Here is a 57,671-nt window from a genome sequence, read left to right on the forward strand (position 1 = left end):
TTCTGCACAATGGACCATTTCAATTATCCGCGCTTCAATATTGTCCAGGACACAAAGGCGGGGGGTTCCGCTGCTTTTAAACTGTTGCATGAGTTCGGAAGCCCGGGGTGTCGAGAATGAATCATTGACATTCATCCGTGCAAGGGGGCCCACAAAATATTCCTGTTCCCGCTCACCTTTCAGATGCACCGATTTCATATAAGAACCCGACATAACATGCTCGATAAAATGATCGGCGTATTTTTCCGCTTCAAAAATCCGGTCCTCATTCCCGGCACTATCACAAACCCGAAGAACGCCTTCACCAAAATCAACTTTACCGTTGCTGGTAATGGCCAGCGAATAATAATCGAGTATGGTTGCATCCCGAAGAGATTCAAGCCTGGCGATCAGCTCGATTAATGGTGTATGGAGATCCATTAAAATTTTGAGCGCTTCGCTCCCCCACTCACGGATTTTATCCAGTTCTTCACCGGTTGGTTGGGATGCAATTCCGCCGGGGACAAGGGTTACCGGATGAACGCCCCTTCCTCCCACAATTTCAACAATCCGTTGACCGATACTTCGAAGGCGCAGTGCTTTTCTGGCCAGCTCGGGATTGGAAGAGAGCAGGTGGAAGATGTTTTTCTCCTGCGGAGGGGCATCGATTCCCCTCACGATATCCGGCCCTAGCAACACAAAGGTACTCAAGGCATGAGAGTGGAGGATGTGGCCGGCGTACAGGAGTTCACGAAGCAATTTCGCTTTAAGCGGAGGAATAATCCCCGCGCCATTTTCGATAGCGACAACTGATGCCAGGTGATGAGCAGCCGGACAAACACCGCAGATACGTCCGGTAACAAGGGGCATTTTAACAAGCTCCATGTTTTCGAGCAGTTTTTCGAATCCCCGGATTTCCAGTACCTGCAGTCGACCCGCCGTGATTTCATCGTTATCATTCAGGTCCAGAATCACCCTGGCATGGCCTTCAATCCGGGTGATCGGTTCGATTTTTATCTGTTTCGGCATTATGTCTCCTTAATATTTTACTGTGCCCATTCTCTTATTTTTACTGCAGGCTTTTTGTACATGACCGGTGATGCCATTGCATAGGCGTAATAGGTCCTGGCTTCATCTTCGATATATTGCCTGATTTCCTGTTCCTCTATACCGGTAAGCATGCTCATTCGCCGTGCGATCATGGTCCGCATATCGAGATGGGGTTCGGTAATAATATCTGTCGACGGTCCTGCGCAACCGCTGCAGGCCACCCCCTTGTTCGGGCATTGAGCAAGACAGCGTTCCATGGTAACGGATCCCATGCAGACAACCCCCTGGCTCAGAAAACAAACAGTGTCATCCGCTGCAGTCACATTTCCTTTTTGTAATGCAACAGGCGAAACCTTTTTCATCGTGCGCTCACATCTGGAGCAAACGGTCTTTTGAACCATTGATTTTTTTTCGGGTGATAAAAGACCGGTAATTGCCGAAGCAATCCAGTATGGATGAGGTGGACAACCGGGAAGATACCGGTCGACAGTTACGATTTCATCGATTGGAACCACACTCTGTTCAAGCTTTGGAGCATTACTGTCGGGCCATTCCCCCGGGGCATTGGTCATTCCCGCTCCATATGCTTTTTCCAGTACCGAATCACCCCGGTAAAGCCAGCCCACCCCCGAAGGGCCTCCATACACAGCACAGGTTCCGAATGCGATAAGTGTTTTGACGCTCTCACGCATTTTGATGCATGCCGCACGATCATGTTCGCTCCGAATAGCGCCTTCAACAATGCCGACATCGGCCCGGGGATACTCCCTTTCATCCATCAAAACGGGAACCCGGACAAATTCCACTGAGTCAGTAAGGTTAATAAGCTTTTCGTGCAAATCCACCACCGCAACATGGCAGCCGGAACATCCCGAAAGCCATTCGGTAGATATCTTAATTTTCATTTTTCCCCTCCAGTATAAGTTCTTTCAGGCAGGCATTCGGTCCTGCATGAACGATCTCGAGCGTTGCCTTGGTATTGTTCATTACCTTTTCCATGGCGCCTGCAAATACCCCGTGGGCCATGTAACACAATGACTGTTTCTGCTCGTGGGAATACCGGAAGAGGGCATTTCTCACCATACAGGTATGGAATACCAGTCGGATTTTTTTCTTTCCTTTTTCTTCGATGATAACATCATCATTTTCTCCCTGAAAAGGCTCGAACTCCCAGACGATGCCCCTTTTCGCAAGTGCTTCACGAAGGATACCGATCGCCTGTATCGGATCATTGGTTTTTCCACTGGCTTCCGTGGCTTCACTGCCGAATTTCTTGCCTGCCAGCGAACAGATGGAAAGACTTCCTTTACCAAGATTTTTTTCAGATGCGCTGGCCAGGGCACCAACGAAGTACGCTACATTGTGAAGCGTTCCGAGTTCATTTGCCATGATCTCTCTACTCCTTTTTATTCTTCGTTCTGTTGAATCGACTGAAGTTTCATGAGCACATCCCCGATAACCATATGCCTGTTTCCTGCAACGACGAAAATCATATTTTTTCTCCGGGAAATAATCATTGTCCCATGCTTGAATTCGAGAAGGATCCACTGTAGTTCTCGGAGTCCCAGCCCCTGCCCCATCCCTTCGGATGCCATTGCACAAATGGCGGATACCGCCGCGACATGCTCAGGATCGGTCGTTCCGGCGTTAAGGGCCCCCAGCAGGAAACCATCAGAGCCAACAAGATAAGCCCCGAGCACCCCGCGGGTTTCAATGAGTGTTTCGAGGTTCGACAGATTATTCATGGAGAAGAAACATATTCAGCACACATTTACGGACCACAACTTACAGCAATTTGACAAGGCCGTCAACACCTTTTTTCACGGCGTACCGTACACTTCCGATTACCGCATTGAGATCGGTGATAACCACCAGAATATCTTCACCGGCTGCGGCAATAATTACTTTTCCCATCGCAAATTCGAGCAGATACTGTTCCAGTTTGCCCATTTCAAAATCTTTGCCGATCATTTCCGATGCTCCGATTGCACTGGCAACGACCGCACCCAGAGCGTCGGTGTCCAGCGTTGCCGCACTGGCACTCTCAATAACGAAACCATCGCGACCGACAATCGCTACCGCTGTAACACCATCGATCCTTAAAAATTCACCCAATGCTTCTTTAATCGTTTTGGCCATGAGCCCTCCTTGTATCTTTAAATTTTTGTAATAAGGTCAATGATTGCGTTCTCCCAGGTACCGATATCAGCGCCCCGCGCAAAGAGAACCATTATAAACCTACTCTCATTCAGTTCCCGGATATACATCGTTCCGTGATCAGTGGTCACTGAGAGTTTCTTTTCTCCGGTATCAGGCAGCACATCGAGATTACATCCTGCGGCAAACAATCCTGCGGCAAGTGAAACAATTTCCTCTACCGATGCAGCGCCGCGGACCTGCCATGCTGTCGGAAGCCCATCTTTGCTTACCTGCGCAACGGCTTCAATGGCTGGTGATAGCTCCATTATTGTCTCCAAAACCCGGGAAACATCACCCGATAGGCTGTTTTTCTGTTCTCTTTCTTCCATAATACTTGGAGTTCTCTATCCTTTCGTTCAGGGATTACAGCTCTTGCATGGTGTCAAACTATCCCTTATGGCATCGCTCCGTTTATCGAACCACTGCAAATGCTCCACCTTCGTACTCGTCAAGGTCAGGCATGATGGTACATGAAATGTGTTCCGTCCTGCAACACCCACATAATTGCCCTGTGCTATAAGACGGGGAGGACTGAACCATGACTCCCTGATTTGAAGCGGTTTTTGTTCTCCGATAACTGATGTGCCCCATATTCCATTAAAGTTACGGGCGAGTTTGCCGAAGGCACGATGAGCGCAATCGTTTACAAAAGGTGCTATCACCGGCGCATTTCCACCCCGTGCCGACAGAGCGAGAATCAAACCGGTGTTTTTTACCGGTCCGGTAATAACCGCGGCCTGGGCATTGGAAAGGGAAACACATTCAACTCTTTTAGCACCGGTTTCGACAATGGCCCGTTTTGTCCGGTGGTAAAACATACCAAGCTTGCCGGCAATTTCTTCAACGGTATCGGCATTGCCTGAAGATTCGAGGATAAAGCCGTCACTGTCGATGAGTGCAACACAGTCGATAGCTTTTGAAAAACCTGCGGTCTTCCTGATTATATTTTTCTCGACCCAATAAATCTCTTCTTCACCGGGCTCCGGCCAGATTCGCATAAGCTCATTTAAATAATCCTTGAGGACATTCCGGCACCGGAGACTGAAATGATCGAGGATTGTAACCACCTGTTCTCTGATCGAATCATGGATACCTTTGGGCTTATGCAATTGCACACGGGAATAAAAGGGCAGCCCGCCTACCGTAAAGCAGGATACCGCTTCCCATGAATCGGCAGCGATTGATATACCGAACCGTTTGTTGGTTTTACTCGAGGGTGTAAAAGAATGAATTGCATTCCGGTCCCATCCGTCGGTAACCGATGTTCCGGGACATATGCCGACCAGGGGACCATAGTTTGATTCGAGGGAGAGACCGATTACTCTTTGTGCCTGTGCCTCCCGAAGGGGATGTTTTACTTTTTCCGGAAGCCCGGCCCCATCGGTAACAATGGAAACTGCTATTTTGGCAAGAAGACTTTCGGCTGCAGTCACTCTGCACCTTTCCCTGGAAAGTCAGAGGTTAATGCCGTGATGTTCTTAAGCACCGGGGCTATATCATCGATGGAATCGACACGACAGGAAAGGCATTTATAGCGTACATTCACGTTTCCTGAATTTTTTCTAACAGCCTCTTCAACCGCATCCGGCTTCTCACAAAGAAGAACTGCGACAGGAACCTTCTTTTTGTCTAAATCCTGTACAAATGATGAAGCATTTTTGGTTTCAGTATAGAGAACGGTTGGAGACCCGTTGAGGATTTCACATTCTTTTTGCATCCCGATTCCCGCCAGATAGTAGCAGACTCCTCCGGTGCGCCCCAGGCGAATAACCGGAAACGAATTGCCGGATAGTTTGTCCGGTGAAAATTTTTTGGAAAGAACACCAAAGAAGGAAGAAAGCAATGAATCTTCTGCACGAACAGTAAGTATCATATTCCTTGCAGAAAGCATTTTTAAATCTGCGATATCAGCATTGCTCATCCATCGAAGCGGCAGCGTTCCCGGCTCAATACTTGCTACCATCGATTCGAGAGGATTCCGCGCAGAATGACCTTTTCTGCCGGAAACGATTTTTGATTGAGCTGCAGAGTGAGATTTTTTATTCTCTGCCGAAGATGAAACGGGCTCCGTGCGCTCAGCTCCAACATGTTCTTCGATGCAGTTCAATTTATCCAGATTTATGGTGGTCGACCAGCTTTTTGTCTGTGATTGATCGATAGAAAAAGCATAGGAGAGTAGAATCTGCTCCATGGGCCAGTGAAGGTTCCGGACATCGGGAATCCATGCATGTTTTATGACCCGCAGAATACCATGATTTAAGGAGAGAAGCTCATAGATCGCTTCGATCCCGATATGATGACTCGACCATGCCGTTGTCGGGACACCGCTCTGAAAAGAGATACCGCCACGGATTCTCTCCAGACAATTGGTATCGTCAACGTCCTTTTCTACAATGCAGCCGTCAATTCTGACAACGGCACTCCATCCCCCTATCGCGATCATCTGGAGAACATCACTTACCGGAACATCTTCTATTCGTGAAGCCATTAGTGGGCGATACAGGGATGTTCGTATCTTGGTGATATTTTCCCAATTGGATTCCCATCCTTCTTTAATATTAATAATGCCCGACAGGCGAAGACTCGAGGGAAGCTCAAGCGCTTCATGAGGCAATCTGGTTCCGTTCTTTAATGCCAGAGTAAAAGCATGATTTGGTGCACACTCAAGTGCCCGGGCACCAGCCTCTAGGAAGGAATAACCGGAGCGGATATCGCATAGTACAACACCACACTTTTGAAGGTTTGATTCCAGTGACTGGAAATCAGACAAATCACCGGAATATTTGACGGTACATTCCGCATTGCTGTTTTCGACAAAGGTTGTAAACTGATTATAGAGTGCCTTCTCGGGAGAAAGAAGCAAGATATCGAACTCATTCGACATCGTAAGGGAATCAAATCCCGGCATGGGTGGAAAATTATCCGGATAACTCGTTTTCATCGTAACAAAAATTCGAAGCTCTCGGTTAGTGATCGCCCCGGGCCTGATACTTTTTTCCTGTCTTCCCGGAGCAGCCGTCTTTGTTGTAATTCAATATACTATACAGCCTTAACTGTTTTGCAATGAAAAACCATCATTTTTTCCTAACAGGACGGCTTTTTATATTATTTTAATAATTAAATAATAGTCTATTGTTACTTCATCTCAAAATCAAGGAAATTAATATCAAAATCCGGCCGCGTTTTTCTCTGCCATAGTGCAGGATGATAGTAGAATTACCCGGATCATTGTGTTGTCTCATGCCGCCCAAACCGCTTCAATCAAAAATACAACTTCAGCAGCTCCTTGCACTGATTCATTTTACCGAGCGCGTCTCAACCAGTATCCATGGGAAACTGACTGAGAAGGCTATCTATAAAACGGTTGTCAGCGAAGGCGCCGTGTTCCGTCATCCGTCATTCACTATTTATCTTCTCTGTGCAAAGCGGAAACAATTAAAACTCTTTGATACGACACTTTCTCCGGATATAATCAGAAAGGCTGAAAAAACTGCCGGTGTATCCCTTTCTCGATTCCGCGTTGAAATCGAAAAATCCGAAATATTCCGAAATGTGGTTACCGGCCAAAAAACAATTGAGATCAGTACCAGGGAAATTGTAAACGAGCTCTATCCCAAACCGGTGAGTACGATTATCTCAAGTCTTTTCAGATTAAAGCATAAAGATACGATCCTGACACCGATCTATAAAAAGGGCGCGGTAACCGGGATCTTTGCCGTGACCTATACCGATTATGCCGAATACCTCATGCCCTCTGTTAAGAATCTTGCTCTCCATATATCCCATGCCGTGGATATTGCCCATGAAACTGCAGAACGGAAAGCGGTGGAAAGAGAACTTCGACACAGTGAGAGACGGTACCGCGAACTCACCGATTTCCTTCCCCAGCCCATTTTCGAAGCAGACCTTTCAGGGAAAATGACTTTTGCCAACAAAGCCGCCTTTGAACTATTCGGTTATGATTCCCAGGACCTCAACAGGGGAGTCAACGTAAACAGCACGATTATTCTCGAAGATCGTGAGAGAGGAAGAAAAAATCTGGAACGGAGATTCAGAGGTGAGGAATTCGGGAGCAATGAATATACCGCACTGAGAAAGGACGGCTCCACTGTTCCGGTGATTATCCGGGCGGCACGCATAACCCGGGGAAAAAAAACCATTGGATTCAGAGGTGCGATTGTCGATATCAGTGAATTGAAAACAGCTGAAGCGGCAGTTCGGGAATCGGAAGAAAAATTCCGTACCCTGGCCGAACAGTCACCCAATATGATTTTTATCAATCAGAATGGAAAGATCGTTTATGTGAACCAGAAATGTATCGAAACCATGGGCTATTCCCGGAAAGAATTCTATTCCCCGAAATTCAATTTCCTGAAATTAATCGCTCCCGAATCTCTGAATGTCGTGAAAATGAATTATGAAAAACACCTCAGAGATAAGGATGTTGAGCCCTATGAGTATTTGCTTGTTACAAAGGATGGTGCTAAAATAATTGGAATTCACATGACTAAATTAATCAGTTACGGCGGACAAAGATCGCTGATGGGAATTATTACCGATATTACCGAACAGCGAAAACTCGAGCAGGCCCTGACTGAGATGGAAGCCCGGCAGCAATTACAGATCGGTCACGATTTGCATGATGGCATCGGTCAATATCTTACCGGCGTGGCATTCAAATGCAAGGCTTTGGAGCAAAACATCCTGTCCGGCGCATCTGTATCGGCACAGGACATCTCCGAAATAAAAAATCTGGTCAATCAGGCCGCCGAACAGGTCAATAAGCTTTCAAAGGGTCTCTCGCCTATCGACACTCAGCAAGAAGGAATATTTACCGCCATCGAAGAACTTGCTGTAACGATTGAGAAAACCTTTTCCGTTTCCTGCAGGTTCCGGTATCAGGAGATGTTCTCAATTGACGATCCGATACGTTCGAATCATCTCTATCGTATTGCACAGGAGGCTGCCACCAATGCAGCGAAACACAGCGGCACCGATGAAATATCTATTGTTTTTGAAAACCACGGGAAAAGCATCGCTCTGATCATCAGTGATAAGGGCAAGGGAATCGATAAACATACTCAATCTTCTCAGGGAATGGGGCTTCAGATCATGAAATATCGAGCGCGGCTTATCGGCGCTTCACTCCATATTCATTCCCGAAAAAACAGAGGCACAACAATCCAATGCATCTTTCGCCGGGGAGCGAATAAGGTAACAGGATAAATAATCTATGAAACAAAATTCAGACAGCATTAAAAAGGGGAATTCAAAAATTCTTATCGTCGACGACCATCCGGTGGTCCGTCAGGGCCTGGCGCAGCTCATAAATCAGTCTCCCGGCCTGGCGGTATGTGCAGAAGCCGAAAATGCGCTGGATGCCATGGGGCACATTGAAAAATACAAGCCGGATCTTGTTGTTCTCGACCTTTCCCTGGGCAAATCATCCGGTCTCACACTGCTTACCAGCCTCAAATCCCGGTTCAGCAGACTCCACGTCCTTGTGCTGTCGGTTCATGACGAATCGATTTATGCCGAACGGGTACTTCGTCAGGGAGCCAAAGGCTATATCATGAAAAAAGCTGCATCGGAAACAGTTATTGAAGCAATTCACAAGGTCTTAAGCGGAGACATCTACCTGAGCAGCGAAATGAAAGACAAGCTGATCCACAAGATGATCGGCGCTGGCACAGTCAACGACCGCACCCCCATCGATACCCTCACCAATCGGGAAATCGAAGTGTACCAGTTTGTAGGCCAGGGGATGCCAACAAGAGAAATAGCAGATAAGCTTCACTTGAGTGTAAAAACAGTAGAAACCTACCTGGCACGAATCAAAGACAAGCTCCACATTGCCAACTCCCGCGAGTTGATTATGCATGCAATGCAGTGGGTTCAGAAGACAAACCCCTGATAAAAACAAGGTTGAGGGGTGGAGTCAGGATGCCGGTTGGGATATCAGGCTAAATTCAGCTTTTCCTGACCGTTTCCTGTTCACCAAACTTCCATCCTGCCTCCAACTTTTCCCCCTCCCCTCTCAAAGTAAGGTATTCCCCTACACAAAATACGGATCATGCCCTATTGAAGAGCTTTCTTTTTATTTGGTATACTCTTATCATTCTATACTTAATAGGCAGGGACATTGCATGAATGTATCGATTTCATCAATAAAAGGATATCAGCTCGTAAGAATTGAAGAGGATTTGAATTCGGAAACGGACATGGAATCATTGGAATCGATAATAATCGATTCCATTAACGAGGGAAGAACAAAAGTAGCTCTCTCCTTTACTCCGAGTTCGTTTCTTTATGGTAAACCCCTTCGCTATCTGATCCGGTTCAGTAAGGAAATCGAAAAATCAGGTGGGCATCTTGCAATAATCGAACCGAGTAAGAATCTGAGAGATATGCTTGAAACACTCGATTTCGCTTTGCTGACAAAGGTCTATTCAACAGAGCAGGAGCTGGGTGCGGCAAAAGATGTTGCCCACTAACGGACTATGACTTTAAAAGCAAACAGCACCCCGGATTACAACCCGGCACATTTTGCGCTTGGAGGTCATATGCATCTCCCTTCCTGTGCCTGCTCCAGGACCAATCGAGCAAATAAAGAGACGATTGCAGCGTTGCTGAAAAATTATTATCGACTTGCCGACTATATCCGTTCATCCGATAATTCTCCAGTTCTTCATCTGGGTATATCGGGTCCTCTGCTTGAGCCTTTTATCCGTGAATTTCGATCCTCTGGCCGGCAACATCGGAGAGTACGTCTCTCCGACTATTTGCATACTCACCACGGCTTTCCCCGGGCCACAGTAGCGACCGGCGCCTGGGAAAAGACAATTAATATCAGCAAAGATTTCTCATGGTGGAATGCCAGTATCATGCAGAAAAAAGCTATTTCTGCAATGAAAGCGACCGGAGATAAATATTTATGCCTCAAAAACGCAAAACTATCAAGGGATAAATTGCAGTAGATTACCGATGCCGGGAATATTCTTATTGATGTAAAAAGCAGTTGTTATCTTGGCGGGAAGCATCTATCCCTAAAAATATACACTATGAAAAACTTAATGCGGCAGAGGGGCTTATGATGGTAAATGATTAAATTTTCTGCCATAATAAAACGTACTAACCAAAGTGTTATTTGAATCACCATTAAACCATTAAGGGTAAGAAGGTTTAACTATGTTGAGAAAAGACGATTACGATCCCGATGAAATCCTCAGAGATGACTATGACTCACTTGAAGCTGAACTTGAAGACGATATGGATGAGCTCGATTTTGAAGGTAAAAGCGGCAGTCATTATTATGATATGGAAGAGGATTTAGATCAGGATCGGCATTTTGATGCCCAGGTTGGATAAATATGTGTGTTACTGCCTGCCCAATGCAGGTTACAGCGCTCTCAGCTCAATGGATTGCCAATCCTGTCCTGACAGGCGATTAAGCCGCCGGAGGCAGATGCGCATAAGCTTCCTTGATGGGGATTTTTATACTATACCTCCTCACGTTTCTCTGCTGCGGGGATGGTAAAATAAAAGCAACTCCCCTTTCCTTCGGTGCTTTCAACCCCTATTTTCCCACCATGAGCTTCAACGATGCCTTTCACAATGGCGAGTCCAAGGCCGGTGCCTTTAATCTTCCGGACATTTGCCCCACGCTTGAATTTATCAAAAATATTTTTCTGAAATTTTGCCGGTACTCCCATACCATTATCGGCGACGGTACATCGCCAAAGACCATTCTCCCGTTCCATACCGATTTGAATACGAGAATCCGAATTATTGCCGGTATAATTAATTGCATTTGCAATCAGATTCATGAATACTTTCGTGAGTCCTTCCTGGTCCGCGTATACTTTTGCATCAGGAATTGCCACTTCTAAATCGATTTTTTTCTGCTTAAGCTGATATTTATAATTTTGCGCGATTGTTTCGACCAGCTCTTTTATATTTATTTGGTCATAATTCAATTTTTGTTTACCCGAGTCAATTCGTGCGCAATCCAGAAGGTCTTCGACAAGCTCCTGCATATAGACAAGCGCATTTTTTCCTATTGACATCAATTCATTGATGTCATTCCGGCCATCCCCGGTTTCATTCACCCCCCTTTCCATAAGGAAACAAACTGTTTGCAATGCCGAAAGCGGATTTTTGAGATCGTGGCTAATGATATGAGTGATTTCCATGATTTCTCTGTTTTTCTGTTCGAGTTTTTTCCTGACTTCCATCATATGCGTAACGTCACGCATTGCCCCATAGATTACCTCTTCACCATGCCAGGTCAGAGTTTGCGCCGATATCAGCACATGGATCCGGGTTCCATCCTTACGAATTCGTAGGCCCTCATGGTTTTCAATTTTCCCACCCTCCATGAGAATAGTGATCGCAGTTTTCTGTTTTTCCCGATCTTCCAGTGCGCACAAATCTTCGGGCGACATCAAGAGAAGTTCTTCTTCCGTATACCCGAAAATTTTGCACATGGCAGGATTTACCGCAATAAATCTGCCGGTTACCGGACTCAGCAGTTGAAGGGCTTCACTTGAGAACTCGAATCCCCGCCTGAAATTTTCTTCCGATTCTCTGATTGTCTGTTCAGCTTTTCGGCGGCGGTCAAGCTCCCTCGTGAGTTTCATACGAAGATCATGCAAATATCCGACCATTACAGCGACAAAAATAAGCGAAAGAGTTCCAGGGAATCCGTGAGGGGTGAAAAGAATATTCCACTGCGGTTCATTACTTAAATAGAAAAGAGCGGTATTGCATACAATGCCTCCCAGACCGAAAAGAACTCCGGCCTTCAAACCCCATAACCAGGCTGCTATTGAAACAGGCACACCGATCAGGGGAGAAAATCCTTTCCCGATTGTTTTTTCGAGAAATAGATACAAGGCAATATAGAGGAAAAAACTGAGTACGACAATAACTATTGCCGGTATTTCATTTGTAAGTCGCTTTGAACCGCCGGATTGTTTTTGAATCCAGCCGAGAGCCTCCTCCTCGGAAGAAAGAAGTTTTACCGGAAAGGCAGGGCGGTTAAACGTGGTAAAGAAATTGCCTATAATTCGGCTGAGCGGACTATCGACAATAAGGGCACAGGCGGATGTACCACGGGCCGCATCACTTCCCGATAAATATTCCCGCGCCTCCCGGGTTACCCATCCACTCTTTCGTACATCGACAATACATGGACGGGGTTTGCCTCTGGATGCCAGTAAAATCGCCGCAATCTCCTGTTGGGCCTCCGATAATGTCATCGAAACGTTCGGTTTTGTGACTATCTCACGAATAATACCATCATTTCCAAGCCAGATTTTGCTTGTTGACGTTTCGTATATCTTGGTTTTCATAATCTTGCTGTTATCATTAGGTGTACCCTCCGCTGCAAATTGTGCAAGATTGGGACTATATTCATACAAAAAGGCGGTTATGTCATTTCCTGTTTATCATAACATCGACAACGTCACCTTTATCCAGATAAAACTCGCGGTTAGTGACTGTTTTTTCGATCGACCTGCTGAATCCACTGAACGAAAGAACCACACCGGGGTAACAACTCTCAAAAACTTTAAGTGTTGACGGTTCATTGGTTGTGTAATGACTCACAAAAACATTTCTTTTTTTCTCCAGTTCATCGAGCTGCATGTCCAAATTCATTTTGGCTTCCATGACTGTCTCCATTTTACCGATAAACTTCTGGAAAAGCCCTTTGCTTTTCTTTTTACTCTTTTCGATCTCCTCGAGTTGCCCGGCATAATAATTACTTCTGGTTCGCAATTCGGAGATCTTTGCATTGAAAAGTTCGATCTTTTTTCTCACTGCCGGATCCAGCCCAACCGATACTTCTGTTGTAATTTCGCTTTCGGCTCCCAGGGAGGCACATTCAATTCCCTGTAATGCATAGCAACTGCCCCCGGCAAGAACAACATCTTTCCTCCTGACAATTATTTTATTTCTTGAGTAAAGGCGTGCGCCTATCGATTCTCCGCCTATGAAGATCGATCCCATAGCGGTTACCGACTGGTTTCGTACATAACCGACTTCCACCTTACCGCTGCACTCGATTGTTCCTTTTCCTGTTCCGTTGAATCCCCCTTTTACCGTGACATCTCCCTCGGTTTTCAGATGGGCATCTTCGATATTACCGTGAACGGCAATCCCGGCCTTCGCTTCAACCGTATATCCCGATTTAATATCTCCCAATACTTTCACAACGCCTTCAAAGGAGATATTTCCCGTTGTATTGTCGACATTTCCCTTAATAACACGGCATGGAAACAGTGCAAACCGGCCACTATACCATACAGCACATCCATCGATCGCGGCGAGAAGTATCTTGGGATCCTCCTTAGACACTTCAGTGTTGTCTATTTTTGGCGAGTGTTTCCATTTACCCCTGACTGCGGGGATTTTTTCTCCGGTAACAGTCATTCCATCAACAGCCTTTGTGGGTGGAACTATTCGAAATACCGGCGCTCCCTTTGCAACTGCCGGCATCCTGTCGGTCTCTTTGTATTCTTTCTTTTTATCTTTAAGGAACGTGACTACCGGTTTTGAAAAATCCACCAGACACTCAATTCGCCCATCCTTGCCGTTAACGGGTACCGTTCCTTTTGCAACAACGGCGTCACTCTCTCCCTGACCGTATTCATTGTAGAAGTCAACAGCTATTTTAATGATATCTTTGTCAATGCTGTATACAATTCCCGTACGCTCAAGTTCATCCAGAATATCCTGCGGAGCTATTTTATCTCTCTCCTCTCCCGGCTCTTCGATACTGAGCCGGGCAAGCATCTTATCTTCTGCTATCGAACAGGAAATCTTATCTTTCGTTGATGCATCAGTCATACTCTTATCCCCTCATCATATGAGTTACAGGACCAAAATAACGGAGTGATACCGATTATAATACAAATACTGTGCCATTATCCCAATGTATCCTTTTCTGCTCATAAAAGCCCGAAAAATTCATTTGTCAATAAAATGGAATATAGTTACTGTCTCAAAAAAGCAACACCTCCGGCTGTCCGTGCCTCCAAGGCGTCTCCAATTGAGACACGTGTACATGTTAAGCAAAAGACTGAGAGAAGTATTCCGTGTAATCTGCTGAAAAGCAACAAATTACAAGAAGATTTTTTATGCTGTGTTTTTAAGGAGATGTATTGATTTGATACAGTAAGGAAGGAAAACCAGACCTGAGGCTTAATCCACCATCTTCGTTCAACGCAAGTCAGCGGTCAGAAGCCATATCGATGGTCATACTCTGTTATCCACCTTCGCCATCCTGATCTATTATCGTCGTCCATTATCCCCTACTCTCTTTCCCTTGCCCTACTCACTCTGCGCCATCGCAAGGGCTTCTTCGGCAATTTTCTGCAAGGGTAATATTTTTCTGGCTGCGCCTATCTTAACGGCCTCGCCGGGCATTCCCCAGACCACGCTGGTTTTTTCATCCTGGGCAATGGTATGAGCGCCGGCCTCTTTCATATCCGAAAGCCCCGTAGCACCGTCCGCACCCATCCCGGTGAGGATGACGCCGACAGCATTGGCGCCCACATATTTAGCTACCGAATTGAAGAGCACTTCGACACTGGGGCGTTGATGGTAGACCGGTGGCCCGTTTTTAACTTCGATATAATACCGGGCTCCGCTTCGTTTTACTACCATATGAAAATTACCGGGGGCAATAAGTGCCAGCCCGGGAATTATTGAATCGCCGTTTTTTGCTTCACGTACTTCAATATCGCATATCTGATCGAGCCGCTGGGCGAAGGATGTTGTAAATTTTTCGGGCATATGCTGAACAATAACAATACCCGGCGCATTCCGCGGCATCCGGCATAAGACGTTTTCTATCGCCACTGTTCCACCGGTTGACGCCCCGATAGCAATAATTTTATTGGTCGTCTTCTTAAGAGCAAGTGATTTTACCGGTCTTTGCATCCTTTCTTTCTGCATGAGCTTAATTGTATCGAAATTGACTTTTGATGCGGTGCGAATCTGTTCGATAAGAATAGGTGAAATATCCCCTACCGTATATGCAGCCCCGGGTTTGGAGATAACATCAATTGCTCCCAGGTCCAATGCATCAAGCGACATCACACTCCCCCTGGGTGTCAGTGAACTTACAATGATCGTGGGAATAGGATAATACTGCATGATTTTTCGCAGAAAGGTGAGGCCGTCCATTCTCGGCATTTCAATATCCAGGGTCATAACATCGGGATTGTAGCGAATGACTTTATCCCGTGCAACATAGGGATCGGGCGCGGTTGCGACCACCTGCATATCGGCTACCTTATCGATTTCCTTCGACAGAATCTGCCGTACAATTGCCGAATCATCAACAACAAGGACTTTAATCATTGAAATGAAAACTGTGGAAAAAGTTTGAGTGTCGAAAAAGAGCTATTCTTCTTTAACAACAAAAAGGACCGGATTACCTTCAGCCTGCAGCCAGACCGTGTCTTTGCTGTTAAGGTCTTCACCCAGCGATTCATCCGGCAGCCTTTCGGGAATACCCAGATCAAATATGGGATCTTCACCATACAGCGCAGTTATAAAATTTCCAACAACCATATTGAGAATCTCTTTCATGGCATCTTTACCCTTATCTTCGGCATCATCATCATTTTCATCAATGCCAAGCATATTGGCGGCGGCATAGCGGGCAAATGAATCATCAGCCCACATACAAAGCGACCCCGACCTTTCACCCGTAAAGGATAGTGAAAATCCTGTTGCATTCCACCGTTCCAGTTCCGACATCTCATTCCCATCCAAACGATCGGTGAAAATAAATGCAGCATCTTCAAGAATACGGGCTATAACCTGCGAGGCTACTTCATTATTATTCAATTCACTCATCCCATCCTCCCAGTGTTTTAATAATCACATCCCGGATTGCTTCAGGAGTAAAGGGTTTCCGCAAATATCCCTTAATACCTTTTTTCTCGAGTTCGGTAATGCGCGTTTTGCTCCCTTCAGTCGAGACAATTACAACAGGAATTTCCTTGAGTTCGGCGTGAGCATTCATGGCGTCGATAAGCTCGATACCGCTCATCCGAGGCATATGAATATCGGTAAACACGATATCCACCCACCGCTCCTTCATTTGTTCCAGAGCCTGTATACCGTTATCGGCATGGAGTACCGAATCGACCGGCAGTTTGGTCATTGCCAGTGCCCGTTCCAGTACTGCCCGGATAGTCTCCGAATCATCAACAATCATAATAGTATAGGCCATAGGGCCGCTCCCTGGTTAAATTCGAAATTCGAAATTTTATGGTAATCATATTATAATCTCAAAACTCGAAAAAGTGAATTTGGTTGTTGGATTCCTCATCCATACATTTCCATTATATTGTCCAATTTTTCTTTTGTCGATGCACATAATTTTTCAAAGTTTTCACGTGACAACCCAAGCCGTTCCTGAATGGAACTGTCGACAGCCAGCTGCATACCTTCGTATCCGATACCTTCTCCGATTGACCGGGCAACCATATTTGCTATCCGGACACAGTCGGTTTCAAGAGCAACATTTTCATCGAGGCTATGGTGATACTTTACTGCGGTGATGATTATTTCGGGCAATTTCCATTGTGCCATAATCTCGGCGCCGATATCTGCATGGGTGAAGCCAAAGACAAAATATTCAGCTTCGGCACAGGTGCATGACTCATTAACAACTCTTTGCCATACCCGGTCCATCATCGCTTGCCCGGCGTTTCTCCCCAACACCAGCTTTCCGATATCATGAAGCAGCGCCGCGGTAAATGCAACCCCTTCGATACTTATTTCAACAAAGCTGTTCATAATTTCGGCGGCGGTTGCTGAAGCGACACTATGTCGCCAGAGTTCATCTTCCGAATATCCATAGGAAGGCACCGGCTTGCTGATACTGTTTTTGACATTCCGTGCGACAATCTGTTCGAGAATACGGGCGCCGCCAAGGCGGATTACGGCATTTTTGATTGAAGACACCGGTGTGTTCGACGAGGAAAATACCGAATTCGCAAATTTAAGCACATCAATGGTAAGCGCCTGGTCGTATTCAATTACCGTAACGATATCATCGACCGAGCTCTTTGCAGACGCAACCACTTCCGCCAACTTACATGCCGACCGGGGCAATGGATGCAGTTCTTCAGATTTTTTGATTATTTCCTGAATGCCGATCATAGATCACCTCTTTGTCCATGACTGGTGAACCAGCTCTCTCCGGTATCCACATCCAGATACAATGTCCGTGGTATATGGCCAGCGACATGTTCTGCAGCGATCATTACGCCGTTTCTCCAGAACATTTTACGGGCAATAACAATGTTTCGATTACCGATATCAAAGAAATCTTTTTTTTCGAAAACCTGGGCGCCTCCTGCCATTACCACCCGAAGATTTTCCTTTTTTGCTCCAAGCTTATAGGCCTCCCTGAACAAAAGAGGAATACCCGTGTCACCGAACATAAATGGATTCTTCTGAGCTTTGGGTGGATCGACCTTTGACAGCGGCAGCATGTAATGCAGAATGCCGCCAACTCCGGCAACCGGGTCGTGAATGGCGATGCCGATACAGGAACCGAGGGCATGGGTGACAATCATGTCACCATTTCCCCTGCACGCTTTCATGTCTGATACGCCGACAATATATTTCATTTTTGTGTATCTGCTGTTTTTCTATATTCCGAGTTTCTCTTTCAAAGCTTCAGGCGTAAACGGCTTAACAATGTAATTGTTTGCGCCGGTTTTCAGCGCTTCGACAACCTTTGGTTTTTCAGATTCCGATGTGCACATGATTATTTTTACATCCTTGTACGCAGCATTTTCTCTGGCTTTTTTCAAAAATGTGATACCATCCATGACGGGCATATTCCAGTCGAGTAAGATAGTATCAACGGGCATACTGCTTTCCAGCTTGTCTAACGCCTGTTGTCCGTCACCAGCTTCAACAACATCTGTTATCCCCATGCCGCTAAGCTGAGTTTTCTGTATCTTCCGCATTATTGCCGAATCGTCAACCAATAAAATCTTCATAAAAAGCCTCCTGATTTTTTCAGCTGTTTTTGTTGTATTCTTTCATTTTCCTTGTCTTCCTGGCATTATTAACCAGTACAGCAACATCATTGACCATAAAAGGCTTTTGCAGGAAACCAACGACACCAATGGATGCAAAAAATTGTGCAACAACATCTTCCCTTCGCAGACCGCTTATGGCAATTACCGGAATTTTAGATTGACGAAGTCTAAGAATGAATTCAACTCCCTCGATTTCAGGCATCAAAATATCCGAAATTATAAGGTCGATTTTGTTGACACCAAGCAAATCAATGGCTTGCTTGCCGTTTTCGGCTACAAAAACATGATAGCCGTTTTCCTGAAGCATTTCTCTAAGCATCTGTCTTATCTCTTCATGATCATCTACTATCAGTATATTCATACGTTACATCCTTACCTCTGTCTCACGTTTTCAAAGAAACTTCCATAACGAATTCACCCGAAGGCGATTGAAAGGGCACAATAAGGGTGGGAACGCCCTTCTGTGTCGACAGTGTATGACTTTTGCCGATTATTACATTGGGCAATGAAATCATGAGATTGAGTCCGTCTAAATGCTGTTTTGCATTACCGGCAATTATGTTGGCGATTTCACCGATCCCGTCGGTTAAGTCGGGACCGACGATCTTAATCGTCATCCCGGTCATCAGGGAAACGAATTTAAGAGCAAGAACCTTGGGAAAACTTATGGCAATCGACCCCTGGGCATCGCCGGACAATCCAATAATACCGGATATATCATGGGTGGGAAAGGGTTCGGTTTTGGCCCGCGGAGCCCCTGGTTTGACCTCGGTATTAATCATGGTTTTAAATGTTTCGATTGTTGAGGTAATAAAAGGGTTTACATAAGAAACATCCATCGGACCTCCTTGTTTTTAGAGCTTTATTCTGTTGAATATCATGAGCTTATTGTTTACCAAATAAATCTTCAACCGTATGCAGTAACTTTTTTCTGTCAAAAGGTTTCTGAATTATTGCATCGGCGCCTAATTTGCCAGCCGATTGCAGATAGATGTCGGATGATGCTGCTCCTGAAACCGCGATTATTTTTACCTCAGGGTATTCCGCCCTGAGCGATACAATTGTTTCAATTCCTTCCTTTTCGGGCATAATCAGATCGGTGATCATCATATCGATATGGAAGGTTTTGAAAAAATTGAGCGCCTGTAGACCGTCTTGCGCTTCGATAACCGTATATCCTTCATTCTCCAATACCAAGCGAATATATTCACGGATCGTCTCTTCATCATCGACAACAAGTACCACTTTTTTATCCTGCTGCATATATTCCTTTTGCTCCTAACGTTTCAAAGATTCTCTGACCGCTTCAGGATTGAAGTTTTCATCGTGCAATGCCGCCCGGACAGCCTCAAGCAGATCATTTTTCGAAAACGGTTTTTTGAGCAGATACAAAATGCCGTCATCGCTCATATCTCCCGCCTCACTGCTGGTACTGTATCCGGTTGTCAGAACGGCTTTGATTTTGTTATGAATCGCTTTCAATTCATTAAAACACCGGCTCCCGTTACATTCCGGCATGATCATATCGATTATTGCCAGGTCGACTTCGGCAAAATGCTCTCTGTAGTAATCAATCGCCTTCCTTCCATTAACAAAAGTGACGACCCTATATCCCTGTGCCTCGAGTATATCCCGTGCCACATCACGTATGGCATCCTCATCATCAACCACCATAATTGTCCCCGAACCATTCCGCTGGAGCGGTTTGTATTCCGGAGCAATGTGTCTGCCGGCTTCCGCCACTGAAGCCAAGGGGAGATAAATAGTAAACACCGTTCCCTGTCCCGATGCACTATCCACTTCGATATGCCCCCGATGATTTTTAATCGTGCCGTACACACCCGCCAGTCCAAGACCGGTACCCTTTCCCTGTCCTTTGGTAGTGAAAAAGGGATCGAATATCTTTCCGATAACATGAGCAGGTATTCCCTCACCGGTATCGCTTACGTCTATACAGATGCATGGTCCGGGTTCTATTTCCTCCGCTCTGCTCAATTTTGATTGCAGCGAAATATCGAGACATCGTGTCTTGAAAACGAGCTTGCCACCGCCGGGCATGGCATCACGCGCATTGACTCCCAGGTTTAAAAACACATTGAGTAGTTGATGAGGATCACCGGTAATAATTGATCGTTCGGCGTTGGGCATAATCTCTATCGATATCCTTTTGTCGATTGTCCGTTCGAGAAGCGTTACAGCCTCTTTAAGGGTATGATGAATATCGGTTGGATCATTGAGATATTTCCCCTGACGGGAGAATGCCAGCAATTGCTTTACCAATGCACCAGCCCTATTGGTGGCCTTGATAATGGTATCCATCCGCCGGCCAAGGGTTTTATCGACCGGCGTACCACTCTCATCGACATTATTTTCTCTGACCATATCCGCATATCCGAGAATGGCCCCGAGAATATTATTAAAATCGTGTGCCACCCCCCCGGCCAAATGCCCCAGCGCTTCCATCTTCTGTACATGCCGCAGACGGTTTTCCAGTTCCTTTTCCTGACTTATATCGTGAAGAATCGAGAGCTGCGATGTTTTACCGTCGGGGTGGTTCAGAGGGGCTGCTGTAACCCGAAATTGCTTATGGAGCGCATCGCTTTCAATATCAAATTGAACATTTTCTCCCTTTTTTATTTCCGCCAACCGGCACCAGGAGCAGGGTGATGTATTGCCGAATATGGAAGCATAGCATTCTTTTCCCAGGGGATTGGAACCGATCAGCCTGATCATCGCCTTGTTGACATATTCAATTCCATAATCGGGCGAGCATATATATATAGGATCGACCATGGAATCCATCATGGTTTTATATTTCTCTCTACTCTCTTCCAATTCCCAGGTCCGCTTTCGTAAAAGCTCTTCAACCTTTACAAAGGCTCGTTCCCTCATTATTTTTTCGCAGAGAATCACCGGATAATTATCAATAAAAGGCGGCTGAAGACATGCATCCGCACCAGCCTGTACATAGTGTTTGCATAATTCTTTTTTCGAATCGGGTATACAGCAAATAAGTGTGACAGTGTAATCCATTTGCCTCATTTCCTGAATTGTTTCCTCTACCCCCCCCGAGAGAGAATGGTCATCAGAAATCACCACGACCGAAGGTTGGGCATTTTTATATTGCTGTATCGTGTGGGACATGTCGGAAGCGGTAATTACTTTGTATCCATGAGCGGCAAAAGCATTAACCAGTTTTTTCCGATCGGCCGAAACCGGGCCTCCTATGAGTACGCTTGTTTTCTTTGATTCCCTTTTTTTTTCACGAAGGTTTTCGATTGTATTCAACAGCGATTCCGGATTTACCGGCACGGGCAAAAATGCATCCGCCCCGATTTCGCTGCTTACCCGGTGAACATCTTCATCCTTAAACACCGCAGAAATCATGATCACCGGTACCGAATTAAGCTTCTTATATGTTTTGGATCTGATAATCTGGCAAAACCGCCATCCATCAATACCGGGCATTTGAATATCGGTTATAATGATATCCGGTGGAGTTCTTTTAGAAAGCTCTTCCAATGCATATTCGGCGCTCGTACACGGAATAATTGTATAACCATGTTTTTCCAGCAAAGCAGTCATAGTAGTAAGCTGGGTAATATCGTCATTGATAATTGCTGCAGACCTGGTTGCTTCTTCATTCATTATTCAATACCTGTCATTTCTTATTGCGACGTTCTGTTTTAGATCAAAGTAAACCGAGTTCCTGTAATTGAGCCTCGAGCTTGGCACGCGTGATCGGTTTGACCAGATAGCCTTCACATTGATGCCTAAATGCCTGCATGATGTTTTTTTTGTCATCCAGAGCAGTCGTCATGACAATTTTAACACCATCCGAACATCGAAACCCTTTTTCTTCCTCCAATTCCCGTATTTTTTTCAATACCTCATGCCCATCCATCTCGGGCAACATGATATCCAGAAAAATGAGTTTGTAAGGTTTCTGTTCGTTCCAGGATATTTTTACAGCGCGAACAGCCTCTCTTCCATCAACGGCAACATCACATTCACCATAGGAAAGCAGCATATTCAACAGTAATTTCCGGCTGTTAAAATCATCTTCAACCACAAGCATTTTCATCGACTCTCTCCTTTGCGTACAAAAGCATTCTCTTGGGATCTATTGACGACAATACAATCCTTAATATTCTGAACTCCAGTTCAAGTTTTTCGATAAGCTGTGTAATTTCACCGAGATCGGCGTTATGTCCCGCCTCCTGGAGTTTTGCCGCAATGTCAGCCATCGACCGGGCTTCAATATTTTTGCATGCCCCTTTGATTTTATGTGCCTGCCTGCTTATCGCTTTGCAATCGACAGCAGTGAGATGTGTCCATAATGACTGAATCTGAACCGGAACATCACCCAGAAAAACCTTCAACACTCTCCAAACCAGCTCTGCGTCACCTTCCATCCGGCTGGAAAATTCGCGACGGTTGAACACCTCATTCTCCACGATAAAACTTTTCTTCAAACCCTTTCGTATCGTTAAGCATTTCTCAGAGGTTTTTACCAGCTCAAGCGCTTTTTTGAGATTCTCTGATGTAATCGGCTTTGCAATATAATCGGTCATACCCGCTTCAATACATCTTTGACGGTCTTCCGACAGTACGTGGGCCGTCATGGCAATGATCGGTATCGAGCGGACAGGAGAAGGTAATACGGGTGAATTGCGGATAATCCTTGTTGCTTCAATACCATCCATGAGCGGCATTTGAATATCCATAAAAACAATATCATAGGACTTCGATTTTAATGCCTCCAGTACTTCCTTTCCGCTCTCGACAATATCAACCGTACATCCTATACGATTGAATATATACACCGCAACTCTCTGGTTGGTTTCATTATCTTCGGCCAGCAAAACTCTTGTTTTCCGCCGTGTAACATCGATTTCCCTGCACTTTTCAACCCTGCAGTTCTCCATAGGTGGTTCATTATTGCGACATGCCGCTATTATGGCGTCTTTTAATCGCATTCCTTTGACCGGCTTTTGCACAATTGCCGCTGTGCCGATTTTGTATTTATCAGTTAGATTTGATGTACCCGGAAACATTTCATTTATCACAATGGCTTTCATTTGAAATTCATTGTTTATCTCCGGTTTTTCGGAATAATATTTTTCGAGCAGCCTGGATTCAATGATCGCAGCAAGGTATGGATTTTTCTGCTTCAAATCCTTTCCATTTTCCTTGACAAGGGCAGCGATATCATCACAATTTTCTGCAGTCCCGCCCCAGAAAGTGATATATTCCACCAAAATATTTCGCAGGGATTTACTTTCAACCGCAAGCGCAATCTTTTTGTCCTTAAGCGGTGGTGAAGGAGACAGAATAGTTTTTTCTTTTCCGGCTTTTTCGAAAGTCATGGTAATTCGAAACAGAGTGCCCTCTTCCTCGGTGCTCTCCACTTCGACTTCACCCTGCATGCAATCGATAAGTTTTTTTGCAATGGCAAGCCCCAATCCGGCGCCTCCATATTTTCGGGTTGTCGAGGAATCGATTTGACAAAAAGATTGGAACATAAGGTGCATGTTCTCTTCTTTGATACCAATACCGGTATCCTGTATCTCAAATTCGACAAGTACATGAGAATGCGTTTCATGTTTTTTTGTAGCCCCGATTCGAACTTCACCCCGGTTGGTAAATTTCACGGCATTCCCGGCGATATTCAGGAGTATTTGCTGCAACCTTGATTTATCGCCGAAAAGCAGATCCGGTATTGCAGGATGCTTGAAACAGATAAATTCAAGTCCCTTATCAAAGGCATGTTTGGCCAGGAGATCTGCAATCTCATCACAAACCTCTTCAAGAGAAAAGGGCCTGTGCATGAGATTCATTTTGCCGGCTTCGATCTTTGAGAAATCGAGTATCTCGTCGATTAACTCAACCAGAGACCGTGACGAGTTATTTATGATATCGAGATACTCGAGCTGTTCTGTTGTCAAATGTGTTTCCCCTATCAGTTCGGCCATACCGATAATACCGTTCAGGGGCGTCCTGATTTCATGACTCATATTCGCCAAAAACTTACTTTTTGCTTCATTCGCCTCCTTTGCATCCTTGGCAAATAATTCGGCATGGGCAACCGTTCGAGCAAGTTTTTTGTTTATCCTCTGCAGCTCTTCCTCATTTTCTTTCCGTTCGGTTATATTGCGAAGTATCCCGGAAACACCGACAATCTCACCCTCGCTGTCTTTCCGGGCTTTGCTTCTGTCTTCAAACCAGTAGGTTTTTCCATCCTTTGAAACCAGTCGAAATTCATTCGCACCATCTCTGCCATTACTGATTAATTCAAGAAAATTCAGATCTACGTCTTGTTGACTTTCAGGATGGATAAACTCCAGAATATTTTTATCCACAAGCTCTTCCTGAGTATATCCATAACTCTGTACCTGCGGACTGATGTATATCAGGTTGCCGTTCAAATCGGCAAAGTAGGTAATATCCTCGGTATTTTCGATCAATGAACGATAGCGTTCTTCACTTTCACTCAAACGCTTTTCTAAAGCAGTCCGCTGCTTATGTTCTCCGGCAAGTTTAAGCGCTGCAGAAATATGATGAGAGAGGTTTCTGACCGTGGGGACAAAATATTCGGCTTCCAATGGGGCCGAAATACAGATAATACCATTAATTTCCCGGTCAACATAGATAGGAGACATGGCCATTTTTCGTGACCAGAAGTCGGTTATTTCGCCTATGCTTTCCACCGCAGCGCCAGGCACAAGCTCACGCATTATTTCTCTACCGTCAACAAGTACAGTTTCACCCTTACAGACAGTCCGTTGGTAATGTTCCGCTTTGGTTAAATCAATCTCAAGATTTTGCAGTAAAATACCTGTCGTTTTTTCGGATGCTGCAATGATTGCGGGTGGAAGTGTTGTACCAAATAATCGCAACCGTGAACTGCGGCAGTTTGCGACGAAGATAGTAACAATAAAGTCTTCCATTCTATTAAATTCTTGTATAACTGTTTCATAAATCCGGTTTTCATCGAGATCGGCATACAATTTTGTACATACCCGTTCGGTGAACTGGATAACAGTCAGAAGATCCGTAAATTTCTCGTTGAGTTCTGTCTTTTTCATTATTACGTTCTTCTATGCTTTTACATAAACCGATGGCTTGACACATTTAAATCCACTGAGCATACCCGTCAAGCTCTCGGCATGGCCAACCATGAGATACCCACCGGGTTTCAGAAGGCGATAGAATTCGTTTAAAAGCCGTTTCCGCACCTCGTTATCGAAATAAATCATGACATTTCTGCAGAATATCGTATCCATAGGTCCTTGCATGGGAAAGGGTACAACCGACAGATTGAGTCTTTTGAAAAGGATCATTTTCTTTAACTGGTCCTTTACTCTATACACTGCCGTAGTGTTTCTTCCTTGTTTAACAAAATACCGTTCCCGTAAAAAGGGAGAAACATTTTCAATTTTACGGGCCGAATACTCACCAGCCATACTTGCAGCAAGAATTCGTGTCGAAATATCGGTTGCCAGAATCCGCATGTCGGACGTCCGGCCATCCAGGGTCTGGAGAAGAGTCATTGCGATCGAATAGGGTTCCTCTCCCGAAGAACAGCCTGCAGACCAGTACCTGAATCGCCGCTGCCCCTGTTCGAGCCATTGAGACATCGCTTCGCTTAAAAAATCAAAATGTTCGTTTTCTCTGAAAAAGTGCGTGACATTGGTTGAAACAGCATCCAGCAGTTGAACAATTTCTTCACCGTTTTTATCATTCTGGACATACTGCAGATACTCTTCATGTTCTTCCATACCAAGTGCCCGCATACGTTTGGCAATCCGGGCACTCACCAGGGCTTCTTTTTTTTCATTAAGAGAGATACCGGCGGCGGCATAGATGATATCCCGGAATTGAATGAATATCTTTTTATCCATCAGCACAACTCATTGTAAATGGTATTAAAACGACAACCCCTCTCCTTCCTTTCGTGAAGGAGAGGGATTGTCCATATGATGCTTAACCAATAGATGCAAATTCTTTACCGTCATTTTATTGTCACTTTTACACTTCGTATAGATGACCATTTTGGAAAAAAGCCGGTTTTACATATTCGACAACATATCAACTTCATTTCCCGAAAGTACCCGCTGTATATCGAGTAACATCTTTACATTTTCACCGAGCTTTCCTATGCCCATGATAAAATCGGTATCGATACTTGATCCGAAAGTGGGCGCTTCCTCAATTTCATCGGGCTTAATATCCAGAACTTCCTTAACTTCATCGATAATAATACCCATAGTCACCGGATTCCCCTTGGACTCGATCTGTACGACAATTATACAGGTCTTATCGGTATCTTCCTGAGACGCCATGCAGAATTTGGCCCGCAACTCGATCACGGGAATGACTTTTCCCCGCAAATTGATCACGCCACGCACGAATTCCGGTGCCTTCGGCACTTTGGTTATCTTCTGCATCTGGATGATCTCCTGTACCTTGAGAATCTCAAGACCGTACTCTTCGTCACCCAGTATAAAGGTCAGATATTTGCCGGACAGTTTCTTTCCGATATCCGATACTTCGGCCGCTGTATCAGTATGAGTGTTTTGTGACATGAAACACACCTCCTTGGGGGATTAAAATCGAAATTCGAAATCCGATACTCGAAATCCGAAATCCGAAACAGTATGGTAATTATATTGAAAATTCGATATCCTGGTAGCCCTCTTCATTTTTTCTTTATTCCCCTGCCAGTTTTACTATTTCTCCGATATCGAGGATGAGCGAAACATTGCCGTCACTCATGATAGCGCCGCCGGCAACACCCGGATGATCGCCCAGACCGTGGCCCAGGCTTTTAATTACTACCTGTTGCTGTCCAAGAATCTCATCGACCAGAAGAGCGATCCGTTTACCGATCATATCTTCCACAATAATGGCAATACCTTCTCTGGGGTCGGTTTTTGTCCCATTGGTTCCGAAAATCCCGGACAATCGTACAAAGTTGAGCAACTCACCCCGCACCTTCATCATTTCACCTCTGCCCATGATCGATTCAATCTGTTTCTCCTGAGGCTTGAGTGATTCAATAATCGATAAGGTCGGTACGATATAGGATTCCTCCTTAAGCCGCACAATCATACCATCGATAATCGCCAGAGTCAGCGGCAACCTGATCGAAAAGGTCGTTCCTTTTCCCGGTTCTGATTGTATTTCGACGGACCCCCGTAGGGACTGTATATTTCTCTTGACAACATCCATGCCGACCCCTCTTCCGGAGACATCGGTAATTTTCTTCGCCGTCGAAAAACCGGGGGCAAAAATGAACTGGTAGATCTCCTGGTCGGATAACTTGTCATCCTCTCTGGCCAGCCCCTGTTTTACCGCTTTTTTTAATATCGAATCCCTGTCCAGCCCACGGCCGTCATCGGAAATCTCGATATAAATGCTTCCCGCCTTATGGAAAGCACTGAGTTTGACAATACCGACAGGATCTTTTCCGGCGGCAATACGGCCTTCCTTCGAATCTTCAATACCATGGTCCACCGAGTTGCGAATCATATGAATAAGGGGGTCACCGATATTCTCGACAACAGACTTGTCAAGCTCAGTCTCTTCGCCGTCAGTAACAAAATTAACTTCCTTCCCGGATTTTTTCGAAAGATCCCGTACCAGCCTGGCCATCTTCTGGAATGTGGATTTAATCGATACCATTCGAAGGGCCATTGAAAGTTCCTGTACCTGGCGCATGATCAAGCTTGTTTGAGCGATCTTTTTCTCCAGTTTCTGATTTCGTGCTTCCATAACAGCCGGATCTGCAGCAATCATCGATTGAGCAATAACCGCTTCACCGATAGCATCGACAAGCTGGTCCAGTCTGTCAACAGGGACCCGTATAGTTTCTTCCACAACCGGTTTCCGGGCCGCATTCTGGCTCGCAAGTGCGCCCGCAACTTGCCGGCTTGACGTTTTTTTGTTTTCAATAAGTATTTCACCGATTTTTCTGCCATCACCTTTTTTCTGAGCCTCCAACGCTCCTTCAATTTCTTCTGCCGAAATAGTTCCTTTCTCTACAAGAATTTCTCCCACCTTTTTATCGGGTGATGACGCCGGTGCTATATTCGGTTTTTCACCGAGCGAACGGGGTGAGGCCAACCTTTCCATTATGCTCCGGTAGGATTCAGGTAACGAATAGGCTTCACCACTCAGGGTATTTTCAACAATAGCGATAAACTCTTTTAAACAATCCATCGATTCGAGCAGGAGATCTATATGAACCGGCTCAAGTATGAGATTTCCCTTGCGAGCCATATCCATTACATTTTCCATGCTGTGAGCAAGTTCACTCACCTCTTTGAGCGCTAAAAAGCCCGCAACCCCTTTAACCGTATGGCAGGAACGGAAAATACTGTTTAGATGTTCGGGATTCGCCGGATCATTCTCAAGCTCTAAAAGCAGCGATTCCCCACTATTGATATGATCCCGTGATTCGGTGACAAAGTCTTTAATAAGCGAGGGATCAACAGCTACACATGCTTGTTCAGGCTGTGCATTCGATTGAGAAGAAGGTAAGGTTGTTGATGGCTGTTCTTCACATGAGGCGGTAGCTTGTTGATCCCCCGTGGCGTCAGTGGGGACACTTTCCGTGTTATCACGGCCGCAGTTGTTTCCAAATACAGCAGTGGTATCTTTTTCGCTTATATCGGCAACCGATCCTGATGTCAAATCACTTATTCGTGAAGCAAGCAGATCCTTGAGTTTGAAAAGGTTATCCCCTGTAAATGATCCGTTTTCAAAAGCCTCTTCAACATCATGAATAAGTTTCGAATAATTTCTCAGATCCAAAACACCAAATTCACCTTTCCAGGTATGGAGGACTCTTTTGATGGCGCCTTTGGCCTGAGGAGCTCCTTTCTCATACTCCAGAATATAGGCTTCAAAATCTTCCACAACCGGCATCTGTTGTGCCGCAAACCTGGTGGCAAGCTCCTTGAGATCCTCGGGGAAATTAATTGTCCCACCCTGTCCATCACCGGATTTCATACTTACGGCCCTGTCGCTTTCAACATCCTCATCAAAGGAATCGATAAGCTTTTTAGCTGCGTCATTATCCTGTTTCTTTTGCTGTTTGCCGGTTTTCTTTTTCCCTTTGTCGCTATTGTCTTCCCCGCTGTTATCATCCGGATCAGCTACTGTTTTGTTCCCCTCTTTTTTAACTTCACCGTTGTTATCCATGGCAAAGAGGGCTTTGGACATCTTATCGACACATTCCCCCAACTTTGAACATCCGGTATCAAAAGCTGTCTCATCCATGATAATATTTTCGGCCAGCTTTGCAGCGCGGTCGGCCATACTGCAAAATGCCTTCGGCAAATTGTCCGTCCCCGCTAACTGTTCCATCGCTCCCATGATCTCCGTAAGGGAGGTAAGATCGGATTTATCTAAAAGGGGCAGTTGTGATGCAACCCGGTTCAAGGTTTTTTCAATAGAATCATTTTTTTGAGTCATGTATTTCTTACTCCCCCGAGTATCTTTCATTTCGTTCCCGATACATTTTCATTGGAAACGGCAGTAGTTTTATCTTTTTCCAAAACTTTATACACAACAGCTTTCAGGTCGGGAAGGTTTATTGGTTTCACAAAAAAGAAGACCGGCGACAATTGGCGTGCGTTGCGTTCAGTCTCTTCGGTTATGTCGCCGGTCATCAGAATAGAGGGGGTATCCCATCCTCGAGCACGCAATTCGGGAATTAACCGTTCACATGATTTTCCCGGAAGATGATAATTTCCGATAAAAAGATCAAAATTTTCCCTTTGCATCACTTCAAAAGCATCATTACCGTTATCCACGATAGAAACATTACAACCGATATCCCCTAGATATTTTTTCAGCGCCCTGAGGCAAAAATGATCATCATCCGCCAGCAATACCCTATACATAGCTATTCTCCTTGACTCGAGATTATTCCCTGCTATTTCACAATGTGCTGCTCAAGAATCGATATATAAAGATCAAGAAAAGACCGTGAATTGAAATGGCGCTTAAAATACGGTCCGCTTTTTTCAAAGGTGTCGTCATAAAGAGCATGGATATATCTGGTAAGCAATTCATCACTCCTAAAACCATTCATTGTTTTCCCTTTCTCTGTGCAAACATCCTGTTCGTACGATACCATGACATACTCCTTTAAAATGGTTGTCTTTTCGGAGATCATAATCTAATCAATTATCATACCAACCGCACTGATTGCCCTTAAAAGACAAAAAAACAGCCAATTGTACCTGTTTAAACTCATAGCCTGCTCTATTGGTGTATCATTCCGACAACACTTTTTTCCGCAAGCGATATATGACCTGTCTCATGATGATACAGGTTAAAAAATACTGATCTTCAGATATGTAATAAACTACTGCAAGTGTTTAATTTACAGGCAGTTACAATCTACATACCCCGACGATATCAGGGTGTATGATTTTGATACGGAAGGATGAATGGTGAGTGGTGAAATACAGCGATGAATAAATGAAAGGATACAATAATGAATGGAAATCAATAATACACATTCGAGAGATTCAGTTAACTTGCAGCCTGGGCTGCACGAAACGTATCGGGAGAAATCTCGAGTTCTTTCAGTTTACGGAGTAAATTTGGCCGATGCATTCCGACCTCACGGGCAACATGACTTACATTCCCCTCATGTTTTTGGAGCATCTGGGTGAAGTACTTTTTTTCGAACTCGCTTTTTGCCTGGGTGTAGGGAAGGCTCTGCTCTTTGGTTTCTTCGATATGAAGGACCGATTTGACGACACTGCTGTTTATTCGTTTCTGGTCTCTTCCCCGTGCGCAGAGAAGATTGACCGTATGTTTCAGTTCCCGGATATTCCCCGGCCATTTATTCTCGTACAGCAAAGCCATGGCATCGGGGGTAATTTCTTTTCCACTATGATATTTTTTCAGAAAGTAGCGGACTAAATAGGGAATATCTTCCTTATGATGAGGCAGTGACAGGGTTCCTATTCCCGCGCCTTTAAGTCGATAATAGAGATCTCTCCGAAAAGTACCTTCTTCAACCATATCTTCAAGATTGCGGTTCGTCGCACTGACTATCCGGATATCAACTTTTCTCGGACTTACATCCCCTACCCGTACATACTCTCCTATATCAAGTACCCGTAAAAATTTTGCCTGGACAGAAAGTGACAGTTCACCGATTTCATCCAGAAAAACAGTCGACTTGTTTGCACTCTCTAAAATCCCCTGCTTGGAAGAGTGTGCACCGGTAAAGGCACCTTTGGCATAGCCGAAAAATTCAGATTCTTCCAGGTGATGCGGAATGGCGCCGCAGTTGATGGTGATAATCCGTTCATTGCCCCTGCTGCTGTTGTTGTGAATCGCATGGGCAATGATCTCCTTACCGGTCCCGGATTCTCCCTGAACCAACACCGGGAAATCACCTGCAGCCATGAGGAGAATTTCGGTGCGTAACTTTTTAATATACGGTGAAACCCCGATAAGCCCCAGGTCATTGTTTGAATCGACAGTCAAACCGATCTCCTGATTTGTTTCAACCGTCCGCCGCTTCTCAAGAGCGCCATAAACCGAATACCGTAATTGTCTGAGCGAAAAGGGTTTGATTATAAAGGAATCGACCTCGAGTTCCTGCATCTCTTTGACCTTTTCATTATCAGGGAACGCGGTAATGACAATAACACTGGTGGAGGGGGATTTTTCTTTGATAAATCTCACCAGTTCGATCCCGTTTACCCCCGGCATATTCAAATCGGTGAGAAGCAGATCAAAGTCGCTTTTTTCGATATATAACTGTGCTTCAGGAACATTGTCGGTTATTTCGAGGGCAAACCCTTCTTTATTAAGAGTATTCTGTATTATCTCCCTCATTGCAAGTTCATCATCAACAACAAGGATTTTTGCCGAATTTTGCATAATGAGACAGGAATTAAAGATTACAGGAAAACAGCATGAAGTGTGTTCATGGTGAAAAGTGTATCATGTTTAAGTGAGGATGTCAAATAAAAGAGGAGGGTTCGGGAGTCCGGCCATACCAGGGGAACGATGGCGTCAAGGAAATTATAGCCCATATTCCGAGCGACATAACTGTCTGGTGCATCGGCGTGGTCATCCAACCGGATTCGCTGATTCAGGCACAATCAAGCATACTTTTCTATGCACGAATTCAACATCCAAAAAATTCTTCTTCGAGCATAGCACACAAAGCATGGTACACCGGCATATGCAGTTCCTGTACCTTGAATGTTATCCGGACAGGCACCCGGATAGCAACATCGCAGATATCATTCATCACCCCACCATCTTCACCGGTCATGCCGATTGTGTATACGCCGAACGCCCGGGCGATTTTTATGGCATTGACTACATTGGTAGAATTTCCCGAGGTACTGATTCCTATAAAGACATCACCGGCAACACCGTAGCCGTACACCTGTTGTGCGTATACCATGTCATTGCCGATATCATTGGAGAACGCCGTGGTGAGTGCGGTCTGGCTGCTCAGGCAGATTGCCGGGAGCGCTCGCTGGAGATTATTTGAAAGAAATTGCCAGTCGGCTGCGCCGGATTTTTTCAACCGTTCCATATCCTGTTCAGGAATCTCCCTTTTAATAATAAAACCTTTCATCAGTTCACCGACAATATGCTCCGAATCTGCAGCACTTCCGCCGTTGCCGCAAACAAGAAGCTTTTTGCCGTTTTGATAGCAGGTGGCAATATAGGAAAAAGCTTTTTCGATATCATTCTTGCAGCCCTCCAAAGAGGGATAGCTTGTAATCAGATTGTCGAGTGTTTTGGCTGGTTGTTTTTTCATGCTAATCCTTCCTGATCTAATTATCATCGTCCTCTTCTTTTCTTCGAGGACGATTTTTTAGTGTGTTTCCGGCAAGACTTTCACCGCCCCAAGGTCCGCACTTGCGGCAAACAAACCATAGGCCTGCAGGGCTTTTGAAACGGTCCGGTCACGAACAGGTTTGAATGCTTTCTTTCCCTTTGCCTCCTCTTCTTTCCGGCGTTGGGCGAGTTCACCATCCGAAACTTTAACATTCAGAGAACGGTTCGGAATGTCGATCTCGACTGTATCGCCTTCACGGAGCAAACCGATTTCTCCTCCTGAAGCGGCTTCGGGGGAGACATGTCCGATTGACAACCCTGCGGTACCGCCGGAAAACCGACCGTCGGTGATAAGGGCGCATTCTTTGTCGAGATGAATTGATTTTATATACGATGTCGGGTAGAGCATCTCCTGCATTCCGGGACCGCCTTTAGGACCTTCATAAATAATAACCACAACATTGCCGGGCTTGATTTCACCATTCAGGATACCATCACATGCGGCATCCTGGGAATGATAGACCTTAGCCGTTCCGGAGAATTTATATATCGAAGGATCGACGCCAGCGGTTTTGACAATGGAGCCCTTTGATGCGATATTTCCGAACAGCACACACAAGCCGCCATCCTTGAAATAACAGTGCTCCATATCCCGGATACACCCCTTTTCCCGGTCGGTATCCAGCGAATCGTACATGGCATCCTGTGAACCCAACACCAGATTTCTGCCTTTCCCGCCGGGAGCGCTTTTCCATTTTTCAAGCGCTTCAGGCACAACTGTATCACGGGCAATATCATTTGCATCGAGTGCATCACCAAGGGAAGGATAATCGACTCGGTTTACCGAAGTAGTAAGTAATCCGGCCCTGTCCAGTTCGCCCATGATCGAAAGAATACCCCCCGCACGATTAACATCTTCAACATGGTAGGATGAACTCGGGGCGACCTTGCAGAGAACCGGGATTTTACGCGAAAGGCGGTCGATATCATTCACAGTAAAATCGACACCGGCCTCCTGGGCAACCGCAAGCAGATGGAGCACGGTATTGGTTGATCCGCCCATGGCTATATCCAGTGACATGGCATTCAGAAAAGCATCCTTGATCGCAATCGACCGGGGTAACACACTGCTGTCGTTGTCGAAATAATAGCTGTTGGCCATTTCCACAATCTGTTGAGCCGCCTTCTCGAAAAGCCTGATCCGGTTTTTATGGGTAGCGACGATTGTTCCGTTTCCAGGCAAAGCCAAACCAAGCGCCTCGGTAAGGCAATTCATCGAGTTTGCCGTAAACATGCCGGAACAGGAGCCGCAGGTGGGACAGGCAACCTGTTCGATCTCAGCGACCTCTTTATCGGGAATGCTCTTATCGGCAGCCTTCACCATGGCATCGATAAGGTCATACCGTTTCTTGCCCCGGACACCGGCTTCCATAGGGCCTCCGGAAACAAAAATGGAGGGAATATTCAACCGCATGGCCGCCATAAGCATACCGGGAGTGATTTTGTCGCAATTGGAGATACAAATCATGGCATCGACACAATGAGCATTGCACATATACTCGACACTGTCGGCAATCAGCTCCCGTGAAGGAAGCGAATAGAGCATGCCGTTATGCCCCATGGCAATACCGTCGTCAATCGCAATGGTGTTGAACTCCGCAGCAAAACAGCCCTGTTCTTCAATAAGAGCTTTCACCTTCTGGCCGATCTCGTGCAGGTGAACATGACCGGGAACAAACTGGGTAAATGAATTGACAATAGCTATCACCGGTTTCCCCATCTGCTCATCTTTCATTCCATTGGCCCGCCACAAGCTCCGCGCGCCGGCCATCCTGCGGGTTTCAGTTGTGGTTGCGCTTCGTAATTTCGGCATACTATGGGTCCTTTCAGTATATATTCACCTTGTGTGCAATTTGTTTCTCAACCGTTCACTGTATAACAAACTAAAATAATATAAATTAATCTACGAGTGGCCGGCGGTTAAGTGCGTGAACCTCGGGATGAGTATTCAACCTTCAACTACAAACTTTTCCCCATTCGGCTTCACACTTGAAATATCCCCTCAATCATCGGTATAATATAGAAATATATACCTGTAAAGGAGGGATAATGCAAAAAACCGATTTTTCGGGCATTTCAGTCTGTCTTTTCCTGCTCTTTGCATCATTTGCATCACCGGCATCTTCAGTAATGCTCGATTCGCTTACCGGCAAAGCGCAGGTACAGCGGGCGGGAAAAGGCAAATGGTTTCCCGTTAAAGAAGGCACCGAGCTGCATAACAACGATATCATACGAACAGCCGCACACTCAACTGCAAAGCTGAAGTGGGGAAATGAGGATCATGTCTATTTAAAGGAACAAACCCAACTCCTCGTAAACCTTCATGAAAATAAAAAACCATCATTGATATCACAGCATATAACGGTCTTTTACGGCGCTGCGTTTTTTATCATTAGAGAAGTCCTGCCTGCACTCGGAAACAAACGCTATGATACTAAAGTCTACTCACCTACTTCGGTAGTTGCTATTCGGGGCACCTCCTTCTGTGTAGCCGCCGATAAAGAGAGTGGGAAAACGGCGCTTATAGTAATCAACGGAACGGTCCTTACCCGCAATATTCTTCGAAATGTTTCGGTGTTTGTCCGTTCAGGATACCAAACCTCAATTGCAATCAATACCGACCCCATAAAACCATCCCCGGTACTCAAAAAGGACATCAAAGAATTAAAAACGTGGGTTCCCCTTGCCGTTCTCACCGAAGAAATGAAAAAGCAGAAAGAAAAATCACAGCGAACAAAAGCAATTATCTCAGGAAAACTCGAGCAGAAAACCGCAGTAGTACCCTTTGCCAATATTTCCACTTACCGGGGCTCCTGGGATATCGGCTCCCTTTTTGCCCAATTTATGGCATCAAGGATCGATAAAGAAACCCCGGGGATGAAAGCTGTCGTAACCACTCTTTCTGCAGAGAACCCCGTGGAGATCGGCATGAAAGAAAAGGCTCACTATGTTGTTACCGGCGAAATCACCGTATTTGATATCGTTCAGCATGCCAAAGTTACTCCAAAGGCCGATGATTATAATGAGTATTCCGATGCAATTATCGAAATCCGGTGCAGTCTCATCGATGTTGCGGGTGAAAAGGTCAAGTATGACAATACAATTAGCGTAAAAAGCCGGGGTGACAATGTTCCCCACAACACCTGGAAAGAAATCGGTAAACTGAAATGTGACATGAATGATTCAACTTTTACATCATCATTGATAGGAACATCGATCAAACGAGCCATTGATCAGGTTTCGGGCGAAATTGCACGGTATTTACGCGACTGAACACCATGGTATTAAGTAACCTGTTCAAGAAGGCTCAGAATAGAGGAGACGAATATGACTATCGGTTCGGGAAGTTATGTTAAATCACTTTTGGGTTTGCTGCTTTGCATTCATATATGTTTCGCAGAGGAATATGTGACACTTAAAAGTCTGACCGGACAGGCTGAAGTCAGGAAGGCGGGACAGGAAAACTGGAGACTGGTCGGCCAGGGCGCAAATCTTCATAACAACGATATATTCAGAGTTGCAAAGAATTCAAAGGCATGTCTTACCTGGAGTGATGAAAGTGAAATATATCTTAAAGAAAATTCCCAGATACTCATAAATCTCCATTCCAACCCCGGTGATAATTCGGTTGTTCAACATTTTACGGTATTTTTTGGAGCAGCATTCTTTCTTTTTAAATGTGCCCTTCCAAAATTAGTCCCCGACAACCACTCAAAGGTATACACACCAACTGCAGTAATTGCAACCAGGGGTACTTCTTATGAAGTTAATGTTTCAAAGAATAACGGCACATCATCAATTAAAGTGCTTAACGGCACTGTTCTGGTGAAAAATATACTGAAAAATTCGTCCCTGTTTTTGAAGGCGGCATATAAGACTGTCGTTGAAATAAACACCGATCCGATTGTGCCCAGTGCCATTCTTGAAGATGATATTGCTCTTTTAAAAAAATGGGTCCCCTCTGAGGTAATCCGCAGGGAAATGAAATTCCAGCTCTCACGGGCCAAACGGGACCATGAAATTATTACCGGCAAACTGATCAATAAGATGGTTATCGTACCCCTCCGGAACAATTCCGACTATGAAGGTGAGTGGCAACTACCAAAGGAACTGGCAAAATGTATTTCGGCAAAGCTATCCGAATCGATCAAGGGGCTGAGTGCGAATGTCACCGGTAATTATAAAGCCGACCCGCTAAGCCTGGGGACCGATCATGAAGCCCGTTTTATCCTGCGGGGTTCGATTGAAAAATTTGATATTTCACAACATGCAAAAGTCTCCCCTTCAGCCGATGAATACCGTGAATACAATCTTGCGGAAATACGGCTTTATCTGCAGCTTATCGATGCTGAAACTGAAAAAATGGTGATTGACAACTACTATTCGGGTGAAGTTTCGGGCAAACACGACAGCCATAATTCATGGGAAACGATACGAAAATACCCCTGCAACCTCAAAGACCCTCATTTCAGCAAGTCTATTTTAGGAAGGGCCCTGTTTCAGGCCATCGAAGGGGCATCTCAGGAGATAACGCGTTACGTGAAGGGAGAGTAAGGTTAGGACGCCGGTTTGGGGGTACGGCCAAGGCTTTTCAAACTCTCATTGCTCAACGTACAACGCTCAATTTTAAAATAGTGTGGCATGATCTTTCAGACCATGGGCTGTTAATTTCGAATGTCGAGTTTAATCCCTGGGCCTTCCCGAATATTCCCCGGTCTGGGTATTGACAATGACCGTATTGCCGGTTTCGACAAACATGGGCACCTGAATAACAAGTCCGGTTTCAAGAGTAGCCGGTTTGGTGACATTGCCTGCTGCGGTTGCGCCTTTGATTGAGGGTTCCGTTTCGGTTACTTTCATTTGAACTGTCGATGGAAGCGAAATGCCGATGGGATTTCCTTCATATACTTGAACTTTGAGAGTTGTATTGGGAAGGAGATAGCCCACAACATCTTCGATTTCGCTTTTGTTGATATGAATCTGTTCGAAATTTTCAGTATTCATAAAAACAAAATCTTCGCCATCCTGATAGAGAAATTCAAATTCTTCTTCGGAAACAAAGGCTTTTTCGACTTTGTCGTCGGAGCGAAACCTCACTTCAGTCTGGTTTTCCGAAAGGATATTGCGGAGTTTGGCGGAAATAGTATTTGATCCCCTCCCCTGCATGGTAAAGCGGAAATCCATTACCTTGTGCGGCTCTCCATTATGGATTATCACCATACCTTTACGGATTTGAGTAGCATTTATCATTATTCCTCCGTATATGATATCAATGAAAATTCAAAATTGAACAGGGCTTTGAATATCTGTATTAACAGTCCTCATCTCCCCTGCTTGATCATTAACAAGGTGGAAGACGAGGACATTATTACAATACGAATTACCCAGCCTCTTCTTGTGAGGCCTATCTGTTTACCGGATCAGCGGTGCGATAACGAGTGATACAACACTCATCAGCTTGATCAGGATATTCAGTGACGGTCCTGCTGTATCCTTGAAGGGATCGCCTACCGTATCACCGGTAACGGCTGCTTTATGGGCATCCGAACCCTTACCGCCATGAGCGCCGCCTTCGATATGCTTTTTTGCATTGTCCCAGGCGCCGCCGGCATTCGACATAAAAAGAGCCATCATAACACCGGCTACGGTAACACCGGCCAGAACACCACCAAGCATTTCCGGACCACCGGCATAGCCGACAATGACAGGAGTCAATATCGCTATCAAACCGGGAGTAACCATTTCTCTAATGGCGGCGGCGGTCGAAATATCGACACATTTTGCATAATCGGCCTTTGCCTTGCCTTCCAGAAGGCCGGGGATCTGTTTGAATTGACGGCGTACTTCTTCGATCATGGCAAAAGCTGCCCGTCCTACAGCACCCATTGCAAAGGATGAGAAAAGGAAAGGGAGCATTGCGCCGAGAAACAGACCTGCAGTCACTGTCGGCTTTGTAACATCAATAACATCGATACCAACCGTGGTACGGAATGAAGCAAAAAGTGCCAGGGCGGTAAGTGCTGCAGAACCGATAGCAAAACCTTTTCCGATTGCCGCCGTCGTATTACCAACAGCATCAAGTTTATCGGTGCGTTTCCGTACTTCGGGATCCAATTCAGCCATTTCAGCCAATCCTCCGGCGTTATCTGCGATCGGACCGTAAGCATCGACCGCAAGCTGAATTCCGGTGGTTGCAAGCATGCCGAGAGCCGCTATCGCGATTCCATAAAGGCCGGCAAAAAAGTATGCCACGAGAATCGCTGCCCCAAGACAGATAGTTGGAAATGCTGTAGAAAGCATTCCGGTCTCTAAACCGGCAATGATATTGGTTGCAGCGCCGGTTTCGGAAGCATCAGCAATTTTCTGAGCCGGTTTTTTGTTTTCGGCTGTGTAATATTCGGTGAGCATACCGATTGCGATTCCTGCCGCAAGTCCCGCGATTGTTGCCCAGAAAATCCCCGTAGCCTGATATTCCACACCACCGAGCGAGAAGGTCGCCGGAGCAAGGTTCACAACAATGGGATAGGTCAAAATGGCCATAATCGCGCCTGCGCCAAAAGTTCCGATATTCAGCGCTGCCTGCGGATTGCCGCCTTCTTTAACCCGGACGAAAAAGGTTCCGATAATCGAAATAATAATTCCAACACCTGCAAGTACCAAAGGAAGAATCACCAGTTGAGTAGTGCCTGCAGCAGCACCGAGTACCATGGAGGCGATAATCGAGCCAACATAGGATTCAAACAGGTCGGCACCCATTCCGGCTACGTCACCCACATTATCACCCACATTATCGGCAATCGTGGCCGGGTTCCGGGGATCGTCCTCAGGAATGCCGGCTTCAACTTTTCCAACAAGATCGGCGCCAACATCGGCAGCCTTTGTATAAATACCGCCACCAACACGAGCGAAAAGCGCAATCGATGATGCACCCATTGCAAAACCATTCAGGACCGGAAGGACCGTATCGGTAAGATTGGCAACTTCGGTACCAAACATCCTTGTATAAAGTATGAACAAGCCCGATAATCCGACAATACCCAGACCAACAACGCACATTCCCATAACCGCTCCGCCGGAGAAAGCAACCTGCAAGGCTGATTGCAGTCCCGTGCGTGCACCATGAGTGGTCCGCATGTTGGCAGCAGTGGCAATTCTCATACCAAAAAATCCGGCGATACCGGAACAAACAGCTCCAACAACAAAAGATACGGCAACCCATTTGACATTGCTTTCATTAGCAATGACAAGGAGGACCGCAACGGCGACAACAAACATGCTCAAGACCTTATATTCCCGTGACAGGAACGCCATCGCACCCTCTCGTACAGCTGCGCCGATTTCTTTCATCTTATCGGTACCAGCGTTCTGCTTATTGATCCATTGGGACTTCCATACAGCGAAAAGAAGTGCCAGAATACCTGCTCCAAGAGGTAAGTAAATTAGAGAATTGGAATCCATAGAGCCTCTCTTTTTAGGTGAAGGTTACAACAAGTACTGAATTTATTGCCAAATCTGATGTTGCTGTAGCAAATTGTGTCATCATACTATTATAAAAAGATGCATTTGCGGAGAGACTAAAATATATTTGCCCTAGGGGGTGAATCAATGAAGAATGACAGGATAATAATATTCTAATGGAGAATGAAACACCGGATACCGCAAAAACCGTCTTTGGATGATCTTGAAGGTGGGTAAATCCCGAAAAGGCTACCAGTTTCCCGGATCTTCCTTTTCGGATTCCTTGTTTCTGCCGAAGAGTTTCTTGAGCCCTCGCCGTTTCTTCTTATTGGAATCCTTTTTTTCATCAGATTCACCGGTATCTTTCGGTTCTGGTGTATCGTCGATATCTTCTGAAGCTTCCTGAGGCTCATTGCCAGCAGCATTCTGCACATTTGCCGAATCGCTGTTTTCGTATGACTCGACAGCACCGCTTTTTTGGTCAGTCGTTTCCAGCGCGGAACCGAATCCAACTGTATCCAGTTCCGGCGGAGTAGCATTCTCCACCGACAGAGTATCCTCCCCAACATCCCCACCATCCTGATATACCTGAGGAGCTTCAATATCGGCCTCTTCATCACCGAAGCTGTTCTGTTCCATGACCGAATGCGCGGCAGGGCTCGTGACATCACGTATTTCCAGATCCGATGAAAATTTCACTCCGGTCTCTTTGGAAAGCTTCTGAAGAACTTCCTGGGCGGCAAGGGCAACACCATCATCAGGATCGTTTGCAAGTTGCTCCATCAAATAGATTGCCTGTGTTTCTTTCATTTTTCCCAGCGCAATCAAAACCTCAATCCGTATCCCCGGATCCTCTTCTTCGGAAAGTATCGTCAAAAGCACATCAGATGCGCCTTTGCTTCCAATCTCCCCAAGAAGCGCAGCACTGAGCATCCTGATATACCGGTCCTCTGTTTTATCCAGAATAATCTCTTTGAGAGGCGGAAGCGCTTTTTCGCGGAAATTGGCTATCTCCGTTATAGCCTGTTTCACCTTTTCAGGCTCAAAAGGCACTGCTTCATACAAACTCTTCAGGGTAATAATCTTATCAAGGAGCAACAGTTTAATGCGCTCTCCATCCTCGGGAATACTATCCACCAGGGAAGTAAGAGACTGATCCATGGAGCTGATTTTTGTCTGACTTCGATTAAGCTTTCGTTTCAAACTGTCCACTTCGTCTCTCAGCGCAAACACCATCTGTTCCTGGCGGGCAAGGCGGTCATCAATAGAGGTAAATCCGGCTTTTTTGCCAAAACCGAGACTTCCATTATACGCTATGCCGAACCAAATACCCGGACGAACCAGGGATGTATCTTCTGTTGGATCGGAAAGGGCAAGGCGGAATTCTCCATTATCGAAAAGAAATCCCGGGATATCGAAAATCCCCGCCGCAACCTGAAGGCGTTTACTCAGAAGTCGCCATGAGACAAAAAGGGAAGGTATAATTTTCTCATCCCGCCGATGCACTTCAACAGAGGTATATACTCCCGCTCCAAAATACTTTTCAATTCCAAAAAAAGGATTAACAAGTTCGCTTTCGCTGGTCGGAATGGTCTGAATGCCGAGATGAAACCGCGTTTTGAGCTGTTCGAGGCTTTTTGCCATGGTGCAGTAAAATTCATTTGCCATATTATCGGCAACAGTCGAATCGGCACCGAAATAATGGGCTTCCTTATGGGAAAAAACATTATGGGCACCTACTGCCAGGGAAGGCATCCATTGTTTTGTTTCTCCAAGGACACGGGCTTTAAACCCCAGGGTCGGTCCCCCCGCATACCCGAGATGAATATTAACCCATTCGATTATACCAAGCTTAAAAAGAAATGTACCACCGAATTCCGGTGATGGACCACCCGAGCCGGAATCGGCAAAGTAATACCCCTGTCCGTCAACAACAAAATAGCCACCCCTCAAAAGATCGGCATCAGGTATGACATGGAGTGAACTCCACCGTGTTTTGCCCATCGCAGAAGAAAAACACAAAACCACGATGTAAAGCAAGCCGACAATACACGCGCGATTAGAGGGCAAAGACATTGGCGCTCTCCTGCTCTGTTCGAATTCAAATCATCTGCATGGGCAGAATCCCGGAAAAACTATCCAGAAACAATTTTCCGCCATCTTACTATTATTTATCGGAGCATGACAAAAAAACCTTCGGTTTTTTTCATTTCTGATGGATTTTTGAAATATTAATTAAGCGATTATTTCATTTGTATCTTCATTTTCGTTTTTGTCGGAAGATTCCTCTTGTTCATTATGAATTTCTTGATCTTCATTATTCCGGACTGCCTCGGCATCGTTATTTTTCGAAATATCGGCAGCGGTTTCAGAGGGTATAGTGGAGGATTTTTCTGTAGACTTTGATTCCTGTAACTGGCGCCGTTTTTTTCCTGCTCCCTTACTCTGATTATTATCGCCACCACTGGTGTTTTCAGGCTCAGGAAGGCGATCACGGATTTCGTTCAACAGCTTAATGACAGCATTATTCTGCTTGACCATCTTTTCGGCCAGTTGCATTATTTCGCGTTTAAACCTGTCTCCTCTTCGTTTAGGATGCTGCTGTGAATGGGGATTGTTGTAGTTATGGTTATTATGGTTGTGGTTATGGTTATGGTTATTATCCCGGTGACTGGAGCTTGGATTGTAATTGTAGCTGGTACTGGGACTGTAATTCTGCTTCTTGTCGCCAAATGCATTTGACATCTGTTTCCTCATTTTCTGATTAAAATTTGCACGATTGGAATCGGCACCTTGCATGCTCCCGAACTCCTTTCAAAAAGGTAACTGGTTTTTTATTGTAGTATGATTTGCATTAATAGACAACTTTTATCTTTAATCTTATCCGCCAAATAACAAGTATCACATCGACAGAAAGTGAGTGATCTCTTTTTCAATTTGAAGGCAGGCCTGTTTGTTTTGATTAATAATTATACCATTATAATGATTTTTAAGCCAGGTATTTTGTCGTTTTGCATACCGACGGGTATTTTGTTTTATCACCTCGACTGCTTCAGGGAATTTTTTCCGTCCCTCTTCAACTTCGAATAACTCTTTATATCCGACACACTCCATTCCCGGATCACCAGGACCATAGCCTCTTTTTCTCAGATCTACAAACTCATCCCACAGACCATGTTCGACCATTTGATGGACTCGTGCATTAATCCGATTGTAGAGTATGTCTCGCGGCAATGCAAGAATGAATATTTTAAATTCCAGGTCGCCGGGCGGATTATTTTGCTTTTGCAGTTCAGATTTTTTTTGTCCGGTCTTATAGAAGATTTCAAGAGCGCGGATATTTCGGCATACATCATGGGGATGAATTCTGCCGGCGCTTTCCGGATCCACACGTTTCAATTCATTAAAAATACTTTCAGGCCCCTGTTCCCGCACTTTTTTTTCAAATTTTTTCCTGAGCTGCGGGTCATTTTCTATTTGCGGCCCCATTCCATTTTTTAAACAGTGAAAATAAAAACCGGTACCACCACAAATAATTACCGTTCTACCCTCTCTCGCCTGCTTCCGAATAATCTCCAGAGCGCTGCAGGAAAAAAGATGTGCAGAAAAATACTCATCAGGATCAACAATGTCAATCATCCAGTGCCTGATTCGTGACAATTCTTCAGAAGAAGGCTTTGCCGTGCCGATATCCATATATCGGTATATCTGACGGGAATCGCATGATAAAATATCTCCCTTAATTGCAGAAGCAATCTCCAGTGCCAGAGCTGTTTTTCCTGCTGCGGTGGGGCCCAGAATCACAGGTACCTTGATCTTCACAATCAGCGCCCCTTCTTTTTATTGACTCATTAAAACAAAATGGGTATTTTTGAACATATAATCATTCTTCTTTTCACGTAACTTATTTTAGAGTAGCAACTTATTTTTATGCAGTAACAATTCAGACAACCCGAAATATGTCATGCGCTTCATGCAACAGCCATTCCGAATAACCGAGGATATGGCGGATGCATACCAGGTATACCAGTAAAATACTATGCTTCGAAAGACAATAACGTTCCTTTTTATTGCAGCTCTTTTATTTGCGGGAATATTTTTTGCCCACAAATCATTCAGAAACCACGGCATCGTTTCACATCTGAAAAATAAAATCCCGGCATTCTCTTCCGACAATAAGAATAATGCATACAAAAAAATACACTCATTTCCGGCATGCCTGCTCGATACGCTGCATTCCCTTGAAGCCGATACATCGGGTTTAGTCAGCCATATCGCCCGGCGCGACTCGACAGTTAATCTTCAGATCGAAGTGCCCAAGGGCCTTCCTCTTCCATGGATCGTATGGAGTCTTGGACAATGCGCCGACAATACATCATATGAGGTCGCCGACTGTATCCATTACCCTGAAAAAGGAACCTGCCGTCTCTCTTTCTCCTCATCTAAAAAGAACAACCCTAATATTACGCTTACCATCGGCCGTTCTTCTCTCTTTTACAGCGCCACAGGCAAAATGGCAATACTCCTAGAGGATTTTGGATTTGAAGCCAACCAGACAACCATCGACTTCCTCTCATTTTCAAAACCCCTTACGGTTTCACTGGTTCCCATTCAGAAAAAGTCATCATGGACAGCCCAGATAGCCGACGAGTATAAAAAGGAGATAATCATTGCGCTCCCCATGGAATCACAATACCATTCCATGCCCAACTATAGAGATGCTGCGATTATGATCCATTATTCGGAAAACAAAATCATCCAGATAATCAATGATGCGATGCGATTGATTCCGAATTTCTCCGGATTCAGCAATCTTTATGGTTCGCGGCTCCTTCTGGATACCCGTGTTACTTCAATTATTCTGCAAAAAATACATAAGCATCACGGTTATTTTATCGATATGAAAACCACGGAGCACTCTGTAGTTCCCCAAATCGCACACTCAATCGGGCTGCCTCATCAAAAAATCGACGGGTCAATCGATACAGACAAGTCGGTCGATTCAATAATCGAGCAGCTTCGCCATTATATTCTGGTTGCACGTAAAAACGGTTCATGCCTGGTTACGGGCAAAGCCACCCAGGATTTTATAACAGCACTTACCAAAACAATGCCGGTTTTCGAATACAACGGCATAAAATTAGTTTATGTATCGGAGTTGGTAAAACATCCATAAAAAAGGAGCTTTCATGGCAACGCTTGGTGTAAATATCGATCATATTGCAACAATCCGTCAGGCACGGGGAGGAAAAGACCCCGATCCGGTCCAGGCCGCGGTTTTAGCAGAGCTTGCCGGCGCCCATGGCATTACAGCCCATCTCAGGGAAGACCGCCGTCATATGCAGGACAGAGATATCTATCTGCTTAAACAAGTTGTTACCACCCATCTGAATCTTGAAATGGCTGCCACAAATGAAATGGTTCATATTGCCATCGATGTGGTTCCTTTTATGGCGACGCTGGTTCCTGAAAAGCGGGAAGAACGCACAACTGAGGGCGGTCTGAGTGTGGCCGGTAAAGAGCGGGACCTGGAAAAAATCTGTGACCAGCTGCAAGAAAATGATATTGTCGTCTCCGTTTTTATCGATCCTGATATTCAGCAAATAAAAGCGGCAAAGCGAATCGGCATTTCCCATGTGGAACTCCATACCGGCTATTATGCTAATCTTACCGGTCCGGCTCAGGATGAAGAACTTCAAAAATTAGGCGAGCTTGCCTATGCTGCAAATAAAATCGGCCTTCACGTTAACGCTGGCCATGGCTTGAATTATCAAAATGTTTCTGCAGTGGCTGATATCGAATATATCGAAGAACTTAATATCGGCCATTCAATCGTCTCCCGCGCCTCGCTGGTAGGCCTGGAGACCGCAGTGAGAGATATGATGGCGTTGATGTAAAAAAGAATGCGACCATGGAGTAATCTCGATTGCACCTCAGAACAGGTGGGGTGGTGGAGAGAGCGTAAAACACTTATTTAATGTCCGACACGTCGCCCCTCTCACCGTTTTACCGGATCAGCACCCCCAGGTCCTTGCCGTCATCGCCCTTTTTACGACAGGGCGAATTTTCGAGAAGACTGAAATCCATATCCCTGCTTTTCGGTGCAGTAAAGAAAGGATCGAGGGCGAAGTTGCCGGAAGGCAGCACGTGTAGTCTTCCATGATTCCCGTAAAAATTATTATTAATCAGCATTATATTTCTTGAATCGGGGCCAGTTTTTACCGCCAGCCGCTCATTATAGGCGATAATATTATTTTTGACCATAATCTGCTCCGCGCCGTCAAGCGCAATACCGTGGCTGGCATTATAAGCGATCGTGTTATGGTTGATAGCACTGCTGCCGTCGGAACGAACATCCTGCCCCTGTATTCCTGCACCACGGTTGTAGACTATATAGGTATTTTTAATTTCACAGAGATTGCCGATCGAAATAACCCCCGAGCCAAGATTGTTGACAATAAGGCATTTTTCAATTTTTGAGTTCGAGCCTTTGGATAACACACCATGGGTCCCATTTCTTATTTCGAAACCAATAATGGCAGCATCCGAACCAAGGGTGACAACTGTCCCCCTTCCCTTTCCATTAATTACCGCCTTGAAGCGTTCCTTTGCAATTAATGTCACACCGGGCTCAACAATAACATGTTCCCGATACTTGCCGGGCTTCACCAGAATAGTATCACCCGGTTTGGCCTTGATCATGGCCCGGGAGATGCTTCTCATTCCCTTTGAAGGTACTGTTAAAGTATTCTGGGCTGCAACAAAGCAGTTAAAGATACTCACCAGCGTTATTATTCTGATTACAGCACGGGTAGTAACGTTGCTCCTTTTCGCATTCATAAAAAACTCCTTCAAAAACAAAAAAAGCCTTGCCTCCACAGAAGGAGACAAGGCATAAAATACATCATTTGAAAGGAATAGTGGAAACCGGTGCTTACTGACCATCCTCTTCAAGCTTCTTCATTTCTTCTTTAAGCTTTTCGATTTCCATATCAAGTTCTTTCTGTTTTTCGATTTCCTGTTTAGGTGCAACCGATGTACCCTCACTCAGTTTTTCGGCAGTTGCAAGGGCGTATTCAATATCGCTCTTCACCTTGTCGATACCCTGTGAGAAGAAACTCCGTCGTTCGAATTCATCGGTATACGTAAGAAAATCTTCGATAGCCTGCTTTTCTTCTTTTTGATGAATATGCAGACTGTCGATCATTCGTAATACCAGTGATGTTTGACGAACCAGAGCAAGTTCCTCGGCCGACTGTGCAACGGTCTCATATTGCTCCCGGTTTCTCTGATATTTTTCTTTTCGAAGGGTAAGTGAATCTTCGGGAGGTCCGTCATAATCTTCGATTTTATTAAGGGCCTGCCGTAGAATATTGGCTGCTTCATCATAGCTTTTCTTCATCATGGCTGAATATGCTTCCAGAAGCGCGCCTTCAGCCTGCACGGCAATTTTATTCGATGTTCGCTGAAGGGCTTGACCTGCCTGAGCACAATCGGCCCATTGGCGGGCTTTCACCCCAGTCCATCCAAGACCAAGAAGCGCATCTTCATAAAAATAGCTCGAATTCGGTATTTTTCTGAGCGCCGTAACCGCTTTGGACAGCGAAAGCTCTTCGTAAAAAACATAACCGATAAGGAGCAGCGAACGATTAACGCATTCGCGCTGATCTTCTCTTTTTGCCTCAGTCTGAATTGCATTTTCCAATGCTTCAGTGGCCTCAGTTGATTTGTCCTGTCTCATATAGGTAACGGCCAGTGAATGCTGTGCAAAGACATAGTCGGGATGATACTCAGGAACATTTTCAAATAGCTGGATCGCTTTGGCATGCTCTTTCTTTTTCGCATGCACCTGCCCCATAATATAGAATGCATGATATTTCAGTGAGTCGGGAACCGCGGGAGCATTGAGGCGGTTGAATTGCGTAGTAACCGCAACATCATCACCCTCCCTGTAGGCAACCCGCATAATGCCGAGGTCTGCATAAGGCACAATTTCACTCTGGGGATATTTTGAGATAGCATCATTATATCCCTCCCATGAAGTCTGCCGCATATCGAGTTCTTCCTGACAACTGTGGAGATAATAATTTACCCAGTCGTTTTTGAAAAAATCGGGAAATTGAGAAAGTATCTGTCCAAAAACAAAGAAAGCATCCCAGTACTTTTCCTGATGATAAAGGGTAAGGGCCTTGTTGTAAAGGTCATTCGGTGAGGCATCGAGCATACGGGCCATACGACGGGCATAAATTTCTTCCCGGTGAAGACCGAATTCGGCACGGCCGTAAATTGTATGCGTCGAAATGTTGTCACCCTCGAACATGGAATTATACTGGTACAAAAATTCAACATCCCGTCCATTATTAACACTGGGCATATTGAAACCACCGGCAAATCCCCAGTAGCCCGGGAGCTCATTACCTTCAACCGGTTTGTCACTCAACCCGAACTGGCCGTAGAGCTTGAATATCCGAAGAAGCCAGAATCCCAGCCGATAGGAAAGTTCCCATTCGACTTTACTCGCAGCATCAACAAGCCCCTCATTGGAAACTTCTTTAAACTCATCTGCCTGTGTAAGCCAGTCTTTGATATCGAAATCCATACCGCTGGAGATCCGTTTTTCCCAGAAGGTTGCAAGCCAGGAGAGCTTCAAATTGCGGGAATAAACATCCCCCTCAAGTTCTTCAACATCGCTTTTCAGGGTAGGAGCGAGAATATTTTGAAAGGTAAGACCGAATAGGTGATTTCCGATAACCGGGTGTCTAAACGCGCGATAGCTAATACCAAAGTCAATACCCGGCATTGGGCTGAATCGTTGTTCTTCTCCAAAGAGGCTTTCGTGGGCAAAGTTAACATTAACACCCGTACTCAGCCTGTTCCATGGATTGATTGCATAGGAAAGCATAAAGAAATTGTGCTGACTGCTTATCTCTCCATCGGTCTTTTTCATGGTTTGTTCATCATTGTCCCATGTGTATCCTGAAAATTGTCCTGATCCCAATCCGATCCATGATACACTGACCGATTGATACAGCCCGATAGGAACGGTTACACCTATTTCCCCGAGCTTGAATGAATTTCCAAGCGTGGGAGCAAAGGCGCCCCGGGCAGTGATATAATTGGCTTCCGTCAACAGCGCGGGATTGGTCAGCGGAGAATAGGGTGACAGTAAATCACGCCACCGCTGAGTGATAAGATATTCGCCCGGAAGACCGGCTGCCGAAATCGAGGATATCATTCCGGCAACAAGCAGAAGAACAACACCAATCTTTCGTGTATAGCAATTTGTATTCATCATAAAAACGTCTTTCTATTAAATAAAAGTGTCCTTTTCCACAGTTACTTTTTATGACTAAAAAAGATCGCTGTTGGTGCTTGTCGACTGAGAATCCATCCGCACCCCCGGAATTTCATCCTTTGGGCATTCGGGACAGACAACTTTTCCGCTTACTTTGAAATCCATCCTTGATCGCGGTGCACTGAACTGAGGATTATAGGAGAAATTTCCCTCGGGCTGGGGCTTGGGTGACCAGAGATTGCCGTAGATATTGTTATTGGCAATTTTCACTTTCTCGGCTTCCGGCCTGATTTTGGTCCCAAGTCTTTCATTAAATGAAATAATATTATGTTGAATAAGGATATTAGACTTCCCCCCCATCGCAATTCCGTTATTCTCGTTGAACGCTATGGTATTATGGTTGACTGTCGGTCCGGCAGAGCGAACATCCCACCCCTGTATTCCGGAGCCGCGGTTAAAAGCAATAACATTGTCTTCTATCATCGGAAGATGACGTACACAAATAATGCCGGTCTGAAAATTGTTTTCGATACGACAGTTTTTGATGGTATTTCCCGGATGTTTGGAAAAAATACCGATAGTACCGTTTTTGATCACGAATCCGGAAATGCTTGCGTTTCTTCCCAGCGTAACGACCGTCCCTTTGCCTTTGCCGTCAATAACCGCTTTTAACGGGTGACGGGCCATGAGAGTTATTCCTGATTCAACAAAAACGCGTTCACGGTAAATACCATTGTTCACCCATACCGTATCTCCGGGCTTGGCCCTGATAAATGCATGAGCAATAGTCTGGATTTGACCAGACGGCACTGTAATGGAATTACCGGCAACAGCAATGCCGAACACCAGGAAACACGCCCCAAAGGCAATACAACATTTAAATGTGTCTCTTATCATACCGCTCTCCTTCGTCTCAGTCTATATGACAGTTTTTATTATGATCGTGGATATGCTAATTTTCAAAACGCACCCCCAGGTCATGTCCCTCTGGACTCATAGCTTTACAACGTGAATCAGTTCCAAGTTTAAAATTATATTTCTGAGGATCGGCAAAAATGGGATTACAGCGATAATTTCCCTCCGGCAGAACAGCCCAGGCCGAACTGTTACCGTAAAAAGAATTGTCTTTCATACGAATTCTGGGGTCATCCTGAGAAACTTTTAAGCCAAACTTTTCATTAAAGGCAATAATGTTATTGGTAATGTCAAACTCTGATGATCCTCCGATTGCAATGCCATGATTGGAATTATAAGCTATGGTATTATGGTTTATGGCAGGAAAAACGGTGACCCGCAGTTTCCATCCCTGAACGCCCGATCCGGCGTTATAGGCAATGACATTGTCTTCGATTTTCGGCAAATGCCCTACACAAACGATTCCGGCGCCCCAGTTTTCTATTATCCGGTTCCGGCTGATAATGTTTCCTTCTCCTTTGGAAAATACGCCGATTGTTCCGTTGGTTATCTCAAAACCATGAACAGCACCTTTTCCATTTAAAGTAATGACAGTTTCTCTTCCATTACCGTCGAGAACAGCGCCAAAGAGAGGCCTGGATATGAGTGTTACGCCATTCCCCATACCGACCTGGCCGTTATATGTTCCCTTTTCCACCCATATTGTATCACCGGGTGCAGCCTTTATCATTGCAAGTGAAATAGTTTTATATTTTGAGGAAGGGACGGTAAGCGATTTGCCCGTAACAACAAAAGGTGTTAAATAGATGAAAAGGCATAGTAATGCAGGAATTAACAACAGATGTTTAAACGCAAAGAATCTAACTGGTTGCACTGTCTGTTCTATCCTTTGGTATTTTTTTCGCCACAACTTTTTCGCTTAAACACTTATCCGGTTAAACACCACTGCCTGAATAAAATAGTCATGCAGAAAAAGTATAATCAGTTATAATGACCCACCCATTAATGCCTTCATACAATATAATAAACTGTATCGAGTTAACCAAACAAAAAATCTAAAAAAATTATGGGCATATCAACGAATAGTGCACAATAAGAAGGCAAATACTATGGCACTATGAATTTTTTGCAGAGTCCCCCAAAAGACTCCCTGCCGCCCCACCAGTGTCCGACAGTAAAAGTATATTCTCCTGATGCACAAAATGGGGTGCCATTTTGATCAAAGGAACAGAGATGTTCAAAATTCAGAATAAATTCGACCCGTTGCGATTCACCGGGGAATAGTTTTACCCGCCTGAATCCTTCACAATGCCTTATCGGTGCACCGGAAACAGTTTCCGGGGGCGAAATATACAACTGAACCACCTCTTCGGCATCAAATTCACCCTCATTTTCAACAGTAACAAAAACAGTAATCGGACATGAACCATCACTCGCTTCCGGGTTGATCTTTAGTTTGGAATAGGAAAAAGAAGAGTAGCTGAGTCCGAAGCCAAAAGGATAAAGTGGCTTATCGGTCATATATCGGTAGGTTCTGTTTGCCATATCATAGGAGTCAAAGGGCGGCAACTGCTCGATAGAACGGGGGATTGTTATCGGAAGGCGACCTGATGGAGAGGTATCACCGAAGAGAATTTCCGCAACCGCACTTCCCCCTTCTTCTCCGGGATACCAGCAATAAAGTATCGCATCAGCTATCTCCGATTCTTCCCTGATCTCTACTGCACTGCCACCGGTAATGAGCAGCACAATCGGCTTGTTATGCTTCCGAAGCTCCTGTATGAGATTTTTCTGGTTTTCGGGAAGACCGATTGAGATTCTATCGCCATTATCTTCAGAAAGAATCGCGTCTCCCTCCTCTCCTTCCATAAGCGGACTGAGGCCTGCAACAACGATTATGACATCGGCATGCGTTGCTTCACCCAGAGCCCAAGGAGATTTGTTTGTATCCTCCCGACTAAAGGTACATCCCTGCCGGTAATTGACCAATGTCTCTTTTCCCGCACGGGCAACGATTCCATCAAGAATCGTCACCATCGGATAACTTATTCCATGGTAATTTCCCATTATCACATTGACATCAGCCGCACCGGGACCGGTCACAAATATCCTTTTCACATCACTTTTAAGGGGCAGAATACTATTGTTGTTTTTCAACAACACAATCGATTTAACAGCAGCTTCCCGGGCAAGTGAACGATGGACCGTGGAATCTACACAATCAAGAGAAAGCGAAGAATAAGGACTTTCATCCTCAGCATCGAACATACCGAGTTTCATCCGGGCGGCAAAAAGACGTTTCAACGAGCGGTCGATATCCTCTTCGAAAATCATTCCCTGTTCGACAGCTTCTTCCAGAAAGGGATACATGCAACCGCAGTTGAGGTCACATCCCTTTTTTAAGGCCAATGCCGCAGACTCGGCCGGCGTTTGGGTAACTTTATGATACGCATGGATATCACCGATAGCGCCGCAGTCGGAAACCATATGGCCTTTGAATCCCCATGTTCGGCGTAAAATATCGCACAAAAGCGCCCCACTTGCACAACAGGGTTCGCCGTTGGTGCGGTTGTAGGCGCCCATTATTGCTTCAACACCGGCATCGACCAGCATCTTGAACGCACGGAGATAGGTTTCGTGAAGGTCTTTTTGTGTAACCACGGCATTGAACCGGTGGCGGTCTTTTTCGGGCCCGCTATGAACCGCAAAATGCTTCGCACAGGCAGCAACTTTCAGATACCGGGGGTCACTCCCCTGCAACCCCTTTACAAAAGAAGATCCCAGCGCGCCGGTGAGATAAGGATCTTCCCCATACGTTTCCTGCCCCCTACCCCACCGGGGGTCTCGGAAAATGTTGATATTCGGCGTCCAGAAAGTGAGCCCTTGATATTGCCCCTGCTCCCTCTTTTTCTGCGCCTGATGATATTTCGCCCGGGCCTCGTCGGAAACGGCAGCCGCGACCCGATAGACCAGATCTTCATCAAAGGTTGCCGCAAGACCGATAGCCTGTGGAAACACCGTGGCCCATCCGGCGCGCGCTACCCCGTGCAGACACTCGTTCCACCAGTTGTACGCTGGAATGCCCAGCCGCTCGACAGCAGGAGCATCATATACCATTTGTGAAATCTTCTCTTTAAGCGTCAACCTGCCGACAAGATCGTCAACACGTTTTTCTATCGACAAACCACTATTGCGGAAAGGAAATGTGCTCATCGAAACACTCATCCCTGGCCTATCATTTCGTTTGAAACTCGATCATCGCTTTTATAACCCCGTCTTTGTATCCTTTAACAAATTCAAAGGCATCGATCGTTTCTTCGAAAGGAAACCGATGGGTTATCAACGGCATAACATCGACTTTTTTCTCTGCGATCATTGCACATGCAGGTTCCACGCAATCGACCTGACGTCTGATATTCTGCACCAGGATCTCTTTTCGCCTCAGTTTGTCGATACAGAATGACACCCGTTCCTCACGGGGGATTCCGACAACAACCAGTTTACCACCCGGCTTGAGTATATCGATTGCCTGATCGAGCGCATCCTGGTCTCCGCAGCATTCGAAAACAACATCGAGCCCCAGGGGTTCCTGCTCCCCGATTGCCTTTGCAATATCACATTGGTCGGGATTTCCCACCCAGTGAGCGCCTGCGCTGCGGGCACGGTCACATCGTTCATCAATTTTATCGGTCATGTATATCCTTTCGGCCCCTGCTGCAAGCGCTGGAAGCAAAACACAGAGTCCGATGGGGCCACTTCCCAGTATCGCCCCCCGTGCATTGACCATGGGAATCGATTTTTTAACAGCATACACACCGATCGATAAGGGTTCGGCAAAAGCCGCCTCATCGAATGAGAGTGTATCGGCCTTGAAACAGGACCACTCCGGCATAACAATACGCTCACATAAACATCCCTCAGCCTGCCCCGGCGTTCCCAGAAACCCGAGATTACGGCAAGTGTGATAACGGCCAGCCAGACACTGATCACACTCATAACAGGGCATGGCCGGGTCGATCGCCACCCGGTCACCCACGGCAACATGGGAAACCGCACTCCCAACCTCTTCGATAACCCCCGAGCATTCATGTCCGACCCGGAAAGGATACTCCACAACCTGCGAACCAATTCTTCCCGTTTCATAATAATGTATATCCGAACCACAGACACCAACCGATGACAGTGCAATCAGAACCTCCGTGTCGTTTGTAATTTCCGGCGAAGGCTGCTCCCGAAGTTCCATCGTATTAATACCGGTAAGAACCATCGATTTCATACTGTTTCCCTCCATGAAAAGAATGGAGCGATGGCGGAAAAACCATTACTCCATTACTTCTATTTCTTCCTCAAACCAGTTTCCCCGACTCAGCAACAAGGACGGATCAAAAATTTTTTTCAGTTCGATCATCTGTCTAATTTCCGAATCGCTGTATTTCATCTTTAAAAATGCTTTTTTCAATTTTCCGATACCGTGTTCGGCTGCCGGAGTTCCTCCCCAATCGATTATTGTCTGTGCCCATTTCATATAGAGATCTTTCCCCATCCCATATTCCTCCATGTTCCGGGGGAGAATATTAACGTGAAGATGATTGTCGCCGATATGGCCGAAAATAACCGATTCCAATCCGTTTTCATCGAGATCGCGGTCGTACATGTCAAAAACAGAAGCAAGTTTAAGGTCCGGCACCGCCATATCAGTACCCAATTTTGTCAGCTCCGGAAAATTTTTCCTTCGCATATCAATTGTCAGATTAACCGCTTCCGGCACAGCATGACGGAACTTCTTGAGCCGCTCCAACTCACGCTCATCACCGGCAGCCCAGCACGCATCTTCATCACCCCCCAGAGACGATACCAGTTCGGCGGTCTGTTCCACAGCATCAATAACTTCATCTTCACCCTTTCCCATGAACTCGATATAAAGGGCCACTGCATATTCCGAAGGCATATCAGGCACATGCGAGAAGGCCTGGCTTTCTTTTTTCCATTTCCGCAACAAATCGAGTGAACTGCTGTTGAAATATTCAAGTGCCGAGGGCCCGATCGAACCTTCAAAAGATATATCGGGGTGTTTTTTTCCACGCAATACACCAACAGCCCTGAGTGCTGTCTGCTGATCGGGAAGAAATGCAACAATCCCCCACACACATTCCGGCCGGGAAGTAAGTGCCAGCTCGATTTCGCTGATGATTCCGAGTGTTCCATCGGAACCGACAAAAAGATCGATCGGCTCCATGGGTTTTTTTACATAGTATCCAAGCACATTTTTCACCTCCGGTGAAACATAATCGGGCAATGTTCCCGCAATGACGGAGCCGTCGTCACATTGTACCCGGAAAGAACCATCATCACTCGCCAGCTCTCCCCGCCTGAGCGTTGCAGTCCTGCCGTCGGCGAACACAATTCCAAGGGTATGAACATGATTTCGTGTGGGACCGTACATAAAGGATCGTGCCCCTGATGCATTACAGGAAACCATTCCCCCGATCGACGCACCGGTTTCGGTGGGATCGGGTGTAAAAAACCAGGAACCGGCTTTTTTAAACTCATCGAGAGCATCGAGAGACTCCCGGGACCAGCCATCGGTATCAAATTCTTTGTTCTGGAGCGCCTCATTGCATTCACTCAACAGTACTCCCGGCCCACAGGACAGAAAAAACCGGCCTGAGGATGAATTGTACCGCAAACCGGTAATTTTTTTCATTTTTCCGAGGTTGATTACATGTCCCCCCGAAGGTACTGCACCACCGGTGACACCGGTCCGTGCTCCCTGAATGGTAACAGGTATTTTTTCAGACGATAATCTGGATACTGCCGCCACAAGCTCGCATTTACACAAGGGAAACGATATCGTGTCTGCATATCCCGACATCCGGGATTCGTCTCTGAGATAGTCGTAATATTTTTCCGACAGGGGCTCTATGGAAGAACTCATCGCCTATCCTTTCCGGAATTGTGCACTGATATTATTGCTTACAAGGAAAAATAAACATTGCCGTCATGGCGCGCTCTGAGGAGGATATTGAGGAAGGATTTTCCGTACCTCTCTGAATATTTCCAGAGCCTCTTCCGATGTTGAAAACACTCCCTCAATAGAATCATCATCAAGAACAAGGCGGAGCATGTAATAGCTGTGGCCCAGAACAGTAACCGTCCTGATATTCTTGACCGCTTTGATCCGGTCCCAGGTTAATTTCTGTACCGAATAAAGCCTGGTCCACCGTATCCCCTTAGCGTCTATTGTCAACCGCCCGAAAGTAATGGGAATCATTGGAACACAGCAAACCAGAAAAACAGCGATGGCAATCACGGAAAAGAACAGCTTACCGGGCAATTGCCAGGTCATAAAATGGGTAACGATATAATAGCAGCACCCGCCGCCCACAATACCGAAAACACACCACAAAAGCCGTATTTTAAACGGCCATTGCCAGTCGCTATACCGAGGAAGCGCCTGGATTACTTTTTCCTGAATCCCCGGTTCACTCACAATTCAACTTTCTTATCTTGCAAATGTGTTTTTTCTATTCACTCAGGAATAGAACTTTTCGATAGTCCCTTGGATTGTGCGCACAGCTTCAGGATGGGCCATGACCAGGATATCGGCGCCTGCCTGAAGGTACGCAGAAGCACAGGCGGTCTCCCAGAGCGGTCCACGTTTACTCACAGCACCCCATCCCGGAAGAATATCTTCATCGGCAAGGGCTTCTTTGACACGGTAGGTCTCCCCACCCACATCACAAATCTGCGGTGCGGCCATGAGTTTATCGCCTTTCAGACCCGTTATGCGGGCCCGTTCCAAA

Annotated in this window: 53 protein-coding genes (2 of these 53 cut by a window edge); 9 read left to right on the forward strand and 44 right to left on the reverse strand. The window is 45.6% G+C overall.

The features are described 5' to 3' along the window. The 8 genes in view from GF401_06580 to GF401_06615 are tightly spaced (at most 40 nt apart) and all read right to left on the reverse strand, a layout consistent with a single transcriptional unit that may run on beyond the window. On the reverse strand, positions 1 to 1,008 hold the 5' portion of the coding sequence (locus tag GF401_06580) for a Ni/Fe hydrogenase subunit alpha (protein ID MBD3344711.1). It extends 399 nt beyond the left edge of the window; the window shows 1,008 of its 1,407 coding nt (coding positions 1-1,008); it begins with the start codon at positions 1,006 to 1,008; its stop codon lies beyond the left edge, outside the window. 17 nt (positions 1,009 to 1,025) lie between these two features. Next, positions 1,026 to 1,934 carry a methyl viologen-reducing hydrogenase gene (locus GF401_06585; protein ID MBD3344712.1) on the reverse strand — a complete coding sequence of 303 codons (909 nt, stop codon included), beginning with the start codon at positions 1,932 to 1,934 and terminating at the stop codon, positions 1,026 to 1,028. Continuing rightward, the gene (locus GF401_06590; protein ID MBD3344713.1) at positions 1,924 to 2,418 is read right to left on the reverse strand and encodes a hypothetical protein; all 495 of its coding nucleotides are present in this window, start codon (positions 2,416 to 2,418) and stop codon (positions 1,924 to 1,926) included. The genes GF401_06585 and GF401_06590 overlap by 11 nt, the downstream gene beginning before the upstream one ends. 17 nt (positions 2,419 to 2,435) lie before the next feature. Beyond that, positions 2,436 to 2,774, reverse strand: coding sequence for a hypothetical protein (locus GF401_06595; protein ID MBD3344714.1), 339 nt, complete (start codon positions 2,772 to 2,774; stop codon positions 2,436 to 2,438). A gap of 40 nt (positions 2,775 to 2,814) precedes the next feature. Beyond that, complete coding sequence (locus GF401_06600) at positions 2,815 to 3,168, reverse strand: dynein regulation protein LC7 (protein ID MBD3344715.1); 354 nt, start codon at positions 3,166 to 3,168, stop codon at positions 2,815 to 2,817. A 17-nt stretch (positions 3,169 to 3,185) separates the two neighbouring features. Further along, positions 3,186 to 3,557: a hypothetical protein gene (locus tag GF401_06605; GenBank protein MBD3344716.1), complete on the reverse strand. Its 372-nt coding sequence runs from the start codon at positions 3,555 to 3,557 to the stop codon at positions 3,186 to 3,188. A gap of 27 nt (positions 3,558 to 3,584) precedes the next feature. Further along, positions 3,585 to 4,661, reverse strand: coding sequence for a hypothetical protein (locus GF401_06610; protein MBD3344717.1), 1,077 nt, complete (start codon positions 4,659 to 4,661; stop codon positions 3,585 to 3,587). Beyond that, positions 4,658 to 6,136 carry a hypothetical protein gene (locus GF401_06615; protein MBD3344718.1) on the reverse strand — a complete coding sequence of 493 codons (1,479 nt, stop codon included), beginning with the start codon at positions 6,134 to 6,136 and terminating at the stop codon, positions 4,658 to 4,660. Before GF401_06615 ends, GF401_06610 begins: the two co-directional genes overlap by 4 nt. A gap of 296 nt (positions 6,137 to 6,432) precedes the next feature. Here GF401_06615 and GF401_06620 point away from each other — a divergent pair, with 296 nt between their 5' ends. The 5 genes from GF401_06620 (at position 6,433) to GF401_06640 (ending at position 10,596) form a co-directional block, all read left to right on the forward strand. Continuing rightward, positions 6,433 to 8,454, forward strand: coding sequence for a PAS domain S-box protein (locus GF401_06620; GenBank protein MBD3344719.1), 2,022 nt, complete (start codon positions 6,433 to 6,435; stop codon positions 8,452 to 8,454). 7 nt (positions 8,455 to 8,461) lie between these two features. After that, positions 8,462 to 9,142, forward strand: coding sequence for a response regulator (locus GF401_06625; protein ID MBD3344720.1), 681 nt, complete (start codon positions 8,462 to 8,464; stop codon positions 9,140 to 9,142). Positions 9,143 to 9,374: 232 nt separating this feature from the next. Continuing rightward, a complete protein-coding gene (locus GF401_06630; GenBank protein MBD3344721.1) occupies positions 9,375 to 9,722 on the forward strand; it encodes a hypothetical protein in 348 nt (115 codons plus the stop codon). Positions 9,723 to 9,728: 6 nt separating this feature from the next. Further along, positions 9,729 to 10,205 (forward strand): hypothetical protein, encoded by a 477-nt coding sequence (locus GF401_06635; GenBank protein ID MBD3344722.1) that lies wholly within the window; start codon positions 9,729 to 9,731, stop codon positions 10,203 to 10,205. A gap of 211 nt (positions 10,206 to 10,416) precedes the next feature. After that, on the forward strand, positions 10,417 to 10,596 hold the full coding sequence (locus GF401_06640; protein ID MBD3344723.1) for a hypothetical protein: 180 nt from the start codon (positions 10,417 to 10,419) through the stop codon (positions 10,594 to 10,596). Positions 10,597 to 10,727: 131 nt separating this feature from the next. On the opposite strand, the gene GF401_06645 is transcribed toward GF401_06640, so the two are convergent. The 22 genes from GF401_06645 to ilvD all read right to left on the reverse strand — a co-directional run bounded on the left by GF401_06645 (position 10,728) and on the right by ilvD (position 35,013). Next, positions 10,728 to 12,581 (reverse strand): PAS domain S-box protein, encoded by a 1,854-nt coding sequence (locus GF401_06645; protein MBD3344724.1) that lies wholly within the window; start codon positions 12,579 to 12,581, stop codon positions 10,728 to 10,730. Between the two features lie 82 nt (positions 12,582 to 12,663). Further along, positions 12,664 to 14,079 carry a DUF342 domain-containing protein gene (locus tag GF401_06650; protein MBD3344725.1) on the reverse strand — a complete coding sequence of 472 codons (1,416 nt, stop codon included), beginning with the start codon at positions 14,077 to 14,079 and terminating at the stop codon, positions 12,664 to 12,666. Between the two features lie 483 nt (positions 14,080 to 14,562). Continuing rightward, positions 14,563 to 15,597, reverse strand: a complete 1,035-nt coding sequence (gene cheB / locus GF401_06655; GenBank protein ID MBD3344726.1) for a chemotaxis-specific protein-glutamate methyltransferase CheB — start codon at positions 15,595 to 15,597, stop codon at positions 14,563 to 14,565. 42 nt (positions 15,598 to 15,639) lie between these two features. Continuing rightward, positions 15,640 to 16,098, reverse strand: a complete 459-nt coding sequence (locus GF401_06660; protein ID MBD3344727.1) for a hypothetical protein — start codon at positions 16,096 to 16,098, stop codon at positions 15,640 to 15,642. Then, a complete protein-coding gene (locus tag GF401_06665; GenBank protein MBD3344728.1) occupies positions 16,091 to 16,477 on the reverse strand; it encodes a response regulator in 387 nt (128 codons plus the stop codon). The genes GF401_06660 and GF401_06665 overlap by 8 nt, the downstream gene beginning before the upstream one ends. Positions 16,478 to 16,572: 95 nt before the next feature. Next, positions 16,573 to 17,412, reverse strand: coding sequence for an HDOD domain-containing protein (locus GF401_06670; protein ID MBD3344729.1), 840 nt, complete (start codon positions 17,410 to 17,412; stop codon positions 16,573 to 16,575). Continuing rightward, positions 17,409 to 17,885, reverse strand: a complete 477-nt coding sequence (locus GF401_06675; protein MBD3344730.1) for a chemotaxis protein CheD — start codon at positions 17,883 to 17,885, stop codon at positions 17,409 to 17,411. Before GF401_06675 ends, GF401_06670 begins: the two co-directional genes overlap by 4 nt. Positions 17,886 to 17,906: 21 nt before the next feature. Further along, positions 17,907 to 18,263, reverse strand: a complete 357-nt coding sequence (locus GF401_06680) for a response regulator (GenBank protein ID MBD3344731.1) — start codon at positions 18,261 to 18,263, stop codon at positions 17,907 to 17,909. A gap of 19 nt (positions 18,264 to 18,282) precedes the next feature. Further along, positions 18,283 to 18,666 (reverse strand): response regulator, encoded by a 384-nt coding sequence (locus tag GF401_06685; GenBank protein MBD3344732.1) that lies wholly within the window; start codon positions 18,664 to 18,666, stop codon positions 18,283 to 18,285. A 22-nt stretch (positions 18,667 to 18,688) separates the two neighbouring features. Beyond that, on the reverse strand, positions 18,689 to 19,144 hold the full coding sequence (locus tag GF401_06690; protein MBD3344733.1) for a chemotaxis protein CheX: 456 nt from the start codon (positions 19,142 to 19,144) through the stop codon (positions 18,689 to 18,691). Positions 19,145 to 19,190: 46 nt separating this feature from the next. Next, positions 19,191 to 19,568, reverse strand: a complete 378-nt coding sequence (locus GF401_06695; GenBank protein ID MBD3344734.1) for a response regulator — start codon at positions 19,566 to 19,568, stop codon at positions 19,191 to 19,193. A 15-nt stretch (positions 19,569 to 19,583) separates the two neighbouring features. After that, positions 19,584 to 21,953, reverse strand: coding sequence for a response regulator (locus tag GF401_06700; protein ID MBD3344735.1), 2,370 nt, complete (start codon positions 21,951 to 21,953; stop codon positions 19,584 to 19,586). A gap of 43 nt (positions 21,954 to 21,996) precedes the next feature. Then, positions 21,997 to 22,389 carry a response regulator gene (locus GF401_06705; protein ID MBD3344736.1) on the reverse strand — a complete coding sequence of 131 codons (393 nt, stop codon included), beginning with the start codon at positions 22,387 to 22,389 and terminating at the stop codon, positions 21,997 to 21,999. Beyond that, positions 22,370 to 25,393: a PAS domain S-box protein gene (locus GF401_06710; GenBank protein MBD3344737.1), complete on the reverse strand. Its 3,024-nt coding sequence runs from the start codon at positions 25,391 to 25,393 to the stop codon at positions 22,370 to 22,372. Before GF401_06710 ends, GF401_06705 begins: the two co-directional genes overlap by 20 nt. 12 nt (positions 25,394 to 25,405) lie before the next feature. Next, a complete protein-coding gene (locus GF401_06715; protein MBD3344738.1) occupies positions 25,406 to 26,209 on the reverse strand; it encodes a methyltransferase domain-containing protein in 804 nt (267 codons plus the stop codon). Positions 26,210 to 26,377: 168 nt separating this feature from the next. Next, a complete protein-coding gene (locus GF401_06720) occupies positions 26,378 to 26,893 on the reverse strand; it encodes a chemotaxis protein CheW (protein ID MBD3344739.1) in 516 nt (171 codons plus the stop codon). A 124-nt stretch (positions 26,894 to 27,017) separates the two neighbouring features. After that, on the reverse strand, positions 27,018 to 29,816 hold the full coding sequence (locus GF401_06725) for a chemotaxis protein CheA (GenBank protein MBD3344740.1): 2,799 nt from the start codon (positions 29,814 to 29,816) through the stop codon (positions 27,018 to 27,020). After that, positions 29,813 to 30,217, reverse strand: a complete 405-nt coding sequence (locus GF401_06730) for a response regulator (GenBank protein MBD3344741.1) — start codon at positions 30,215 to 30,217, stop codon at positions 29,813 to 29,815. Before GF401_06730 ends, GF401_06725 begins: the two co-directional genes overlap by 4 nt. A gap of 32 nt (positions 30,218 to 30,249) precedes the next feature. Beyond that, a complete protein-coding gene (locus GF401_06735) occupies positions 30,250 to 30,453 on the reverse strand; it encodes a hypothetical protein (GenBank protein MBD3344742.1) in 204 nt (67 codons plus the stop codon). A 401-nt stretch (positions 30,454 to 30,854) separates the two neighbouring features. Continuing rightward, positions 30,855 to 32,222 (reverse strand): response regulator, encoded by a 1,368-nt coding sequence (locus GF401_06740; protein MBD3344743.1) that lies wholly within the window; start codon positions 32,220 to 32,222, stop codon positions 30,855 to 30,857. Between the two features lie 250 nt (positions 32,223 to 32,472). After that, positions 32,473 to 33,120, reverse strand: a complete 648-nt coding sequence (locus tag GF401_06745) for an SIS domain-containing protein (protein MBD3344744.1) — start codon at positions 33,118 to 33,120, stop codon at positions 32,473 to 32,475. A 57-nt stretch (positions 33,121 to 33,177) separates the two neighbouring features. Then, positions 33,178 to 35,013, reverse strand: a complete 1,836-nt coding sequence (gene ilvD / locus GF401_06750) for a dihydroxy-acid dehydratase (protein ID MBD3344745.1) — start codon at positions 35,011 to 35,013, stop codon at positions 33,178 to 33,180. Positions 35,014 to 35,249: 236 nt separating this feature from the next. Between ilvD and GF401_06755 the strand changes: the two genes are divergently transcribed. Together GF401_06755 and GF401_06760 are read left to right on the forward strand one after the other, a co-directional pair. Further along, positions 35,250 to 36,473 carry a hypothetical protein gene (locus tag GF401_06755; protein MBD3344746.1) on the forward strand — a complete coding sequence of 408 codons (1,224 nt, stop codon included), beginning with the start codon at positions 35,250 to 35,252 and terminating at the stop codon, positions 36,471 to 36,473. A 54-nt stretch (positions 36,474 to 36,527) separates the two neighbouring features. Continuing rightward, positions 36,528 to 37,754, forward strand: coding sequence for a hypothetical protein (locus tag GF401_06760; protein MBD3344747.1), 1,227 nt, complete (start codon positions 36,528 to 36,530; stop codon positions 37,752 to 37,754). A gap of 129 nt (positions 37,755 to 37,883) precedes the next feature. On the opposite strand, the gene efp is transcribed toward GF401_06760, so the two are convergent. From efp to miaA, 5 genes are all read right to left on the reverse strand, one after another. Then, positions 37,884 to 38,453, reverse strand: a complete 570-nt coding sequence (gene efp, locus GF401_06765) for an elongation factor P (GenBank protein MBD3344748.1) — start codon at positions 38,451 to 38,453, stop codon at positions 37,884 to 37,886. A gap of 159 nt (positions 38,454 to 38,612) precedes the next feature. Then, the gene (locus GF401_06770; protein ID MBD3344749.1) at positions 38,613 to 40,658 is read right to left on the reverse strand and encodes a sodium-translocating pyrophosphatase; all 2,046 of its coding nucleotides are present in this window, start codon (positions 40,656 to 40,658) and stop codon (positions 38,613 to 38,615) included. Between the two features lie 249 nt (positions 40,659 to 40,907). Next, positions 40,908 to 42,734, reverse strand: coding sequence for a hypothetical protein (locus tag GF401_06775; GenBank protein ID MBD3344750.1), 1,827 nt, complete (start codon positions 42,732 to 42,734; stop codon positions 40,908 to 40,910). Positions 42,735 to 42,893: 159 nt separating this feature from the next. After that, positions 42,894 to 43,403 (reverse strand): hypothetical protein, encoded by a 510-nt coding sequence (locus GF401_06780; protein ID MBD3344751.1) that lies wholly within the window; start codon positions 43,401 to 43,403, stop codon positions 42,894 to 42,896. A gap of 156 nt (positions 43,404 to 43,559) precedes the next feature. Further along, positions 43,560 to 44,486: a tRNA (adenosine(37)-N6)-dimethylallyltransferase MiaA gene (gene miaA / locus GF401_06785; protein MBD3344752.1), complete on the reverse strand. Its 927-nt coding sequence runs from the start codon at positions 44,484 to 44,486 to the stop codon at positions 43,560 to 43,562. A gap of 211 nt (positions 44,487 to 44,697) precedes the next feature. Here miaA and GF401_06790 point away from each other — a divergent pair, with 211 nt between their 5' ends. Then, entirely contained in the window at positions 44,698 to 45,834 is a 1,137-nt protein-coding gene (locus tag GF401_06790) for a hypothetical protein (protein MBD3344753.1), read from the forward strand. A gap of 13 nt (positions 45,835 to 45,847) precedes the next feature. After that, on the forward strand, positions 45,848 to 46,555 hold the full coding sequence (locus GF401_06795) for a pyridoxine 5'-phosphate synthase (protein ID MBD3344754.1): 708 nt from the start codon (positions 45,848 to 45,850) through the stop codon (positions 46,553 to 46,555). Positions 46,556 to 46,664: 109 nt separating this feature from the next. On the opposite strand, the gene GF401_06800 is transcribed toward GF401_06795, so the two are convergent. The 9 genes from GF401_06800 to GF401_06840 all read right to left on the reverse strand — a co-directional run. Beyond that, positions 46,665 to 47,603 (reverse strand): DUF1565 domain-containing protein, encoded by a 939-nt coding sequence (locus tag GF401_06800; protein MBD3344755.1) that lies wholly within the window; start codon positions 47,601 to 47,603, stop codon positions 46,665 to 46,667. Continuing rightward, a complete protein-coding gene (locus GF401_06805; GenBank protein MBD3344756.1) occupies positions 47,593 to 49,953 on the reverse strand; it encodes a tetratricopeptide repeat protein in 2,361 nt (786 codons plus the stop codon). Before GF401_06805 ends, GF401_06800 begins: the two co-directional genes overlap by 11 nt. 54 nt (positions 49,954 to 50,007) lie before the next feature. Further along, positions 50,008 to 50,850 carry a hypothetical protein gene (locus tag GF401_06810; GenBank protein MBD3344757.1) on the reverse strand — a complete coding sequence of 281 codons (843 nt, stop codon included), beginning with the start codon at positions 50,848 to 50,850 and terminating at the stop codon, positions 50,008 to 50,010. A gap of 55 nt (positions 50,851 to 50,905) precedes the next feature. Next, positions 50,906 to 51,742: a DUF1565 domain-containing protein gene (locus GF401_06815; protein MBD3344758.1), complete on the reverse strand. Its 837-nt coding sequence runs from the start codon at positions 51,740 to 51,742 to the stop codon at positions 50,906 to 50,908. Between the two features lie 233 nt (positions 51,743 to 51,975). Then, positions 51,976 to 54,093 (reverse strand): glycoside hydrolase family 3 protein, encoded by a 2,118-nt coding sequence (locus GF401_06820; protein ID MBD3344759.1) that lies wholly within the window; start codon positions 54,091 to 54,093, stop codon positions 51,976 to 51,978. A gap of 10 nt (positions 54,094 to 54,103) precedes the next feature. Next, the gene (locus GF401_06825) at positions 54,104 to 55,144 is read right to left on the reverse strand and encodes an alcohol dehydrogenase catalytic domain-containing protein (protein MBD3344760.1); all 1,041 of its coding nucleotides are present in this window, start codon (positions 55,142 to 55,144) and stop codon (positions 54,104 to 54,106) included. Positions 55,145 to 55,189: 45 nt separating this feature from the next. Continuing rightward, the gene (locus GF401_06830; protein ID MBD3344761.1) at positions 55,190 to 56,803 is read right to left on the reverse strand and encodes an FAD-binding protein; all 1,614 of its coding nucleotides are present in this window, start codon (positions 56,801 to 56,803) and stop codon (positions 55,190 to 55,192) included. 63 nt (positions 56,804 to 56,866) lie between these two features. Further along, positions 56,867 to 57,358, reverse strand: coding sequence for a hypothetical protein (locus GF401_06835; protein MBD3344762.1), 492 nt, complete (start codon positions 57,356 to 57,358; stop codon positions 56,867 to 56,869). A 42-nt stretch (positions 57,359 to 57,400) separates the two neighbouring features. Then, a protein-coding gene (locus GF401_06840) for an acetyl-CoA decarbonylase/synthase complex subunit delta (GenBank protein ID MBD3344763.1) crosses the window boundary here: on the reverse strand, positions 57,401 to 57,671 show its 3' end. Its footprint extends 689 nt past the window's final position; 271 of the gene's 960 nt are visible here — the last part of the coding sequence; its start codon lies off the right edge, out of view; its stop codon occupies positions 57,401 to 57,403.

The organism is Chitinivibrionales bacterium (assembly GCA_014728215.1).
In the GTDB taxonomy this organism is placed as follows: domain Bacteria; phylum Fibrobacterota; class Chitinivibrionia; order Chitinivibrionales; family WJKA01; genus WJKA01.

Bases quoted from the DNA above. Each gene is read 5' to 3' on its own strand.
- GF401_06585 (MBD3344712.1), bottom strand. From the start codon at position 1,934: ATGAAAATTAAGATATCTACCGAATGGCTTTCGGGATGTTCCGGCTGC.
- GF401_06590 (MBD3344713.1), bottom strand. From the start codon at position 2,418: ATGGCAAATGAACTCGGAACGCTTCACAATGTAGCGTACTTCGTTGGT.
- GF401_06595 (MBD3344714.1), bottom strand. From the start codon at position 2,774: ATGAATAATCTGTCGAACCTCGAAACACTCATTGAAACCCGCGGGGTG.
- GF401_06600 (MBD3344715.1), bottom strand. From the start codon at position 3,168: ATGGCCAAAACGATTAAAGAAGCATTGGGTGAATTTTTAAGGATCGAT.
- GF401_06605 (MBD3344716.1), bottom strand. From the start codon at position 3,557: ATGGAAGAAAGAGAACAGAAAAACAGCCTATCGGGTGATGTTTCCCGG.
- GF401_06615 (MBD3344718.1), bottom strand. From the start codon at position 6,136: ATGCCGGGATTTGATTCCCTTACGATGTCGAATGAGTTCGATATCTTG.
- GF401_06620 (MBD3344719.1), top strand. From the start codon at position 6,433: ATGATAGTAGAATTACCCGGATCATTGTGTTGTCTCATGCCGCCCAAA.
- GF401_06625 (MBD3344720.1), top strand. From the start codon at position 8,462: ATGAAACAAAATTCAGACAGCATTAAAAAGGGGAATTCAAAAATTCTT.
- GF401_06630 (MBD3344721.1), top strand. From the start codon at position 9,375: ATGAATGTATCGATTTCATCAATAAAAGGATATCAGCTCGTAAGAATT.
- GF401_06635 (MBD3344722.1), top strand. From the start codon at position 9,729: ATGACTTTAAAAGCAAACAGCACCCCGGATTACAACCCGGCACATTTT.
- GF401_06640 (MBD3344723.1), top strand. From the start codon at position 10,417: ATGTTGAGAAAAGACGATTACGATCCCGATGAAATCCTCAGAGATGAC.
- GF401_06645 (MBD3344724.1), bottom strand. From the start codon at position 12,581: ATGAAAACCAAGATATACGAAACGTCAACAAGCAAAATCTGGCTTGGA.
- GF401_06650 (MBD3344725.1), bottom strand. From the start codon at position 14,079: ATGACTGATGCATCAACGAAAGATAAGATTTCCTGTTCGATAGCAGAA.
- cheB (MBD3344726.1), bottom strand. From the start codon at position 15,597: ATGATTAAAGTCCTTGTTGTTGATGATTCGGCAATTGTACGGCAGATT.
- GF401_06660 (MBD3344727.1), bottom strand. From the start codon at position 16,098: ATGAGTGAATTGAATAATAATGAAGTAGCCTCGCAGGTTATAGCCCGT.
- GF401_06665 (MBD3344728.1), bottom strand. From the start codon at position 16,477: ATGGCCTATACTATTATGATTGTTGATGATTCGGAGACTATCCGGGCA.
- GF401_06670 (MBD3344729.1), bottom strand. From the start codon at position 17,412: ATGATCGGCATTCAGGAAATAATCAAAAAATCTGAAGAACTGCATCCA.
- GF401_06675 (MBD3344730.1), bottom strand. From the start codon at position 17,885: ATGAAATATATTGTCGGCGTATCAGACATGAAAGCGTGCAGGGGAAAT.
- GF401_06680 (MBD3344731.1), bottom strand. From the start codon at position 18,263: ATGAAGATTTTATTGGTTGACGATTCGGCAATAATGCGGAAGATACAG.
- GF401_06685 (MBD3344732.1), bottom strand. From the start codon at position 18,666: ATGAATATACTGATAGTAGATGATCATGAAGAGATAAGACAGATGCTT.
- GF401_06690 (MBD3344733.1), bottom strand. From the start codon at position 19,144: ATGGATGTTTCTTATGTAAACCCTTTTATTACCTCAACAATCGAAACA.
- GF401_06695 (MBD3344734.1), bottom strand. From the start codon at position 19,568: ATGCAGCAGGATAAAAAAGTGGTACTTGTTGTCGATGATGAAGAGACG.
- GF401_06700 (MBD3344735.1), bottom strand. From the start codon at position 21,953: ATGAATGAAGAAGCAACCAGGTCTGCAGCAATTATCAATGACGATATT.
- GF401_06705 (MBD3344736.1), bottom strand. From the start codon at position 22,389: ATGAAAATGCTTGTGGTTGAAGATGATTTTAACAGCCGGAAATTACTG.
- GF401_06710 (MBD3344737.1), bottom strand. From the start codon at position 25,393: ATGAAAAAGACAGAACTCAACGAGAAATTTACGGATCTTCTGACTGTT.
- GF401_06715 (MBD3344738.1), bottom strand. From the start codon at position 26,209: ATGGATAAAAAGATATTCATTCAATTCCGGGATATCATCTATGCCGCC.
- GF401_06720 (MBD3344739.1), bottom strand. From the start codon at position 26,893: ATGTCACAAAACACTCATACTGATACAGCGGCCGAAGTATCGGATATC.
- GF401_06725 (MBD3344740.1), bottom strand. From the start codon at position 29,816: ATGAAAGATACTCGGGGGAGTAAGAAATACATGACTCAAAAAAATGAT.
- GF401_06730 (MBD3344741.1), bottom strand. From the start codon at position 30,217: ATGTATAGGGTATTGCTGGCGGATGATGATCATTTTTGCCTCAGGGCG.
- GF401_06735 (MBD3344742.1), bottom strand. From the start codon at position 30,453: ATGGTATCGTACGAACAGGATGTTTGCACAGAGAAAGGGAAAACAATG.
- GF401_06740 (MBD3344743.1), bottom strand. From the start codon at position 32,222: ATGCAAAATTCGGCAAAAATCCTTGTTGTTGATGATGAACTTGCAATG.
- GF401_06745 (MBD3344744.1), bottom strand. From the start codon at position 33,120: ATGAAAAAACAACCAGCCAAAACACTCGACAATCTGATTACAAGCTAT.
- ilvD (MBD3344745.1), bottom strand. From the start codon at position 35,013: ATGCCGAAATTACGAAGCGCAACCACAACTGAAACCCGCAGGATGGCC.
- GF401_06755 (MBD3344746.1), top strand. From the start codon at position 35,250: ATGCAAAAAACCGATTTTTCGGGCATTTCAGTCTGTCTTTTCCTGCTC.
- GF401_06760 (MBD3344747.1), top strand. From the start codon at position 36,528: ATGACTATCGGTTCGGGAAGTTATGTTAAATCACTTTTGGGTTTGCTG.
- GF401_06770 (MBD3344749.1), bottom strand. From the start codon at position 40,658: ATGGATTCCAATTCTCTAATTTACTTACCTCTTGGAGCAGGTATTCTG.
- GF401_06775 (MBD3344750.1), bottom strand. From the start codon at position 42,734: ATGTCTTTGCCCTCTAATCGCGCGTGTATTGTCGGCTTGCTTTACATC.
- GF401_06780 (MBD3344751.1), bottom strand. From the start codon at position 43,403: ATGTCAAATGCATTTGGCGACAAGAAGCAGAATTACAGTCCCAGTACC.
- GF401_06790 (MBD3344753.1), top strand. From the start codon at position 44,698: ATGCTTCGAAAGACAATAACGTTCCTTTTTATTGCAGCTCTTTTATTT.
- GF401_06795 (MBD3344754.1), top strand. From the start codon at position 45,848: ATGGCAACGCTTGGTGTAAATATCGATCATATTGCAACAATCCGTCAG.
- GF401_06800 (MBD3344755.1), bottom strand. From the start codon at position 47,603: ATGGTCAGTAAGCACCGGTTTCCACTATTCCTTTCAAATGATGTATTT.
- GF401_06805 (MBD3344756.1), bottom strand. From the start codon at position 49,953: ATGATGAATACAAATTGCTATACACGAAAGATTGGTGTTGTTCTTCTG.
- GF401_06810 (MBD3344757.1), bottom strand. From the start codon at position 50,850: ATGATAAGAGACACATTTAAATGTTGTATTGCCTTTGGGGCGTGTTTC.
- GF401_06820 (MBD3344759.1), bottom strand. From the start codon at position 54,093: ATGAGTGTTTCGATGAGCACATTTCCTTTCCGCAATAGTGGTTTGTCG.
- GF401_06825 (MBD3344760.1), bottom strand. From the start codon at position 55,144: ATGAAATCGATGGTTCTTACCGGTATTAATACGATGGAACTTCGGGAG.
- GF401_06830 (MBD3344761.1), bottom strand. From the start codon at position 56,803: ATGAGTTCTTCCATAGAGCCCCTGTCGGAAAAATATTACGACTATCTC.